Annotated in this window: 41 protein-coding genes and 1 pseudogene; 19 read left to right on the top strand and 23 right to left on the bottom strand. The window is 65.6% G+C overall.

Features of this window, described 5'->3' with window-relative positions; all coding sequences use genetic code 11:
* The 4 genes from ACTHNZ_RS05545 to ACTHNZ_RS05560 all read right to left on the bottom strand — a co-directional run.
* On the bottom strand, window positions 1-996 hold a 996-nt coding region (locus ACTHNZ_RS05545), incomplete at its 3' end, for an acetyl-CoA C-acyltransferase (protein WP_440541498.1).
* Window positions 989-1,750, bottom strand: a complete 762-nt coding sequence (gene can / locus ACTHNZ_RS05550; protein WP_440541499.1) for a carbonate dehydratase — start codon at window positions 1,748-1,750, stop codon at window positions 989-991. The genes can and ACTHNZ_RS05545, both read right to left, overlap by 8 nt.
* A 78-nt stretch (window positions 1,751-1,828) precedes the next feature.
* Window positions 1,829-3,679, bottom strand: coding sequence for a bifunctional isocitrate dehydrogenase kinase/phosphatase (aceK, locus tag ACTHNZ_RS05555; RefSeq protein WP_440541500.1), 1,851 nt, complete (start codon window positions 3,677-3,679; stop codon window positions 1,829-1,831).
* A complete protein-coding gene (locus ACTHNZ_RS05560) occupies window positions 3,676-4,152 on the bottom strand; it encodes a MerR family transcriptional regulator (RefSeq protein ID WP_440541501.1) in 477 nt (158 codons plus the stop codon). The genes aceK and ACTHNZ_RS05560 overlap by 4 nt, the downstream gene beginning before the upstream one ends.
* 103 nt (window positions 4,153-4,255) lie before the next feature.
* Between ACTHNZ_RS05560 and ACTHNZ_RS05565 the strand changes: the two genes are divergently transcribed.
* Window positions 4,256-5,332, top strand: coding sequence for an MBL fold metallo-hydrolase (locus ACTHNZ_RS05565; protein ID WP_440541502.1), 1,077 nt, complete (start codon window positions 4,256-4,258; stop codon window positions 5,330-5,332).
* A gap of 36 nt (window positions 5,333-5,368) precedes the next feature.
* Here the strand turns inward: ACTHNZ_RS05565 and ACTHNZ_RS05570 are convergent, their stop codons facing one another.
* The 9 genes from ACTHNZ_RS05570 to argS all read right to left on the bottom strand — a co-directional run bounded on the left by ACTHNZ_RS05570 (window position 5,369) and on the right by argS (window position 14,802).
* A complete protein-coding gene (locus ACTHNZ_RS05570; RefSeq protein ID WP_440541503.1) occupies window positions 5,369-6,646 on the bottom strand; it encodes an RNA polymerase sigma factor in 1,278 nt (425 codons plus the stop codon).
* Window positions 6,647-6,648: 2 nt separating this feature from the next.
* Entirely contained in the window at window positions 6,649-7,062 is a 414-nt protein-coding gene (locus ACTHNZ_RS05575) for a YciI family protein (RefSeq protein WP_440541504.1), read from the bottom strand.
* 113 nt (window positions 7,063-7,175) lie between these two features.
* The gene (locus tag ACTHNZ_RS05580; protein WP_440541505.1) at window positions 7,176-7,529 is read right to left on the bottom strand and encodes a YciI family protein; all 354 of its coding nucleotides are present in this window, start codon (window positions 7,527-7,529) and stop codon (window positions 7,176-7,178) included.
* A 119-nt stretch (window positions 7,530-7,648) separates the two neighbouring features.
* Window positions 7,649-8,491 (bottom strand): hypothetical protein, encoded by an 843-nt coding sequence (locus ACTHNZ_RS05585; protein WP_440541506.1) that lies wholly within the window; start codon window positions 8,489-8,491, stop codon window positions 7,649-7,651.
* 104 nt (window positions 8,492-8,595) lie between these two features.
* Entirely contained in the window at window positions 8,596-10,179 is a 1,584-nt protein-coding gene (locus ACTHNZ_RS05590) for an ABC transporter substrate-binding protein (protein WP_440541507.1), read from the bottom strand.
* 276 nt (window positions 10,180-10,455) lie between these two features.
* Window positions 10,456-11,226: an SDR family oxidoreductase gene (locus tag ACTHNZ_RS05595; protein WP_440541508.1), complete on the bottom strand. Its 771-nt coding sequence runs from the start codon at window positions 11,224-11,226 to the stop codon at window positions 10,456-10,458.
* A 42-nt stretch (window positions 11,227-11,268) separates the two neighbouring features.
* Entirely contained in the window at window positions 11,269-11,916 is a 648-nt protein-coding gene (locus tag ACTHNZ_RS05600; RefSeq protein ID WP_440541509.1) for a thiol:disulfide interchange protein DsbA/DsbL, read from the bottom strand.
* A 153-nt stretch (window positions 11,917-12,069) separates the two neighbouring features.
* The gene (locus tag ACTHNZ_RS05605; protein WP_440541510.1) at window positions 12,070-12,894 is read right to left on the bottom strand and encodes an SPOR domain-containing protein; all 825 of its coding nucleotides are present in this window, start codon (window positions 12,892-12,894) and stop codon (window positions 12,070-12,072) included.
* 132 nt (window positions 12,895-13,026) lie between these two features.
* The gene (gene argS / locus ACTHNZ_RS05610; RefSeq protein WP_440541511.1) at window positions 13,027-14,802 is read right to left on the bottom strand and encodes an arginine--tRNA ligase; all 1,776 of its coding nucleotides are present in this window, start codon (window positions 14,800-14,802) and stop codon (window positions 13,027-13,029) included.
* Window positions 14,803-15,077: 275 nt separating this feature from the next.
* Between argS and ACTHNZ_RS05615 the strand changes: the two genes are divergently transcribed.
* The gene (locus ACTHNZ_RS05615; protein ID WP_440541512.1) at window positions 15,078-15,404 is read left to right on the top strand and encodes a DUF1840 domain-containing protein; all 327 of its coding nucleotides are present in this window, start codon (window positions 15,078-15,080) and stop codon (window positions 15,402-15,404) included.
* Between the two features lie 149 nt (window positions 15,405-15,553).
* Here the strand turns inward: ACTHNZ_RS05615 and metH are convergent.
* From metH to ACTHNZ_RS05640, 5 genes and pseudogenes are all read right to left on the bottom strand, one after another.
* Window positions 15,554-18,277 (bottom strand): annotated as a pseudogene (gene metH, locus ACTHNZ_RS05620) (methionine synthase); the annotation flags it as partial.
* 50 nt (window positions 18,278-18,327) lie between these two features.
* Window positions 18,328-19,395 carry a homocysteine S-methyltransferase family protein gene (locus ACTHNZ_RS05625; RefSeq protein ID WP_440541513.1) on the bottom strand — a complete coding sequence of 356 codons (1,068 nt, stop codon included), beginning with the start codon at window positions 19,393-19,395 and terminating at the stop codon, window positions 18,328-18,330.
* Between the two features lie 187 nt (window positions 19,396-19,582).
* A complete protein-coding gene (locus tag ACTHNZ_RS05630) occupies window positions 19,583-19,840 on the bottom strand; it encodes a BTH_I0359 family protein (RefSeq protein WP_440541514.1) in 258 nt (85 codons plus the stop codon).
* 318 nt (window positions 19,841-20,158) lie between these two features.
* Complete coding sequence (locus ACTHNZ_RS05635; protein ID WP_440541515.1) at window positions 20,159-21,424, bottom strand: DUF3108 domain-containing protein; 1,266 nt, start codon at window positions 21,422-21,424, stop codon at window positions 20,159-20,161.
* 150 nt (window positions 21,425-21,574) lie between these two features.
* Window positions 21,575-22,450 carry an IclR family transcriptional regulator gene (locus tag ACTHNZ_RS05640; RefSeq protein ID WP_440541516.1) on the bottom strand — a complete coding sequence of 292 codons (876 nt, stop codon included), beginning with the start codon at window positions 22,448-22,450 and terminating at the stop codon, window positions 21,575-21,577.
* Between the two features lie 174 nt (window positions 22,451-22,624).
* Between ACTHNZ_RS05640 and ACTHNZ_RS05645 the strand changes: the two genes are divergently transcribed.
* The 6 genes from ACTHNZ_RS05645 to rfaE2 all read left to right on the top strand — a co-directional run bounded on the left by ACTHNZ_RS05645 (window position 22,625) and on the right by rfaE2 (window position 28,670).
* Entirely contained in the window at window positions 22,625-23,617 is a 993-nt protein-coding gene (locus ACTHNZ_RS05645) for a fumarylacetoacetate hydrolase family protein (protein WP_440541517.1), read from the top strand.
* Between the two features lie 116 nt (window positions 23,618-23,733).
* Window positions 23,734-24,582 (top strand): enoyl-CoA hydratase/isomerase family protein, encoded by an 849-nt coding sequence (locus ACTHNZ_RS05650; RefSeq protein WP_440541518.1) that lies wholly within the window; start codon window positions 23,734-23,736, stop codon window positions 24,580-24,582.
* 69 nt (window positions 24,583-24,651) lie between these two features.
* Window positions 24,652-25,461: a PhaM family polyhydroxyalkanoate granule multifunctional regulatory protein gene (locus ACTHNZ_RS05655; RefSeq protein ID WP_440541519.1), complete on the top strand. Its 810-nt coding sequence runs from the start codon at window positions 24,652-24,654 to the stop codon at window positions 25,459-25,461.
* 88 nt (window positions 25,462-25,549) lie between these two features.
* Complete coding sequence (locus ACTHNZ_RS05660) at window positions 25,550-26,770, top strand: patatin-like phospholipase family protein (RefSeq protein ID WP_440541535.1); 1,221 nt, start codon at window positions 25,550-25,552, stop codon at window positions 26,768-26,770.
* A gap of 411 nt (window positions 26,771-27,181) precedes the next feature.
* Window positions 27,182-28,045 (top strand): ferritin-like domain-containing protein, encoded by an 864-nt coding sequence (locus ACTHNZ_RS05665; protein WP_440541536.1) that lies wholly within the window; start codon window positions 27,182-27,184, stop codon window positions 28,043-28,045.
* 124 nt (window positions 28,046-28,169) lie between these two features.
* Complete coding sequence (gene rfaE2, locus ACTHNZ_RS05670; protein WP_440541520.1) at window positions 28,170-28,670, top strand: D-glycero-beta-D-manno-heptose 1-phosphate adenylyltransferase; 501 nt, start codon at window positions 28,170-28,172, stop codon at window positions 28,668-28,670.
* A 129-nt stretch (window positions 28,671-28,799) separates the two neighbouring features.
* Here rfaE2 and ACTHNZ_RS05675 read toward each other — a convergent pair whose 3' ends face one another.
* Genes ACTHNZ_RS05675 through ACTHNZ_RS05685 form a run of 3 tightly spaced genes read right to left on the bottom strand, consistent with a single transcriptional unit; the run spans window position 28,800 to window position 30,884 of the window.
* Window positions 28,800-29,039 (bottom strand): hypothetical protein, encoded by a 240-nt coding sequence (locus tag ACTHNZ_RS05675; RefSeq protein WP_440541521.1) that lies wholly within the window; start codon window positions 29,037-29,039, stop codon window positions 28,800-28,802.
* Between the two features lie 19 nt (window positions 29,040-29,058).
* Window positions 29,059-29,961, bottom strand: a complete 903-nt coding sequence (locus ACTHNZ_RS05680) for a type III pantothenate kinase (protein ID WP_440541522.1) — start codon at window positions 29,959-29,961, stop codon at window positions 29,059-29,061.
* Complete coding sequence (locus tag ACTHNZ_RS05685) at window positions 29,958-30,884, bottom strand: biotin--[acetyl-CoA-carboxylase] ligase (RefSeq protein ID WP_440541523.1); 927 nt, start codon at window positions 30,882-30,884, stop codon at window positions 29,958-29,960. The genes ACTHNZ_RS05680 and ACTHNZ_RS05685 overlap by 4 nt, the downstream gene beginning before the upstream one ends.
* A gap of 168 nt (window positions 30,885-31,052) precedes the next feature.
* Here ACTHNZ_RS05685 and ACTHNZ_RS05690 point away from each other — a divergent pair, with 168 nt between their 5' ends.
* The 8 genes from ACTHNZ_RS05690 (at window position 31,053) to ACTHNZ_RS05725 (ending at window position 38,112) form a co-directional block, all read left to right on the top strand.
* Window positions 31,053-32,186: an MlaE family ABC transporter permease gene (locus ACTHNZ_RS05690; protein WP_440541537.1), complete on the top strand. Its 1,134-nt coding sequence runs from the start codon at window positions 31,053-31,055 to the stop codon at window positions 32,184-32,186.
* A complete protein-coding gene (locus ACTHNZ_RS05695; RefSeq protein ID WP_440541524.1) occupies window positions 32,183-33,061 on the top strand; it encodes an ABC transporter ATP-binding protein in 879 nt (292 codons plus the stop codon). Before ACTHNZ_RS05690 ends, ACTHNZ_RS05695 begins: the two co-directional genes overlap by 4 nt.
* Window positions 33,062-33,154: 93 nt before the next feature.
* Complete coding sequence (locus ACTHNZ_RS05700) at window positions 33,155-34,126, top strand: MlaD family protein (protein ID WP_440541525.1); 972 nt, start codon at window positions 33,155-33,157, stop codon at window positions 34,124-34,126.
* A 101-nt stretch (window positions 34,127-34,227) separates the two neighbouring features.
* On the top strand, window positions 34,228-34,872 hold the full coding sequence (locus ACTHNZ_RS05705; RefSeq protein ID WP_440541538.1) for an ABC-type transport auxiliary lipoprotein family protein: 645 nt from the start codon (window positions 34,228-34,230) through the stop codon (window positions 34,870-34,872).
* Between the two features lie 286 nt (window positions 34,873-35,158).
* Window positions 35,159-35,500 (top strand): (2Fe-2S) ferredoxin domain-containing protein, encoded by a 342-nt coding sequence (locus tag ACTHNZ_RS05710; RefSeq protein WP_440541526.1) that lies wholly within the window; start codon window positions 35,159-35,161, stop codon window positions 35,498-35,500.
* A 28-nt stretch (window positions 35,501-35,528) separates the two neighbouring features.
* Window positions 35,529-36,158 carry an alpha/beta hydrolase gene (locus ACTHNZ_RS05715; protein ID WP_440541527.1) on the top strand — a complete coding sequence of 210 codons (630 nt, stop codon included), beginning with the start codon at window positions 35,529-35,531 and terminating at the stop codon, window positions 36,156-36,158.
* A gap of 428 nt (window positions 36,159-36,586) precedes the next feature.
* On the top strand, window positions 36,587-37,825 hold the full coding sequence (locus ACTHNZ_RS05720; RefSeq protein ID WP_440541528.1) for a D-alanyl-D-alanine carboxypeptidase family protein: 1,239 nt from the start codon (window positions 36,587-36,589) through the stop codon (window positions 37,823-37,825).
* A 17-nt stretch (window positions 37,826-37,842) separates the two neighbouring features.
* On the top strand, window positions 37,843-38,112 hold the full coding sequence (locus ACTHNZ_RS05725) for a DUF493 family protein (protein WP_440541529.1): 270 nt from the start codon (window positions 37,843-37,845) through the stop codon (window positions 38,110-38,112).
* On the opposite strand, the gene ACTHNZ_RS05730 is transcribed toward ACTHNZ_RS05725, so the two are convergent.
* Window positions 38,078-39,010, bottom strand: coding sequence for a transcriptional regulator GcvA (locus ACTHNZ_RS05730; protein WP_440541530.1), 933 nt, complete (start codon window positions 39,008-39,010; stop codon window positions 38,078-38,080). The genes ACTHNZ_RS05725 and ACTHNZ_RS05730 overlap by 35 nt on opposite strands.
* Before the next feature lie 112 nt (window positions 39,011-39,122).
* Between ACTHNZ_RS05730 and ACTHNZ_RS05735 the strand changes: the two genes are divergently transcribed.
* The 3 genes from ACTHNZ_RS05735 to lipA all read left to right on the top strand — a co-directional run bounded on the left by ACTHNZ_RS05735 (window position 39,123) and on the right by lipA (window position 41,336).
* Complete coding sequence (locus ACTHNZ_RS05735; RefSeq protein WP_440541531.1) at window positions 39,123-39,446, top strand: DUF2917 domain-containing protein; 324 nt, start codon at window positions 39,123-39,125, stop codon at window positions 39,444-39,446.
* A gap of 89 nt (window positions 39,447-39,535) precedes the next feature.
* Window positions 39,536-40,336, top strand: a complete 801-nt coding sequence (gene lipB / locus ACTHNZ_RS05740; RefSeq protein ID WP_440541532.1) for a lipoyl(octanoyl) transferase LipB — start codon at window positions 39,536-39,538, stop codon at window positions 40,334-40,336.
* On the top strand, window positions 40,329-41,336 hold the full coding sequence (lipA, locus tag ACTHNZ_RS05745) for a lipoyl synthase (RefSeq protein ID WP_440541533.1): 1,008 nt from the start codon (window positions 40,329-40,331) through the stop codon (window positions 41,334-41,336). The genes lipB and lipA overlap by 8 nt, the downstream gene beginning before the upstream one ends.
* Before the next feature lie 151 nt (window positions 41,337-41,487).
* On the opposite strand, the gene ACTHNZ_RS05750 is transcribed toward lipA, so the two are convergent.
* Window positions 41,488-41,948 (bottom strand): AAA family ATPase (locus ACTHNZ_RS05750; RefSeq protein WP_440541534.1); only part of this gene is annotated, 461 nt, incomplete at its 5' end.

The following is a 41,948-nucleotide window of genomic DNA, read 5'->3' on the forward strand; positions in this document are numbered from 1 at the left end:
CGTGACGACGGCGAACGCTTCGTTGATCTCGTAGAGATCGACGTCGTTCGCGCGCCACGCGTTCTTCTCGAGCAGCTTGCGGATCGCGCCGACGGGTGCCGTCGTGAACTTGGAGGGCTCCTGCGCGAACGTGGAATGGCCCGCGACGCGTGCGAGCGGCGTGAGCCCGAGCTTATCGGCCGTCGATGCATGCATCATGACGAGGGCCGCGGCGCCGTCGGAGATCGACGACGAGTTAGCGGCCGTGACGGTGCCCGTCTTGCTGAAGGCAGGCTTGAGCGTCGGAATCTTATCGACGTTGGCCTTGAACGGTTGCTCGTCGCGCAAGATCGTCACATCGTCGCCTTTGCGGCCCGCCACCTTCACGGGTGCGATTTCCCACGCGAACGAGCCGTCTTCGTTCGCGCGCTTGGCCCGCGCGAGCGATTCGATGGCGAATGCGTCTTGCGCCTCGCGCGTGAAGCCGTAGGCGCTCGCGCATTCCTCGGCGAACGTACCCATGAGGCGGCCTTTTTCGTAGGCATCCTCCAAGCCGTCGAGGAACATGTGATCCAGCACTTGCCCGTGTCCCATGCGCATGCCGCCGCGCGCCTTGGGCAAGAGGTACGGCGCGTTCGTCATGCTTTCCATGCCGCCCGCGATCATGACGTCGACCGAGCCGGCCGCGAGCATGTCGTGCGCGAACATCGCCGCGCGCATGCCGGAGCCGCACATCTTGTTGACGGTCGTGCAGCCCGTGGCGAGCGGCAGACCGGCGCCCAATGCGGCTTGACGCGCCGGCGCTTGGCCAAGGCCCGCCGGCAAGACGCAGCCCATCAGCACTTCCTCGACTTGGCTCGCCGCGAGGCCCGAGCGCTCGAGTGCGGCGGCGATGGCGCTCGCGCCGAGCTGCGGCGACGTGAGCGAAGCGAACTCGCCCTGAAAGGCCGCCATCGGCGTGCGGGCCGCCGAGACGATCACGATCGGGTCCTGCGTGTTGCGCGTTGCGTCAGTCATGCTTGATCTCCTTGATCACACCTTTGACCACCTGCTCGACGTTCGCGAGGGTCGCGGCGTCGGCGGCGACGACGTCGTTCTGCGCCGAGCCGGCCTGCTCGGCGGAGAGGGCGGCGACGCAGCGTTGATAGGTTCGCTCGAGCGCGTCGGCGCTCGAAATCGTCATGCCGAGATTGCGCACGCGCCCGTCGTGCACGCCGTAGGCGAGTGCATGCACGGTGAGCGGCTGGCTACGCGCCCATGCATCGTTCACGATCGTCGTGCGGCAAACGTTGACGACTTGCTCGATCGTATTGAGCTCGACGAGGCGCCGATGACGCGCCACCATCGGCCACTGCTCCAGCAGCGCGGCGTGCTTCGCACGCACGTCGTGGATGTGATGCAGCCAGTTGTCGGCCAGGCCGACGCGGCGGTCGTGCAGCGCGGCGCCGACGCCCGAGCAGCCGTAGTGGCCCACCACCATGATGTGCTTGACCTTGAGCAGATCGACGGCGAACTGGATGACCGAGAGGCAGTTCAGGTCCGAGTGGACGACGACGTTCGCGATGTTGCGATGGACGAACACTTCGCCCGGCGGCAGGCCGATGATCTGATTCGCGGGCACGCGCGAATCGGAGCATCCGATCCAGAGATATTCGGGGGCTTGCTGATCGGCCAGGCGCGCGAAGTACTGCGGATCCTCGGCGAGCTTGCGTTCGACCCACGCTTCGTTGTTGACGAACAGCTGCGCGAGCGGATGGTTTTGATCGTTCATAGTGTCGTCTGCGTCGTAGAGGTTGAGCCCTGACGGGCTATGAAGGAAAGGCGACCCTGTGCGCGGCGTTTGGCCTCGTCAGGCCGCGCGTGCTGCGCCCGCGCTACCGTCCTCGCGCGGTGCTGCGGCATCCGTCGCCGTATCGGCGGGGCGCGGCGCGGCAAACCGCGCAGGATAGCGGTTGCAAAAGCGCACGCTGGGGTCGTAGGGAAAGAAGTCGGGCAATTCGCCCTTGAGCAGCAGATCCTTGTGTTTTTGCCAGAGCTTGGGGTCGAAGAAATCGGCATGATGGCGCATGAAGTACTCGCGCACCGTGGGATCCCCGAGCAGGAACGTCGAATACGTTTCGGGAAAGATGTCGTTCGGCGCGACGCTGTACCACGGCTCGGCCGAAAGCTCGTCCTCCTCGGTCCGCGCTTGCGGGACGTGGCGCACGTTGCAGTCGGTCAGATACTCGATCTCGTCGTAGTCGTAGAAGACGACGCGGCCATGGCGCGTCACGCCGAAGTTCTTGTAGAGCATGTCGCCAGGGAAGATATTGGCCTGCATCAGTTCCTTGATTGCGTCGCCGTACTCCTTGATCGCGTGCTCGATGTCGGCTTCCGTGCCGTTTTGCAGGAACATGTTGAGCGGCACCATGCGGCGCTCGATATAGACGTGTTTGATCACGAGGCAGTCGCCCTCGTACTCGATCATCGAAGGCGCTTCCTTCTCGAGTTCGCGCACGAGCTGTTCGTCCAGGCGCGAGAGCGGCAAGGCCACGCTCGTGTACTCGAGCGTGTCGGCCATCCTCCCTAGGCGGTCGTGCCGCTTCACGAGCAGATACTTGTCTTGGATCTTCTGGCGCGTCGTATCCTTCGGCGGCGGGAATGCGTCCTTGATGACCTTGAACACGTAGGGGAACGACGGCAGCGTGAACACGACCATGACGAGTCCCTTGATGCCGGGCGCGACGATGAAGTGATCGCTCGAATGCGAAAGGTGCTTGAGCAGGTCGCGGTAGAAGTTGTTCTTGCCTTGCTTCTGCAGCCCGACCGACGTGTAGATTTCGGCCTTCGGCTTGCCCGGCATGACCGTGCCGAGGAAGTCGACGTAAGCCGAGGGCACGTCCATGTCGACGAGAAAATACGAGTGCGAAAAGCTGAAGATGATCAAGAGCTGTTCGCGCTTGAGCAGCACCGTATCGAGCGCGAGCAGGCCCGGCTTCACATGGCGGATCGGCACGGCGAACGGCACCATCGCTTCGCCGTTGATGATGCGGCCGATGATGTAGGCGGCTTTGTTGCGGAAAAACAGCGACGAAAGCACGTGCACCTGGAAGTTGAACGCTTCCGAAAATGCGCCGAAGGTCTCGTGGATCGTGTCGATGATGCAGACGACGTCGCGCGTCAGATCCTCGAACGGCCGCTCGATCTGAAAATTCGTGACGATGCGCTCGAGCGTGGCGGCCAGGCCGTCCTTGCCGGGATAGTAGGCGCGGTACGTCGGCTTCGCGGCGGGCTCCTCGTTTTCCAGGTACTCCGTCGAAATGACGGGCCGCACGAAGATGAAGTCGTTGTTGAAGTACGAGCGGTGCAGAATCTTGCAACAGACCGAGTTGAAGAACGTCTCGGCGCATTCGGGTTGCAGATGGCGCGTCAGCAGCCCGATGTAGTGCAGCTTGATCTGTTGCCACACTTCGTCGTCGATGTTCTCGGCGTCGTACTCGTCTTCGAGCAGCCGCACGCATTCGTCGACGCGATCGTCGTAGGACGCGATCCGGTCGCGCGCCAGTTTCTGCAGTGCGTGCCAATCGCCGGCCTCGAACAGCGTTTTCGCGAGCACGGCCGCGGCGCGGAAATTGCCGTAATGCCGATCGAAGCCCTCGAGCATCGTCTGCGCGACGTCGAAGCCGATCTGCGACGACAGCAGTTTGGGAAAGTGCTTCATGTCCGCTCGGGCTGAGATGGCGCGAAACGGTCGGCCGCTTCGGCCGCCCCGGCCGCGGCGGGCGACGCCCCATCGCGCTCGCAATCGATGCCGTTCTCGGCCAGCATCGCGCGGCATTGCGCTTCGTACTGCCCGAGATCTTCGAGCGTGGCCGTCAGATCCTCCAATTGGCGTTCGAGCACTTCGCGATGCTCGGCGATCGTCGCCAGGAACGCATGCAACTGCGGCACCGTATCGGTCGGCGATTCGTACAGATCGAGCAGATCGCGGATTTCGGACAGCGTGAAGCCGAGCCGTTTGCCTCGCAGCGTCAGCTTCAGGCGCGTGCGGTCGCGGTTCGAATAGACGCGCCGCAGGCCGCTCGAGCCTTCGCGGCGCGGCGCGAGCAGCCCCTGATCTTCATAGAAGCGGATGGCGCGTGGCGTAACGTCGAATTCGCGTGCGAGCTCGGTGATCGTGAAATGCTGGGTCATGGCGGACGCGCCGGGTTAGAATCGACGGACGTTTACGTTATCGTCAACTTCGACAAAGTGCAACTGGCGATGGGGCCGGTTGCGTTCGCTCAGGATTTAACCGATGAATGCGTTGGAACACCAACTCGACTATCCGTTCACCGAGACGTTGCCCGAGCCGGGGCGGCTGCACGAGGTGGCACCTGGAGTCCATTGGGTGCGCATGCCGTTGCCGTTCGCGCTCGATCACATCAACCTATGGCTGCTGCGTGACGAGATCGACGGCCGGGCGGGATGGACCGTCGTCGATTGCGGCATTGCCGACGAAACGATCCGATCCAACTGGGAGCACATTTTCGAGCACGAGCTCGGCGGTTTGCCCGTCTTGCGCACGATCGTCACGCATTGCCATCCCGATCACCTCGGGCTTGCCGATTGGATCTGCAAGGGCGGCGCGCGCGAGCGCTGGAACGTGCGGCTGTGGATCACGCTCGGCGAATACATGCTGGGACGCGTGATGGCAGCCGGCGACGAGTCGAACGCAGGGGGCGAAGGCGCGGCGCGCCACTTTGCGCGCCACGGCCTATCCGATCCCGATGCGCTCGAGAAATTGCGCAGCCGGCGCGGCTACTATTCGAAGCTCGTGCCGTCGATGCCGACGCAGTACCGGCGCATGCGGGAAGGCGATACCGTGAGCATCGGCGGGAACGCTTGGCGCGTCGTGACGGGTTATGGGCATTCGCCTGAGCATGCGGCGCTCTTTTGCGAGGCGACGGGCGTGCTCGTTTCGGGCGATATGGTCCTGCCGCGCATTTCGACGAACGTGTCCGTCTTCGACATCGAGCCCGAAGGCAATCCGCTGGCGCTGTACTTGGAATCGCTCGGCCGGTACGAACAGATGCCGGCCGATACGCTCGTTCTGCCGTCGCACGGCAAGCCGTTTCGCGGCCTGCATACGCGAATCGCACAACTGCGCGAGCACCACGAAGCGCGGCTTGCGGAAGTGCGGGAGGCGTGCGCGCAGCGTCCGATGAGCGCGGCCGACATCGTGCCGCTGATGTTCAAGCGCGCGCTCGACATCCATCAAATGACGTTTGCGATGGGCGAGGCGCTCGCTCACTTGAACCTGCTGTGGCTGGCAGGCGAGCTCGTGCGCCGAGAGGGCGACGATGGGGTTCTGCGCTTCGAACCCGCGAAGTAGGCGGCGACGAGCGGGCATCGTCGCCCGATGCCGGCGTCAGCCCATGCCGCGCATCGCGTCGGCGCGCAACAGCAGCAGTTCGCGCTCTCGAGCATTGTTCGTCATCGCGGCCGCGCGCTCGAATTCGGCGCGCGCTTCGTCGTTTCGCCCGAGCTTGGCCAGCAAGTCGCCGCGTACGCTCGGCAGCCAGTGATAGCGGGCCAACGCCGGATCGGCTGCCAGCGCTTCGACGATCGCAAAGCCGGCCTGCGGACCGTACGCCATACCCACCGCGACGGCCCGGTTCAGCTCGACGATAGGCGATGGATTCACCTGCGCGAGCGCATCGTAAAGCGCGACGATTCGAGCCCAGTCCGTGTCTTCGGCGCGATGCGCGCGTGCATGGCAAGCCGCGAGCGCCGCTTGCAGCGCATACGGGCCTAGCGCACCGCCCGAGGCTTCGGCGCGCGCGAGCGCCGCCAGCCCGCGCCGAATGAGCAGCGGGTCCCAGCGCGAGCGATCTTGATCGGCGAGCAGCACCGGCCGGCCGTTGGCATCGATGCGAGCATGTAGCCGCGATGCCTGCAGCTCCATCAGGGCGACGAGACCGTGGACTTCGGCGTCGTCCTGCACGAGCCCGGCGAGAATGCGGCCCAGGCGCAACGCTTCGTCGCACAGCGCCGGCCGGAACCAATCCTCTCCGGCCGTGGCCGCGTAGCCTTCGTTGAAAACGAGGTAGACGACCTCGAGCACCGATGCCATGCGCGCCGCACGGGCATCGGCGCGCGGCACCTCGAACGGCACGTGCGCCTCGCGCAGCGTCCGCTTTGCGCGCACGATGCGTTGCGCGATCGTCGCTTCGGGCACGAGGAACGCGCGCGCGATCTCCTGCGTCGAGAGGCCGCCCAAGAGCCGCAGCGTCAGCGCAACGCGCGCGTCCGTCGAGAGCACCGGATGACACGCCGTGAAAATGAGGCGCAGCAGATCGTCGCCGATGTCGTCGGCGCGGGCGGCGTCGATCGTATCGACGAAATCGGGCACGACGTGGGCTTCGAGCGCGTCGAGATCGCGTCCGATCGCTTCGTGCTTCTTGGCGTGCAGTGCGTCTTGCCGCAGCTTATCGAGCGCGCGATGCTTGACGGTGGCCATGAGCCAGGCCCCCGGATTGTCGGGGACCCCTTCGCGCGGCCAATGTTCGAGCGCGGCGACGAGCGCATCTTGCGCCAGTTCCTCGGCCACGCCGATGTCGCGCACGAACCGCGCGGCATGCGCGACGACGCGTGCCGCTTCGATGCGCCAGACTGCTTCGATTGCGCGATGCGTGGAATCGGCCATGTTCAGCGCCGGCCCGCTTCGAGTGCGCGAAACCGCTCGATATGCTCGCTCGGCGTGAAGTCCTCCAATTCGAACAGCGGTCTCACCTCGATTTCGCCGTCGGCGAACTCGCCGAACGGCGCGGGAAAGCGCCGTGCCCACTCGATGGCTTCCTCGCGCGAGCGCACCTGGATCAGCGTATAGCCGGCGATGAGCTCCTTCGTCTCGGCGAACGGCCCGTCGATGAGCGTGCGCTTGCCGCCCGAGTAGCGCACTCGCCAGCCCTCGGCACTCGGTTTCAGCCCGTTGGCATCGAGCAAGACGCCCGCTTTCGCCAATTCCTCGTGATAGGCCGTCATCGCGGCCACCAAGTCTTGCTCGGGCATCGTGCCCGACTCGCTTTGAGCGTTGGCTCGAACCAGGATCATGAAACGCATATTTTCGCTCCTCGAAAGTGACGGAGGCCGCTCATCGGGCTCCTGCAGTGACGACGAACGAAACGCGCCGCTTTCGACACCGGCGCCGCGCATCTTGGTGAAAACCCTCGGTGCTATTCGAAGCAGGGTGCCAAGCGCCTGACTTCGACCGTGCACCATTCGGCCGCCGGACACTCGGCCGCGATGGCGAGCGCGTCTTCCTCGCGATCGCAGTCGAGCAGATAGAAGCCGCCGACCATTTCCTTCGCTTCGGCGAAGGGGCCGTCGATGAACCGGCGCTCGCCGCCGCGTATTTCGACTCTCACGGCTTCGTCGGTCGAGGCGAGCGATTGCGCGGCGACGAGCAGACCGCGCGCTTTCAGATCCTCGCCGAAGCGCAGCATCGTGTCGTAGGCGGCACGGCCTTCGTCGGGCGTACGCTCGGCGCGCTGGCCGATCGGCTCGACGATCAACAGCAGGTAGGACATGTTCGACTCCTTGGGCAGGCGCGCCGGGGGCCGGCGCAGCGTTCTGCCGGAGAGCATAGAGCAGCCGCGCCTGCGTTGCCACCAGGCGAGCACGTCAAGAAGCGTTTAGCGGATCCGCCTTAGGGCGCAATCGCTCTGGCATCCGCTTGGCGCAGCGCCATGATGTTGGCCGTGAACGCATCGGCGATTTGCTGCGCGAGCGCGGCGATGGCGGCGTTGCGATCGGCGCGCTCGAACGAGAGCCTGGCCGGTACGACGTAGGGATGCCATTTGCCCGACTCGGCCGACGCCGCGGGCGGTGAGCCGATCACAGCGAACGGGGTATCGGCGCTGTGCTCGAGATCGGCCACGGTGACGGAGACGTCCGCGCCGACGACCTCGGCGGCGGGCTCGGCGCCGTCCGATACCGCTGCGCCGAAGCCCTCCTGCAGGTGGAAGACGCCGCCGATCAGCCAGCCCTGCACGGGCGGCGGCGCGCCCGGCGCGAGGTAGCGTGCCGCGAGACCGGCGTGATTGAGGCGCTGGACGACAGCTTGGGCCACGAGGCCCGCATCGTGGCCGGCGGCGTGCGCGTGCATCGCGGCGCGCAACCGATCGAGCAAGCCGGAAGGCGCGGCGCCGGCCGGCACGGCGATGAAATTCGCAACGTAGACGGCTTGCGGCACGGGCACTATCGGGGGGGGACCCGTGCGAACGGCCGCGACGGGCGGCGTGGGCAAGGTAGGCGTCTGCTCGGATGCGGAAGGCGTGACGGTCACCTGTGTGACCATCATCGGCGCGACCGTCAGCGAAGCGCCCGCAGCCGTCGGATCGGGCGGCGCATCGGCCGCCACCGGCGGGCCCGCAGCCGGATCGCCGGCCGTCGCATAGTCCGCCGCCGATGGCGCGGGTGGTTGGGCAAGGGCGGCGGCGGCCGCGGTGCAGATCATGAACGCCGCTATCGCGCGGCCGAGATTTCGCATGAGTGCTTCAATCGAATCTTCAACTCCGGGCGCCTAGCTTACGGCGCCCGGATGACACGCGTCAACGCAGCCGCCGCGCTTCGTATTCGCGTATTCGCGGGCAGTCATTTCACGAAGACGTCCGCAAAATGCTGCCGCCCGAATGCGCTGACCTTGTAGCCCGCGACCGATGCGCGCGTGATGGCGCTGGCCGTGGGGTAGCCGAGCGGAATCCACAGCGCTTCGTCATGCACGATCTTCTGCGCGGCCTCGTAGTCCTTCGTGCGTGCGGGCTGATCGGGCGTCGAGCGCGCGTCCGTGATCAGCTTGTCGAGCTTCGGATCGCAAAAGCGGGCGAAGTTGATCCCCGACTTGACACCGTTGCAGCTGAACAGCGGCGCGAAGTAGTTGTCGGGATCGCCGTTGTCGCCGGCCCATCCCATGAACAGCATGTCATGCTGGCCTTGCTTCGCTTCCTTGATGAGTTCGCCCCATTCGATGACCTTCACCTCGGCTTTCACGCCGATTTTCGCGAGGTCGGCTTGCAACAGCTCGGCGCCCGCTTTGGGTTTCGGATTGAGTACGCTTCCTTGCGGGCGCACCCAGATCGTCGTCGAAAAGCCGTTCGGATAGCCGGCGGCGGCGAGCAGCGCCTTGGCCTTGGCCGGATCGTAGGGATACGCGGAGATTTGCTTGTCGTAGCTCCAGGTGGAGGGCGGATAAGGGTTCACGGCCGGCGTGGCCGTATTGTCGAAGACGACCTTCAAGTAGTTGCTGCGATCGAATGCCATGTTGATCGCTTGCCGCACGCGTTCGTCGTCGAGCGGCTTGTGCTGCGTGTTGAGCGCGACGAATGCCGTCATGAACGCCGGCGTCTGCACGACGGCGAGCGACTTGTCGTCCTTGGCGGCAGCCACGTCTTCGGGCTTCGGCGACAGTGCGATCTGGCATTCGTCGGCCTTGACCTTTTGCATGCGCACGGACGGATCGGGCGTGATCGCATAAATGAGCCGCTCGGCCTTCGGCTTGGGCCCCCAGTACGTCGGGTTCGCGTCGTAGCGGATGACGGCGTCTTTCGTATAGCTCTTCAGCACGAACGGGCCGGTGCCGATCGGCTTGGCGTTCAGCTCGGTTTGCTTGCCAGCCTTCAGCAGTTGGTCGGCATACTCGGCAGAATAGATCGACGCGAAGCCCATCGTCAGCATCGCGACGAACGTCGAATTGGGTTCGTTCAGATCGAATTGAACGGTGTGGTCGTCGACTTTCTTGACGGCCTTCACGAGCTTGACGAGCCCCATCGACTGCGCGTGCGGGAAGCCGTTGGGGCCGGCAACCTTGTGCCACGGGTTCGCATCGTCGAGCATCCGGTCGAACGTGAAGACGACGTCGTCGGCGTTCAGGGTACGCGTCGGCTTGAAGTAGTCCGTGGTTTGGAAGGCCACGTTCGGGCGCAAATGGAACGTGTAGGTCAGGCCGTCGCTGCTCACGTCCCACTTCTCGGCGAGGGCGGGGACGACCTTCTTGGCCGCCTCGTCGTAATCGACGAGCGTGTTGAAGATGACGTCGGCCGATGCGTTCGTCGTCACGAGCGAGTTGAATTGAACGACGTCGAAGCCGTCGGGGCTGGCCTCGGTGCAAACGGTCAGCGGCTTGGCCAACGCCAGGGCGGGCAAGACGGCGAGCGCGGCGGCGAGCATTTTGACTTTCATGGATTCTCCTTGTCCGTTCAAGGCGACAGCGGCCGAATAGGGATGCAGCGGGAAGCAGCGGGATGCAGCGATGGATCGAGCCGATGAGCTTAGCCGAAGCGGGCGGCGCCGACAACGATAGGTCCCCGATATCGATATGTCGGGGTTTGGGCCCGAGGCGTCTGCCAGTACGGCGACGGGCCCGGCGGCTTCGGTCCGTCGCCTCGGATCCCGCGCGGTGGGGTTTTCAGCGGCACTCGGTGGCACTCGTCGGTACCGAGGCGGCGACCGCGCCGCCTACCCCACCGCCCGCGGCTTGCGCGGCGCATTTTCGAACAGCCGATCGTAGAGCCACCTCGGCAGGCACCCGAGCAGCGTCGCGACGATCCGCATCGGCCAAGGAAAAACGGCAAACCGCACCTTGCGCGCAATCGCCCCGGCCGCCTTCTCGGCGAACCGCTCGGCATCCATCAAGAATGGCATCGGATAGGGATTGTGGGCTGTCATCGGCGTTCGGATATAGCCCGGGGCGATCGTCACGACGGCGACGCCGAACGGCCGCATCTCGACGCGCAACGATTCCAGATAGGCGAGCGCCGCCGCCTTCGACGCGCTATAGGCCGCCGATCCGGGCAGCCCGCGCACGCCGGCCACGCTTGCAATGCCGACGAGCGTCCCGTGCCGAGCTTCTTCCATGCGCTTCGCAAATGGCTCGAACGTCGCGGCCATGCCGAAGTAGTTGACGTCCATCACTTCGCGAAACGTTGCGAGATCGCCGTGCCCCGTCGCCACGCCTTTGCTGATCCCCGCGTTGGCGATCACGACGTCGGGCACGCCATGCGCGCCGATGAACTGCGACGCTGCCTGCGCGATCGCTGCTTCATCGCGCACGTCGGCCGAGTAGATGGAGACGGAAACCTGCGGAAAGCGCCGAGCCAGTTCCGAGAGGGCATCTAGGCGGCGCGCCACGAGCCCGAGCGAGGCGCCTTGCCGTGCATAGTGCTCGGCAAGGGCAAGGCCGATTCCGCTCGAGGCGCCGGTGATGAAAACCTTCAACGGTGAGTCCATGCCGGCGCTTATGTTCTCGTACTGAACGGGTTATACCGTGCGTTACATCTTCTTCGCGCGTACCTGCGCGACGAGGTAGTCGAGCACTTGAATCGTGCCGGGCAAGCTGTCCGTCGTAGCCGGGCCCGTTTCATACTTGCCTTGAACGGCAAGGGTAGGCACGCCGTCGATCTTGTAGTCCTGGATCATCTGCTTGTCGCGGTTCAGGTCCGCCTGGGTCGAGAACGAGTTGTAGGCGGCCAGGAACTTCTTCGGATCGACGCCCTTCGTGGCAAGGAATTTAGCTTGATCTTCCGGCGTCAGCAGGTAGTTCTTGTTGACGTGGATTTCGTGGAAGACGTCCGGCGTCAACTGCTGCACGAGGCCGAGTGCCGAGAGTGCATGAAGGAGCTTCGAGTGCGGGATGAAATCGTCGCGAAAGGCAACGGGCACGCGCTTGAAGACGACGTCGGGCGGCAGCGCCTTCACCCATTTCTCGAGGTACGGATCGAACTCGTTGCAGTGCGGGCACCCGTACCACATGAATTCGATGACTTCGATCTTGCCGGCGGGGACGTCGACGGGTTGCGGCGCTTTCAGGACCGTGTAGTCCTTGCCGGCCACCGGAGCGGCCGGAGAAGCCTGCGCGACGCCCGTGCCGACGACGGCCAGGCTGACGGAGAACAGCAGCGTGCGGATCAGTTTTTTCATTGTTGGCTCGTTGATGCGATGAACGTGAGCGCCCATTGGATTGGGCGAAGCCGCGGCGCTTATGCGCATGCCACGCGGCTATCGATTGAGACTTGCGCCGCCCAGCATGGTTCTGCCGGGAGCGGCGCGTAGCCTGCCCGGCATTACGGTCTGTTACTGCTTGGTGAAGCGGATCACGGCGGTATCGATGCCGGCATCGGACAGGCGCTGGCGGGTCGCATTCATCTCGTCGAATTTCGAGAACGGACCGATGCGCACGCGGAAATACGTCACGCCGCCCGCATCGCGCTGCGACACCTTCGATTCGAACCCCTGGAACGCCAGCCGTGCGCGCTGCTGCTCCGCATCGGCCGCCGTCTTGTAGGCGCCCACTTGCAGGAAGTAGCCCGTATTGGCATCGTTCGCGCCGGCCGGGGCGCCATTGCTCGGACGCGCGGCCGGGTTCGCGTTGGGCGCGGCCTGGGACGGGGCACCGTTGGCCACTTGGGGCGGCTTCTTCTGCTGAGCTTGCGCGTTCGCTTGCGCCTGCGATTGCTGCTGCGCCGGAGCAGTGCCGGTCGCGCTCGATGCACCGGGGACCTCGACGATCTGCGGCTCTTCGAGCATGCCGGGCGCTTGGGCCGGCGCGGCGCTCGGCTGCCCCGACGATTGGCCCGGCGCCGTGTTCGGCGGCGGGGTCTGCTGGGCTTGCGGGACGGGCTGCCCCGGCGATTTGCCCTGCAGCGACCGGTTCGGATCGTATTGCTGTTGGATCGCACCCGTATCGGACGCACCCGACGGCGGCGCGACCTTGGCCACGAACGGCGTGGGCGCCCGCGTGATGTAAAGCGCCACGACGACCGCGATGGCGAGGCCGACGATCAAACCCAGCACGATGCCGAGGAACGTGCTGCCGGTTTGCTTCGACGCCCGAAAGGCTCGGCCCTTGGCGGGCTGTTTCGACGTGCTGCGTGGCGAAGTACGGCTCGGTTTTGCCATTATCTGAATCACCTGCGAAAGAAACCGTGAAGGCGGCGCCCGGCGCATGCTGAGCGAGTGCCGCACGAGGGCGGCCACCGATTATAGCGACGGCGCGCGGCGCCGCACGGCGAACGTGGGGGATCGTTACAGTTACATCTTCGCCGGAGACGAGACCCCGATCATCGCGAGGCCGTTGGCGAGCACTTGACGCGTGGCCGCCAGCAGGGCGATTCGCGCGTCGCGCTCCGATGGCGAGTCGACCAGCACGCGCTCGGCATTGTAGAACGAGTGAAACTCACCGGCGAGCTCGCGCAGATAGAACGCGATCGCGTGCGGTGCGAGCTCCTGTGCGGCATGCGTGAGCATGTCCGGATATTCGGCGAGCTTGTGCATCAGAGACATGGCGCGCACGCTCGTGAGCACCGAAACGTCCACCTGCGGCAGCGTCGCCTCGTCGCCGCCGAAGCGTGCTTTCCATTCGGTCAGGATCGAGCAGATCCGCGCATGCGCGTATTGGACGTAGTAGACGGGATTCTCGTCGTTTTGCTTCAGCGCGAGATCGACGTCGAACACGAATTCCGTATCGGCCTTGCGCGAGATGAGGAAGAACCGCACCGCATCGCGTCCGCGCGTGATCGTGGCCTCGTCGAGCAAGTCGGGCGCGGCCTCCTGCCCTGGCGCGGCGCCGCCCGACCATTCGATGAGGTCGCGCACGGTCACGTAGCTGCCCGCGCGCTTGGAGATCTTCACTTCCTGGCCGTCGCGCATGACCGTGACCATCTTGTGCAGCACGTAGTCGGGATAGCCCTTCGGGATGCCGACGCCGAGCGCCTGCAGGCCCGCGCGCACGCGCGCGATCGTGCCGTGATGGTCCGAGCCCTGGACGTTGATGACCTTCGCAAAGCCGCGTTCCCACTTCGTGACGTGATAGGCGACGTCGGGCACGAAATAGGTGTAGGTCCCATCCGACTTGCGCATGACGCGGTCTTTGTCGTCGCCGTATTCGGTCGTGCGCAGCCACAATGCGCCTTCTTGCTCGAACGTCTTGCCCGTGCCGATCAGCGCGTCGACCGTTTTGGCGACGCGCCCTTCCGTGTACAGCGACGATTCGAGGTAGTACTGGTCGAACTTCACGCCGAACGCTTGCAAGTCCATGTCTTGCTCGTGGCGCAGATAGGCCACGGCGAATTTGCGGATCGCATCGAGGTCGTCGATGTCGCCCGTGCCCTTGACGGGTTCGCCATCCTTGGCCACGACCGTCTCGCCGTTCATGTAGTCGCGTGCGATGTCGGCGATGTACTCGCCGTTGTAGGCCGCTTCGGGCCAGCCGGCGTCGCCGGGTTTGAGGCCCTTCGCGCGCGCTTGCGTCGAGACGGCCAGGTTGCTGATCTGAACGCCGGCGTCGTTGTAGTAGAACTCGCGGTGCACGGCATGGCCTTGGCTCGCGATGACGTTCGCCAGCGCATCGCCGAGCGCGGCTTGGCGGCCGTGGCCGAGGTGCAGCGGCCCCGTCGGGTTCGCGGAAACGAACTCGACGAGCACGCGCTTGCCGGCGCCGTGCGTCGAATGTCCGAAACCGGCGCCTTCGGCCATGACGGCGGCGACGACGGCCTGCTTGGCCTTCGCCGTCAGGCGCAGGTTGATGAAGCCGGGACCGGCGATCTCGGCTGCGTCGATCAAGTCTTTCGCTGCCGGCTGGGCGAGCAGCGCATCGACGATGCGTTGGGCCAGTTCGCGTGGGTTTTTCTGCAGCGGCTTGGCCAACTGCATGGCGACGTTGCAGGCGACGTCGCCATGCGCCGCGGCCTTCGGGCGTTCGAGCCCGATGGCGGGTAGGCCGGCGGCATCGCCGTTCGATTCGGCGACCACTTGCTTGACGCCGGCGGCGAGCAAGGCTTCGAGACTCTGTTTGTGTGCGGGCAGCATGCTGTTTCGGTACGGTCGGCTGTGGCAATCCGCTGGGCGGACGCGAGGGGTTGGCGCAATGGCGGGCGGGCGATGCCCGCCGCATTCGCGCTCGCATTGGCGGGCGCGCGCGTGTTTGTGTCTAGGCGGATTTTAGCAGGTGCTAATATGTCTTCATGAGGCGCCGGCGAGGTGGCGCGCGGCGTGCGGGGCTCGGCGCGGGCCGCGCAGGTTTCGGCAAGCGATGTCATCTCGCCGTCAGGTGTAGTAAACAAAACGAAGGAAATGGGTTCATCATGTTGATTACATTCAAATGTCGTGCGGCGCCAGACGTCGTCATGCTCGAAAATCTGGCGCAATACCTCGTCGGCATCGTCGGCAAGCACCTGGGTGCGCGCGGCGTGATCACTCGCGACGAACTGCCCCAGGCGATCTCGAAACTCGAGGCGGCGATCGTGACGGACAAGCGCGAGATTGCCGAGCACGAGGGACACTTCCACGAAGGCGAAGAGGGGCACGAGCCGCACGAGTTGCCGATCGGCCTCGCGCAGCGGGCGTATCCGTTCCTCGACATGCTGCGCGAAGCGCAGCGCGAAAACGCGGACGTCCTTTGGGGCGTGTGAACGGTGCGCTGACGCGCACGCAGCCGGCGGCACCGTAAGCGTTGCCGCTTTGATCAGAAAAAAGCCCGGTTCACGCGCAGTGGCGTGAACCGGGCTTTTGCATTGTGTCGCGTCCGTTGGCGGCGGGCGTTCGTCCGATGGGATGGGGCTCAGAGCAGCGGTGCCAGCGCACGCTCAGCATCGGACATCGCAATGGCGTTGCGCTTCGCGAAGTCTTCCACTTGATCGCGGCCGATCTTGCCGACCGAGAAGTAGCGGCTTTCCGGATGCGCGATGTAAAAGCCCGAGACGCTCGCCGCTGGCAGCATCGCAAGCGATTCGGTCACCGTCATTCCGACTTCGTCGGCCTTGAGCGCGGCGAACAGATCGCGCTTGACCAGATGGTCGGGGCAGGCCGGGTAGCCGGGGGCCGGACGGATGCCGGCATATTGCTCGGCGATCAGTGCGTCGTTGTCGAGCGTCTCGTCCTTCGCATAGCCCCAGAACTCGCGCCGCACGCGCGCGTGCATCGCTTCGGCGAACGCTTCGGCCAAGCGATCGGCGAGCGCCTTGAACATGATCGCGCTGTAATCGTCGAGATCGGCCAGGAATTGCTTTTCCTTCGCCTCGACGCCGAGCCCGGCCGTCACGGCGAACATGCCGATGTAATCGGCCACGCCAGAGTCCTTGGGCGCGATGAAGTCGGCGAGCGAGCGATTCGGCCGCATCACGCCGTCCACGACGGGACGCACGCTTTGCTGGCGCAGGTTGTGCCAAGTGAGCGCCACCTGCGTGCGCGAGTCGTCCGTGTAGATCTCGATGTCGTCGCCGCCGACCGTGTTCGCGGGCAGCAGCGCGATCACGCCGCTCGCCGTCAGCCAGCGGCCCGTGATCAGGCGCGCGAGCATCGATTTGGCGTCGGAGAACACGCGCCGCGCCGATTCGCCGACGATTTCGTCATTGAGAATAGCGGGATACGGACCGGCGAGGTCCCATGTTTGAAAGAGCGGCCCCCAGTCGATGTACTGGGCCAACTCGTTCAGATCATAGTTCCTGAACACGCGGCGGCCGATGAACGCGGGCTTCGCGGGCCGATAGGCGGCCCAATCGATCTTGGCTTTATTGGCGCGCGCCTCGCTCAGCGTCACCATCGGCTGCGCCTTCTTGTTCGCGTGCTGCTGGCGGATGCGGTCGTACTCGGACTTCAGGTCGTCTAGATACTTCGCCGCGCCTTCGTCGGAGAGCAAATTCGAGGCGACCGATACCGAGCGCGACGCGTCGGGCACATAAACGACGGGCCCTTCGTAGTGCGGTGCGATCTTGACGGCGGTATGCACGCGAGAAGTCGTCGCGCCGCCGATCAAGAGCGGAATCTTCTTGATGCGGAAGTATTCGTCGCGCTGCATTTCCGAGGCCACGTAGGCCATCTCCTCGAGGCTCGGCGTGATGAGCCCCGACAAGCCGACGATGTCCGCGCCTTCGACCTTCGCTTTGGCGAGGATCTCGTTGCACGGGACCATGACGCCCATGTTGACGACTTCGAAGTTGTTGCACTGGAGCACGACCGAGACGATGTTCTTGCCGATGTCGTGGACGTCGCCCTTCACGGTGGCGATGACGATCTTGCCCTTCGCGCGCACGTCGCCGCCTGCTTCTGCGAGCTTCTTCTTTTCCTCTTCGATGAACGGAATCAAATGCGCGACCGCTTGCTTCATCACGCGTGCCGATTTGACCACCTGCGGCAGGAACATCTTGCCCTGGCCGAACAAGTCGCCGACGATGTTCATGCCGTCCATCAGCGGCCCTTCGATCACGTTGATCGGCCGTCCGCCCGCCGCGTGAATCTTTTGGCGTGCTTCTTCCGTATCTTCGACGATGAAGTTCGTGATGCCGTGCACGAGCGCGTGGGCAAGCCGCGCCTCGACGCCTTGATTACGCCATTCGAGGTTCTCTTCCTTCTTGGCCGCACCCGTCTTGAACTTGTCGGCGATCTCGAGCAGGCGGTCGGTGCCATCGGCGCGACGGTTAAGGATCACGTCCTCCACGCGCTCGCGCAGCTCGGTGTCGAGGTCGGCGTAGACGCCGAGCTGGCCGGCATTGACGATGCCCATGTCCATCCCGGCTTGAATCGCGTGATAGAGGAACACCGTATGAATCGCTTCGCGCACCGGGTCGTTGCCGCGGAACGAGAACGAGACGTTCGACACGCCCCCGCTCACTTTTGCGTAGGGCAGGTTCTGCTTGATCCAGCGCGTGGCCTCGATGAAATCGACGGCGTAGTTGTTGTGCTCCTCGATGCCCGTCGCGATCGCGAAGATGTTCGGGTCGAAGATGATGTCTTCGGGCTCGAAGCCCACTTCGTCGACGAGGATGCGGTACGAACGCGCGCAGATCTGAGTCTTGCGCTCGAACGTATCGGCCTGGCCCGTTTCGTCGAACGCCATGACGACGGCCGCGGCGCCATAGCGGCGAATGAGCCGTGCATGATGGCGGAATGCGTCTTCGCCTTCCTTCAGCGAGATCGAGTTGACGATCGCCTTGCCCTGCACGCATTTGAGGCCGGCCTCGATCACCTCCCACTTCGACGAGTCGATCATGATCGGCACGCGGGCGATGTCGGGCTCCGACGCGATCAGATTCAGAAAGCGCACCATGGCCGCTTTCGAATCGAGCATCGCTTCGTCCATGTTGATGTCGATGATCTGCGCGCCGTTCTCGACTTGCTGGCGCGCAACGGCGAGCGCTTCGTCGAACTGGCCGTTCAGGATCATGCGCGCGAACGCCTTCGAGCCCGTGACGTTCGTGCGTTCGCCGACGTTGATGAAGAGCGCGCCAGCGGCGACGTTAAACGGCTCGAGGCCGGCAAGGCGCATCATGTGTTCGGTCATGGTTGTCGTCGATGGATGGCGTTAGCGCGGGACAAAGCTGCGGCGGTGCGCCTGCATCAAGCCGCGTCGCGATAGTTTGCCCACGCGCGCGGCTTCACGCCGCTCAGCGCTTTGGCGATTGCCGCAATGTGCTCCGGGGTCGTGCCGCAGCAGCCGCCCGCGAGATTCACGAGCCCCGCCTGCGCGAATTCCTTCAACTGCCGAGACGTGTCCTCAGGCATTTCGTCGAAGCCTGTGTCGCTCATGGGGTTCGGCAGGCCGGCGTTCGGGTAGCACGACACGTAGGTATCGCAAAGCTTGGCGAGCTCGGCGATGTACGGGCGCATCAACGCGGCGCCGAGCGCGCAATTCAGGCCGAACGTCAGCGGCTTCGCATGGCGCAGCGAATTCCAGAACGCTTCGACCGTCTGCCCCGAGAGGATACGGCCCGAGGCGTCGGTCACGGTGCCCGAAATCATGACGGGCAGCACTTCACCCGTGTGCTCGAACAGCTCGTCGAGCGCGAACAGGGCGGCCTTCGCGTTCAGCGTGTCGAAAATCGTCTCGACGAGGAACAGGTCCGCACCGCCGTCGAGCAGCGCTTGCGCCTGCTCGTAGTACGACGCGCGCAACTCGTCGAACGTCACGTTGCGCGCGCCGGGATCGTTCACGTCGGGCGAGATGCTCGCCGTTTTCGGCGTCGGCCCGATCGCGCCCGCGACGAAGCGCGGCTTGTCGGGCGTCGAATATTTGTCGCAGGCCGCGCGCGCGAGCTTGGCCGATTCGAGATTCATCTCGCGCACGATCGACTCCATCCCGTAGTCGGCCTGAGCCACCGTGGTGGCGCCGAACGTGTTCGTTTCGATGATGTCGGCGCCTGCGGCCAGATACTGCTCGTGAATCTCCCCGATGATTTGCGGCTGCGTAATCGAGAGCAACTCATTGTTGCCCTTCACGTCGCGTCCGAAATCCTTGAAGCGCTCGCCCCGATAGCGCGCTTCGTCGAGCTTGTAGCGCTGGATCATCGTGCCCATCGCACCGTCCAGGATCATGATGCGCGAGGCGAGCAGCGCGGGCAGCGCTGCGCCTCGCGTGTAATGCGTGCCGGTGGCGGGCGATGGGGCGGAAGCGGCGGGCGGATTCATGGCGAGCGGGCTCGGTGCGTAATCGGGGAAGCTCGTATTGTAGCGGCTGCCGCGCCCGCCTGCCGGAGCGGGCAGCCGCAGCTCGTATCGCAGCCGTATCACAGCCCGCCTGAGCAAAAGAAAACCCCATCCGGCACGCCGGACGGGGCTCGATGAAGATGCCGTGCCGCCTCGCGGCTTGGGTGCGTCAGTGAAGCACGACGGGCTGCGTCATGAGGCTGTCGAATTGGCCGAGAAATTCGTCGACTTCGTCGAGCGTGGGTTCTTCCTCGATCAGCTTGCGGACGTGTTCGCGGAACTGTGCCGCCATTGCGCCGTCGATGAAGATCTCGCGCTGCGTATTCTTGTCCACGATTTCGTAGCCGCCTGCGTTCATCGCCAGGTGGTCCACTTGCGGTGCGAACTCGACGACACAATAGTTAGGGCTGTTGTAGATCATTTGCATGGCGACACTCCTTATTCCGATTGGCTCCTGGCCGTTTTCCGCCCAGTACGTGGAGCGCGTTGCATGGAATTTCAAGGGGTGGGGCTTAAACGGCGCTTAAAACGGGTTGGAACATTGCTACTAAATGTTCGCGCGCCCGTTCGTCACGTATCTCAGCGCTTCGCCTTCGATATTCGCGCCGTCAACCTGCACCGATGTCCCTACGTGCACCTGTAAGTTAGACCCCAACCATGCAAAACGTTCGAGCGGCAAGGGAAAACATCGAGGATCGTCCGTGTGCCTCGATACACCTGATAACGGCACGCGCGGGCGGCTGATTTAGGGGTGCTCGCGCGCCGGCCCGTTCGCCGCCGCTCCTCGCTCGGCCTTCGGGGCATCGGACGAGTCATCCGGTGTCTTACCCGTCTCCGACGCATTTTCCGCGCCCGGTGCCGGAGCCCGGAGCGGTCCGCGCCACAACAGCTCGATTTGCGAGCCGTTCGGCTCGGTCTGTACGATCCGCGCGGGCAGCCAGCCGAGCGAGGGCGCCAGCCAGACGTCGATCCGACGCCGATCCCCTTCGTGCCGCGGCAATCTCATGAAGTGGCGCGCTTCGATATAGCCTTCGGGCGTCTGGATCGATTCGTCGCCGATCGTTTCGATCGGCCAAAGCTCGCCGCTATCGTTGTCGGCCACGTAAAACGCCCGGGTCACGCCGCTGCGGTAGGCTGCAGGATCGCCGCGCACGAGGCTTGCGAGTTGCATCACCATGCTGAAGCGATCTTGCGCGCCATCGGGCAGCGCAAGCGTCGTGCTCGTTCTCGAGAAGCCGATGCGCTTGGCCGCACGGTCGAACGTCGTAACGTCTTCGGGGCGGCGCCCACGCTTTTCGACGTAGCGCTCGGGGGCCAGGCCGAACGCGTCGATGCGGCCGTCGCTTTCGTAAGAGAACGTGCCCACGAACGGCAGGGGCACGGACACGACCATTTCGTATCCGTTGCCGTCGCTCGACCAGTGGATCGTCCCTGGCGCGTTTTCCACTCCGTTGTAAAACGTGTTGTAGTGCAGGTCGCCCGACGGGGGTACCGAGAAGCGAACGCCCGCTTGCGCGGTGCTCGCTTGTGCGGGCGCCGCGGCTGCGGAAGCGCCCGCCGCGCTCGAAGCCCGTTCGGCGGGTGTCGCCGCGTCGCCGGCTTCGCTTGCTGCTTCGGCGGCTTCGGCATTTTCGGCCTTGCCGGCCTTTTCCGCGGGATCGGAGGGGGCGTGCCTGGGCGTCAGCGCATGGAGGACCGGCACTTGCCCATCGGCGTGCCCAGTGGCTGCCGATCGAGCGGGCGCAGCAGGGCGGCGCGGCGCCGCGCGCGCCGTGTCCCGCGCGATAGGCTGCGGCGTCAGCAGCGCCACTTGCACGGGCGGCTCCACCTTCTCTTGCGCGAACATGTCGCGATGCCGCGCGAACCAAAGGACGCCCATGCCGTGCAATGCCATGGCGGCGGCCAGCGCCGCGCCCCAGCGCCACGCACGGCGGCGCGTCCCGCGGGCGGCGGGTCCGACATGGGGGGCGGCGGAACAGAGCGAGGACGACATGGCGGTGTGTTCGATCATCGGTCGAGCGATGACCTTTGAAGCGGTGAAACGACGGAACGTGGGCGCAAAGGCAAACGAAAAACACGGCCAAGCTTGCATGATGCCCGCAAACGGAGCGGCGCGCTGACGCAGGGCGAAACGCCTCGATCCGCCAATCGTTACAGCGGGTTACCGCGGCGTCCCGCTGAAGCCGAGCTCGTAGGAAAGCTTTTCCGCGCACGCTTTGAGCGCGACGGCGATTTCGCCATCCCAAGACAGATCGAATGCGCCTTCGTGTCCGAGCGCGATCAGTCCGAGCGCGAGATCACCCGAGGCATCGAATACCGGCATGCAAAAAGCGTGAATCGTCGGGAGCAGCATGCCCGCCACGCGCGCGGCGCCGTGCGCGCGCACCTCGCTCAGCACGCGTTCGAGCGCAGCTTCGCTGCGCGGCCCCGTCGCATGCGCGGAGCGCCGCGAATCGGTCAGTTCACGCTCGATCATCGCCTGAGTCTTGCCGCGCGGAAGGTAGGCGGCGAACAGCAACCCCGTGGCCGAGCCGAGCAACGGCATGACGTCGCCGAGCTTGAGCGACGCTTTCGCCGGGTGGCTCGACTCCGTCCAATGGACGACGGTCGGCCCGAGGTTACCCCAGACGGCGATGCCGACCGTCACGTCGAGCCGATCGCGCAGCTCGCCGAGCGCGAGCCGAGCGAGCTTGACGCCGTCCACGCGCGCGAGCCGCGCGAGCCCCATCTGCAGCGCGAAGCCGCCGAGCTCGTAACGGCCCGAGACCGGGTCCTGCGCCACGAGGCCCAGGCGCAGGAAGCTCACGAGGTAACGATGCGCCTTCGCGGGGCTCATCTGCGCGCGCTTGGCGAGATCGCGCAACATCATCGCGCGCGGTTCGCTCGTCAGCACCTCGAGCAGGCGAAAGCCGACTTCGATCGACTGAATCCCCAAGCGCACCTTCTCCTCGCCGTCGGCGGCTTCGTCGAGCGCGTCGGCCGATTCGGCGAGCGCGGGATCGAGCGTGTCGGGGGAGGGGGCGTGATTGGCGGACATGGGCGAGCAGTGCAGTGAATGACAACGGCCGAAGGCGGCGTGAACGAGGGGGGCGGTGCAGGCCCTATCGACGGCGTGCGAGGGGCAACGCGCAAGGGCGAACCGCGCCGCGTGTTCACCATCGTAAAATAGATTCCTTTCATCGTCATCCCACTACGGCTTCGATCCTCGCCAATGAAACTTGCCACGCTCAAAGACGGTTCACGCGACGGTCAGCTGATCGTCGTCTCGCGCGATCTGCGCACGGCCGCCATCGCCGACGGGATTGCGCCGACGCTGCAGCGCGCGCTCGACGACTGGCCGTTTTACGCACCGCAGCTAGCGGATGTCTACGATGCGCTCAACCAAGGCCGCGCTCGCCATGCTTTCGCGTTCGAGGCGAAGGACTGCATGGCGCCGCTGCCGCGCGCGTTCCAATGGGCGGACGGCTCCGCCTACGTCAATCACGTCGAGCTCGTTCGCCGCGCGCGCGGTGCCGAGATGCCGCCCGAGTTCTGGACCGATCCGCTGATGTACCAAGGCGGCAGCGACGACTTTCTCGGGGCGCACGACGACATCGTCTGCGCCTCGGAGGCGTTCGGCATCGACTTCGAGGCAGAGCTTGCCGTCGTCACGTCCGACGTGCCGATGGCCACGACGCCCGAGGCGGCGCTCAAGGCCGTGCGCTTGCTGATGCTCGTCAACGACGTTTCGCTGCGCAACCTGATTCCGGCCGAGCTCGCGAAAGGCTTCGGCTTTTTTCAGAGCAAGCCCGCCACGGCGTTCTCGCCCGTTGCCGTGACGCCCGACGAGCTCGGCGAGCATTGGCGCGGGGGCCGCGTCGAGCGGCCGATGATCGTTCATTGGAACGGCAAGAAGGTGGGGCAGCCCGATGCCGGTGTCGACATGGTGTTCCACTTCGGCCAGCTCATCGCGCACGCCGCGAAAACGCGCAACCTGCGCGCCGGCTCGATCGTCGGCTCGGGCACCGTCTCGAACAAGGACGAAAAACGCGGCTACTGCTGCATTGCCGAAAAGCGCTGTCTGGAGACGATCGCGCACGGCGCGCCGCAAACGGAGTTCATGAAGTTCGGCGATACGGTCAAGATCGAAATGTTCGACGAGTCCGGCAAGTCGATCTTCGGGGCGATCGAGCAGTCGATCGCCCCGCTGGAGCACACGCGGTGACGCACGGCGGCGCGCCGGGTTTGGCCTGATGCCGGGTCGCTTCGGCGGGCCTACACTGACGATGGGCGGCGCCGCGGCGCGCCGTCGACTACCCCTTGGTGCAGGAGCCGACCCGGATGACCGACACGACCCCTCTCGACGACTTGGCTCTCTACGCGCATTACCGCTCGCTGCGTTTGCGGCGCCACCCGCATGGCGTGCTCGAAGTCGTCATGAGCGGGGAGGGGATGAACAAGAGCGCGCTGGCGGCGGCCGACGAGCGCATGCATGGCGAGCTGGCCGAGATTTGGCGTGACGTCGATCGCGACCCGGCCACACGCGTCGCGGTGATTCGCGGCGAGGGCAAGGGCTTTTCGGCGGGCGGCGACTTGGGCCTCGTCGAGCAAATGGCCGATCGCTTCGACGTGCGCTCGCGCGTGTGGCGCGAGGCGCGCGATCTCGTGTACAACGTCATCAACTGCAGCAAGCCGATCGTGTCGGCGATGCATGGCCCGGCCGTCGGCGCGGGGCTCGTGGCCGGCTTGCTGGCCGACGTCTCGATCGCGGCGAACGACGCGCGGATCATCGACGGGCACACGCGCTTGGGCGTCGCGGCCGGCGATCATGCGGCCATCGTTTGGCCGCTGCTGTGCGGCATGGCAAAGGCTAAGTACCACCTGCTGCTGTGCGAGCCCGTGAGCGGAGCCGAAGCCGAGCGGATCGGGCTCGTCTCGCTGGCCGTCGACGCGGCCGACCTCGTGCCGAAGGCATTCGAGGTGGCGACGCGGCTTGCTCAAGGCTCGCAAAGCGCGATCCGCTGGACGAAATACGCGCTCAACAATTGGCTGCGCATGGCGGGGCCCACGTTCGATACGTCGCTTGCGCTCGAATTCATGGGCTTCTCGGGGCCGGACGTGCGCGAAGGCATTCGTTCGCTGCGCGAACGGCGTGCGCCCGATTTCCCCGGCGGCGATGGATTTTCCTGACCGAGCACGACTCGGAGCATCTTCCCGGATTCTCGTCTTCCTCGCTTTACTCTATCGAAGGAGCACTCGATGACCGATACCTCCGGCGGCAAACCGCCATTCCCGGGCTTTCCTGGTTTTCCGCCCGCCGAGATGCTCGACAACATGTGGGACATGATGCGTCTCACGCCGTTCGGCGCGGCGTTCCCGGGCATGCAGCCGGGTAGCGCGCAGGGCTTCGGCGCGCCGCTGGCCGCGATGTCGGACATGATGTCGCCGCTCATGAACGTCGAAGAGCTCGATAAGCGCATCACCGATCTGCGCGCCGTCGAGCAATGGCTCAAGCTCAATTTGAACATGCTGCAGTCGGCTATCCAGGCGCTCGAAGTCCAGCGCGCGACACTCTCGACGCTGCGTGCGTTCGGCGCGTTCGCGCAGGCCTCGATGACGCAGAGCGCGCAAGACACCGGGGCGGCGAGCACGCAAGCATCGTCGCCGTGGGGCACTTGGGCGAGCTCTTCGCCGGCGGAGCGCAATGATGCGGGCACCGGCGAGAGCGGCAGCGGCAACGCCGGCGTGGCCGACGACGCGCCAGGCAGCGCCGCGCCGTCCGATGCGCAAGAGGGCGCGCCCGGCGGCGCCGCATTCGATCCGTCGGGCTGGTGGAATCTGCTGCAGTCGCAATTCAATCAGCTCGCCGCGTTTGCGATGACGCAGCCCGGCGCATCCGATACGTCGAATGCATCGGATGCATCCGGCGGCGATGCCGATGCCAAGCCTGCGTCGCCGAAGAAGGCGGGCACCGCCGGCTCGCCGAACACCAAGGCCGCGGCCAAGCGCCCGCCGGCTCGCAAGAGCGCGTCGGGATCGGCCGCAGGCGCCACGCGCGGGGAAAAATGACGTCCCGCGATCGGTGTTTGGGGCGTCGCGCGTTGCGGTTGGCGAACGCGCGGCGCGCTTGCTCAACTCTCATTCTTGGTTGCTCGCCGTGCGGCTTGCGTTGGTCTTGATGGGGGGCGGCGCGCGCGCCGCATACCAGGTGGGAGCGCTCAAGGCGCTCGGGCAAATTGCGCAAGAGGCGGCACCGCTCGCGCGCGTGTCGCCGTTCACGATCGTCTGCGGGACCTCGGCCGGCGCGATCAATGCAGCGTCGATCGCGAGCCATGCCGACGATTTCGCGCTCGGCGTGAGCCGGCTCATCGACTTTTGGTCGCATATCCGCGCACAGCAGGTCTATCGCACGGACTGGCGCGGCGTGGCGGCGGCCGGCGCGCGCTGGCTCGCGACGATGAGCTTCGGCTGGGCGGTGCGGCGCTCGCCGCGCGCACTGTTCGACAACAGCCCGCTTGCCGCGCTGTTGCACGGCGCGCTCGACTTCGCGCGCATTGCCGACATGCTCGATGCGCATGCGCTGCACGCGCTGTCGATCACGGCGCTCAGTTATTCGAGCGGCCGGCATTTGACGTTCTACCAAGCGGAGGAGCCGATCCAGTCGTGGCGGCGTGCACAGCGCGGCGCACGGATGGTGTCGCTCACGCCCGCGCATCTGCTCGCTTCGGCCGCGATTCCTTTTCTCTTTCCGGCGGTGCCGCTCGAGCTCGACGGCTGCACCGAATACTTCGGCGACGGCTCGATTCGGCAAATCGCGCCGCTGAGCCCCGCCATCCATTTCGGCGCGCAGCGCATCGTCGTGCTCGGCGCGGCGACGCCGCGGCCCGAGGTGCCGGCCGCGGCCGGCCTCGAAAGCGGCTATCCCTCGCTGGCCCAGATCGGGCAGCAAGTGATGGCCAGCGTTTTTCTCGACTCGATCGGTGCCGACATCGAGCGCATCGAGCACATCAACCGCATGATTCGCCACTTGCCGCAGCAGGTGGAGCCCGAGAGCGGCTGGCGTCACGTCGACGTGCTTCCGATCGCGCCGAGCGAGCGCATCGAGCTCATCGCCGTGCGGCACCTCAAGCGCTTGCCGTTGACGGTGCGGGGGCTGCTCGGCGCCGTCGGCGGCAATCGAGCCGCGGGCGCGTCGTTCGCGAGCTACCTGCTGTTCGAGGCCGAATTCGCGAACGAGTTGATCGAACTCGGCTTTCGAGACACGCTGGCGCAGCGGGAGCGCCTGGCCGAATGGATCCGTACGGCGCTGACCGACGATAAAGCGGTGGGCGCCGGGAGCGCTTCGGTCGGCGTAGAGGCGCCGCGCGCCGGCCGCTGAGCGTGGGCTGCGGCACTATCCGCGCACCGTTGCGGCAACGCGTCGCGCTTTTCCCGAGGCGGCTGTTGCGCGGGCGGCGCATGCTATCATTTCAAAGATTACGCTCCGTGGGCGAACAGTGAATAATCATGATTGCGGCACGCCTGCCGCCGTCCGCCGGAGTCGATAAGGGGCTCGGCGCGATGCGCGGCGCCGCGTTCGATCATCGTCCGGGGGCGCTTCGCGCCGGCCGATGCCTCCACGCGCGGACGTTCCGCCGCCTCGCCGGCCTTGAGTTGGGTCAATGAACGGGCGTAATCGCAGCGTAAAATTGTGTGCTTTTCGCCTCGCCGGCGCGATCTGCGATCGCCCCTGAAGGCAATCGTCATACCAGTTGGAATGGGCAGACCTGGGGTGGGACCTATGAACACCATGCTTTATCCGGAACTTTACAAATCGCTCGAATCGGTCCGATGGGACATGGAGAAGGACATTCCCTGGGACAAGTTCGACGCCTCGCTGCTGACTGACGAGCAAGCGACGACGATCAAGATGAACGCGATCACGGAGTGGTCGGCGCTGCCGGCGACGGAGATGTTCCTGCGCGACAACCATCACGACAGTGACTTCTCGGCGTTCATGAGCGTTTGGTTCTTCGAGGAACAAAAGCATTCGCTCGTTCTAATGGAGTATCTGCGCCGCTTCAAGCCCGAGATGGTGCCGACGGAAGCGGAGCTGCACGCGGTGCGCTTCGAATTCGATCCGGCGCCGCCGCTGGAGACGCTGATGCTGCATTTCTGCGGCGAGATTCGTCTGAACCACTGGTATCGCCGTGCCGCCGAATGGCACACGGAGCCCGTGATCAAGCACATCTATGAAACGATTTCGCGCGATGAGGCGCGCCATGGCGGCGCCTATCTGCGCTACATGAAGAAGGCGCTGAACAATTGCGGCGACGTCGCGCGCGCGGCGTTCTCGAAAATCGGCGTCCTGATGGCATCGGCGCGCCGCACGGAAAAGCCGCTGCACCCCACGAACCTGCACGTCAATCGCGATTTGTTCCCGCGCGACACGATCCAATCGCGGCTGCCCGATCCCGAATGGCTCGAGCGCTGGCTCGACGAGCAGATTCGCTTCGACGACGGGTGGGAGAAGAAGGTCGTCGAGCGGATCTTGCACAACTTGTCGCTGCTGTTCGAGCGCACGTTCACGACGGCGCAGGAACTGAACCGCTACCGCAAGGAAGTCTCGGCGCGCGTGCAAGGCCCGGGTTCGGCCGAGCATCAGGCGGCCTGACGCAGCCGATCGCATCGGCAGGCCCGTCGGGGCGAGAGGCGCCGCTTCTCGAGCCGGCGGGCTTTTTCCATTCAAGACACCCTCATGGCGCGGCACGGTTCGCGCCGATCGGATGGCGCTCTCCATGTCCCCTTCCCCTGTTCCGTTCGAACGTAAGATCGTCACGCGCGAGGCGCTGGCGGCGCGGCGCGAGACGCTTGCCGCTCCCGTCGTGTTCACGAACGGCGTGTTCGACATCCTGCATCGAGGTCATGTCACCTACCTCGCTCGGGCGAAGGCGCTCGGGGCGAGCCTCATCGTCGGCGTCAACAGCGACGCGTCCGTGCGCACGCTCGGCAAAGGCGACGACCGGCCGATCAATTGCCAGGACGACCGGATGGCGCTGCTGGCTTCGCTCGAATGTGTCGACTGGGTCGTCGGATTCGACGAGCAAACGCCCGTCGAGCTGATTCGCGCGTTGCGCCCCGACGTGCTCGTCAAGGGTGGCGACTACGATATGGATGCGCTGCCCGAATCGGCGCTCGTCCGTGGCTGGGGCGGGCACGCGATCGCAATCGCGTTCGAGCACGAGCGCTCGACGACTGCGCTGCTGAAGAAGGTGCGCTCGCAAGCGGGCAGCGCGTAGGCGGGCCCGGCATGGCGGGGCGGCCTCGGAGAATGGGCGAGGCTCGGACGACTCACGAAGCAATCTAACCGAGCCCGTATCGTTTCTTCAACGCCGGCTGCAGGCTGACAGCCGATCCCGAGCGGCCCGCTATCCGCCGAGCGGAGCGGTGTGGATGGACGGCATGGGGTCCGGCAGGCCGACGACGGCTTGCTCGGCGGCCTGCGCCTCCGAAATGGGCCGAGCGTTCAGCCACTCGGGATGGACTTGCCGCTCGAGATGATGCGGTTCCCGGTCGCCCGCGGCCGGCAGCGGCCCGAGCATGCCGCTCGCAAGGCCGAATGCGATCAGATTGGCGAGAAACAAAATAGCGATCAGCCAACGCAACATCGTCACGTCTCCTTATCGTTCACAGTCTCGATCGAACTCTAGCAACGGTTTCATCCTCGGCCGCGATCAGCGCGAGCCCCGATAGCACGAGGGTATCGTGGCGCGTGTAAGGCACGTCGAGCGCGCCGGCCACGTCATCGGCCGCGCCGCCGCCGACGACGAGACGCACCGGCGCCCCCCAAGCGCGGCCGAGCTCTCGCCACGCCCGTTCGATGAGCCCCGCCTGCGCGAGCAGCGAGCCCGCGGTGATCGCATGGCGCGTATCGGCCGCGAACCAATGCCGCGCGAGCGCATCGCCGACCAGCGTGCGGACCGAATCGACGGCCAGAATCGGCAACTGCGCCGTATGCTCGCCGAGCGAGCGCATCATCAGCGACCATCCCGGCGAGATCATGCCGCCGACGAAGTGGCCGTCGGCGGTCAGCGCTTCGAGCGTCGTCGCGGTGCCGAGCGTCGCGATCAAGAGCGGCTCGCCCGGAAACGCCGCGCGCGCGCCGATGAGGCCAGCCCAGCGGTCGCTGCCGAGCCGCTCGGGCGCGCCATAGCCGTTGACGACGCCGCACTGCCGCTCGCGTGCGCGCACGACCGTGCGCGGCAACCCCGGCCAATGCGTTTCCAGCGACGCGGCGAGCCGCTCGCCGACGGCTTCCCCCGCGACGTTCGAAATCCAGGCTCCGACCGGTGCCGGAAGCTCCGCCCACGCGGTATGCGCGTCCGCGTCCGCCTCGGGAGGCGCCACCGCGTGTGCCGAACCTGCCGAACTTGTGGAGCGTGGCGAATGCGCCGAATCGTCGATGGGCTCGGCACCCGGCCCATGCGCGAAGGCGCCGCTGCGCAGCAAAGCACCTTGTCGATCGGCGAGCGCCCATTTCACGCGGCTGTTGCCGGCGTCGATCAGCAGGAACGGCGCACGCCCGCTCATGGCGCGTTGTCGCCGGCGAGCCGCAGCGAGACGTCGCCTGTCGCGATCGCCTGCATGCCGCGGCCGGTCGAGAGCAGCAATTGCCCCAAGCCGTCCACGCCCGTCGCGACGCCGCGCGCGATCTCCTCGCCTTTCTCGATCAGCACGACCTCCCTGTCCGCGTAGGCGTGATATGTGTTCCAGCGCTCGGCGAACGGCGCGAACCCGTACGAGCCGAAGCGCTCGATCATTTCCGTCAGCGCTTTGACGGTCACCGCCAGTGTGTCGGTCAGATTCGCGTTCGGCAGCGCCTGCGAGAGGGCGGCCGGCGGCGTCGCACGCGCCTGCGCGGGCACCGTTGCCGCGGCGGCTGCGAGCTCCGCTTCGAGCGCTTCGTCGTGGCGCACGTTGATGCCCACGCCGATGACGACGGCGCTGGCGTGCGCCGTGCTCCAGGCCGTCTCGATCAGGATGCCGACGAGCTTGCGTCCGTCGAGCAGCACGTCGTTCGGCCATTTGAGCGCGAATCGGGCCGCTTCCGCCGGGGCGAGGCACGCAAGTGCGTCGGCGACTGCGACCCCGGTGGCGAGACTGAGCCCGGCGAGCCCCGCGAGCGGACGCGGCAGCACGCAGGCGAGCGAGAACATCAGTGCGTGGCCCGGCGTGGCATGCCAGCTGCGGCCTTGCCGCCCACGCCCCGCTGTTTGCCGGTAGGCCGCGCGCACGGCATGCACGCCAAGCGCGGCGCGCTCGCGCGGCAGCGCCTTCATGCGAGCCATGAGGTCGGTGTTGGTCGAAGCCGTCTCGTCGACGATTTCGAGCGCCTCGGACGGAACCGCACCGGCGCCGCCCGCGCGTGCCCGTTCGCGATCGATGCGCCAGTCGTCCCCGCGGCCGTTCGGCGCCGCGGCGGAGTCCGGAGGAGGAAAAAGGGTATCGGTCATGGCCGTATTGTAGTGGCGCCGGCGCAAGGCGGCGCGGCAAACGTACGCGGCGATCGCGAGTGACCCCGTTCGCGGCAAGCGCGGGCGCCGTGGCCGCGATCAGGCCGGGATCGGGCCTACCCCGCTACAATGGCCGCAGTTCAGTTCATCGCGTGGGGCTTGCCTTCCTTGGACTTCGACACTCCGCCGCTCTTGCGCATCGAGACGAGCAGCCAGGGCTCGCTCGTCAGGCTGTCCGGGCAGTGGACGGCGCTGGCGCTGGCGCTCGCGCGCGATCGCGCCCGCACCGGTGCCCGCTCGCGCTTGGCCGCGCTCGCTCGCTCGGCTCCCGCGCAGTGGGACTTGTCGGCCGTCGAACGGATGGACCACGTCGGCGGGCAAGCGCTATGGCGCGTCTGGGGGCGCAAGTTGCCGGAGCGAATCGCGCTGACGGATACCCAGCGCGACATCTTCGCGCGCATCGCCTTGCTCGAAACGCAGCGGGAGAACCCCGAGCCCGTCGAACGGGTGGGATTCGTCACCGCGCTGGGCGGCTCGGTCTTGGGCTTTGCCGATCACGCATACGGCGGCTTGGCGATGTTCGGCCGCTTCGCGCTCGATGCGCTGGCCGTCGTGCGTCGTCCCGCGCGGGCGCCGTGGCTCGAGATCTCCGCGAACATCTACGGCGCGGGCGCGAAAGCGCTGCCGATCACGGCGCTCGTGGCGTTTCTGATCGGCGTCGTGCTCAGCTACTTGTCGGCGCAGCAACTGCAGCTGTTCGGCGCGAATCAATTCATCGTCAACATCCTCGGGCTCGCCGTGATTCGCGAGCTGGGTCCGGTGCTCGCGGCGATTCTCGTCGCGGGCCGGTCGGGATCGGCCATTACGGCGCAAATCGGCGTGATGCGCGTGACGGAAGAGCTCGATGCGATGCTCGTCATGGGCATCCCTCATGGTTTGCGCATCGTGCTGCCGCGCGTCGTTGCGCTGTCCGTGGCGATGCCGCTGCTCGTCATCTGGACGAACATCGTCGCATTGATCGGCGGCGCGCTTTCGGCGCAACTCGTGCTCGGCATCGACATCCTGTACTTCGTCCGAGCGTTGCCGAGCGTCGTGCCGATCGCCAACCTATGGATCGGGCTCGGCAAGGGCGTCGTATTCGGCATGCTGATCGCGCTGACGGCTTGTCACTTCGGCTTCAGGATCAAGCCGAACTCGCAGAGCCTCGGGACCGGCACCACGGCATCGGTCGTTTCTTCGATCACCATCGTCATCTTGGCGGACGCGGTGTTCGCCGTCATCTTTCAAAACGTCGGCCTATGAGCACGCCCCTCAAAGCAGCCGTGCGCAACTGCCCGCCGCCCACGATCGCCGAGCGCGTGATCGAGGTGCGCGATTTGACCAAGCGTTACGGCACCGTGCTCGTGCACGAGCATCTGGACTTCGACGTGCGGCGCGGCGAGATCGTCTCGATCGTCGGCGGCTCCGGTTCGGGCAAAACGACGCTGATCCGCCAGATTCTCGGTCTCGAGGCGCCGACGGCCGGCACCATCGAAGTGTTCGGGCGCGACACGGCGACGATCGACGAACATACGGCGCGCGTGATGCGCAGTCGCATGGGCATGCTGTTCCAGCAGGGGGCGTTGTTCTCCTCGATGTCGGTCTTCGACAACATCGCGCAGCCGATCCGCGAGCTCGGCCGCGTGCCGCCGCCGCTTTTGCACGATATCGTCATGCTCAAGCTCGAGATGGTCGGGCTGCCTTGCAAGCATGCGTCGAAGATGCCCGCGGCGCTCTCGGGCGGCATGATCAAGCGCGTCGGCATCGCGCGGGCGCTCGCGCTCGAGCCGGAGCTCCTGTTTCTCGACGAGCCGACGGCCGGCCTCGACCCCGAGGCATCGGAGGATTTCGTGGAATTGATCGCCACGCTGCACCGCGCACTCGGCTTGACCGTCGTCATGGTGACGCACGACCTCGACACGATGGCGTCGCTCTCGACGCGTGTGGCCGTCATCGCGGACCGGCGCGTGCTCGTCGCCGCGCCGATCGAGGAGGCGGCCGCCGTGGACCATCCGTTCATTCGCGAATTCTTCCTCGGCCGTCGCGGCCGGCGCGCGCTGCAGGCGCTGCCGCCCGAGCGCCGAGCCAAGCTGCCGCCGGCTGCGCTCGAGCCGGCGTCGGTCGAGGTGCCGCTGTGAGACGGCGGCGCACCGCCGCGCTTGTGCACGTTCGCAAGCGTGAAATCAGCGTGAGGGGGCCATGACCCGCACGCAACGACGGGACGAGGGCCAATGGAAAACAAATCGCATGCATTCTGGGCGGGACTCTTCACGATCGGGCTTGGGCTCGCGATTGCGCTCGCCGTGTTCTGGTTCAATCGCGATCGCAGCGTGCGGATACCGTACGATCTGATTTCGCACACGAACGTGACGGGGCTGTCCACGGACGCCGACGTCCGCTATCGTGGGCTCGAAGTCGGGAAAGTGCAGTCGATCCGCTTCGATCGGGCGCATCCGGGGACGATCGTCATTCGCATCCTCGTCGACAAGAACGCGCCGATCACGCGCTCGACGTTCGGCAGCCTCGGGCTGCAAGGCGTTACCGGCATAGCCTTCGTGCAGCTCGACGACACGGGCGCCGATCCGGCCCCCGTGGCGACCTCGGCGAAACACGTCGCTCAGTTGCCGATGCGTCCGGGCTTGCTCGATCAATTGCAACAGCGCGGGGATGCGCTGCTGCACGAGATGCAGAGCGTGGCCGGGCATGCCGACGCGATGCTGTCGGACCAAACGAGAGCGCAGTTGACGGCCACCGCCGTGAGCCTGCAGCGCGCGGCCGACGCGGTCACGCAGCTCGCGCAGGCCGTGCAGCCCGCGGCGACGCAGCTGCCGGCCGCGATGACCGAGCTTGCGCGCACGCTCGCTTCGACGAACGCGCTCGCGGCTCAGCTGTCTGCATCGAACGGGCCGCTCGTGTCGAACTTGAACAAGGTGGGTTCTGCCGCCGATCGTGCGGGCGGGGCGCTCGTGACGATGAATGCATCGCTCTCGGAGATGTCCGCGCGGCTCGGCTATGAGACGCTGCCGCGCGTGAATGCGCTCGCGACCGACATGAGCGGCGCCGCGCGGGCGTTCGATCGCGCCGCGAACGCGTTCAGCACGAGTCCGCGCAGCGTGTTGTTCGGGGTGGGTCGGGCGCAGCCCGGCCCGGGCGAGCCCGGCTTCGCGTGGCCCGAGCCCGCGGCCGCCGGCGCGCAGCATTGAATCAAGACGATGATGAAAAGGAAGCTTCGAGCATGACACGTTCATCCGATCCGGTCGCGCCCATGGCGGGGCGCGCGCGGCCTACAGGTGCGATGCCGAACATGCGGGTACCGCGCTCGCTCGCTCGCTTTTTGACGGTGACGGCCCGTGCGTGCGTAGCCGCCGGCTTGCTCGGCGCAATCGGCGCACTCAGCGGCTGCGCGTTCGGCACGCCGGCCGCGATCTCCAACATCCGCTACGACTTCGGCCCGCGGAAGACATCGGCCTACTCGGGCCCGTTGCCGGTGCTGCGGGTGTTCGACGTGCGGGCACCGGCCTCGCTCGACACGGACGACATCCTGTACCGCATGCGCTATGCGGACCCGCGCCGCACGGCGGCTTACGCGAACAGCCACTGGACGATGCGGCCGGCCCAGCTGCTGACCGAGCGCGTGCGCGGGGCGCTGGCAGCGCATGGAGCCGTGCTCGGCGGCGGCCAGGCCATGAGCGCGCCGCTGCTCACGATCGATCTCGAGCAGTTCGAGCAGGTGTTCGACAGCGAAAGCCAGAGCCAGGGCGTGTTGACGGCGCGCGCGACGCTGACGCGCGACGGCGCGCTGATCGCCCAGCAGACGTTCGTGGCCCGCGCCCCGGCGAGCATGCCGAACGCCGCGGGCGGCGTGCAAGCGCTGGCGGCTGCGAGCGACGAATTCGTGGCGCAACTCGTGGCATGGCTCGGCATGCAGACGGGTGCCGTCGTGCAATGAAGGGCGAGAGGCTCGGCGATGGTCGTCGGCAGCTGCGTCGACCGTTTCGGTATTCCCCTTTCGATATCCCCGTACCTGCCGGGCTTCGAGATCGCGGCGTTTATGCTTCCGATGCCGCCAGCGGTCGCCAGCGGCCGCGCGCGACGCTCGCTATAATCGGCCGATTTCCGTCATCCCACTCACCTCGGGTGCCGGCGCCCGTTCCCGCGTAATGCGCTTTCGTACCCATGCGCGATCGCGCGCGGCACGGTGCGGCGGCCCGGCTCACGATCCGAACGGCAAGACCATGGACTCCTTCTACAAGTACCACGTCTTTTTCTGCTTGAACCAGCGCGATCCGGGCGCCGAGCGGCCGAGTTGCGCGTTGCGATGCGACGCACAGAAGATGCTCGACCACACGAAGAAACGCGTGAAGAAGCTCGGCCTCGCGGGGCCGGGCAACGTGCGCATCAACAAGGCCGGCTGTCTCGACCGCTGCGAGCAGGGACCCGCGATCGTCGTCTATCCGGAAGGCACGTGGTACACCTATTTCGATGAAGCGGACCTCGACGAGATCGTCGATTCCCACTTGAAGGACGGCAAGATCGTCGAGCGTTTGCTGATCGACCAACCCGACCGGCCCGTCTGATGCGCCGAGTCTTTGCGCAGCGTCATCCATGAACGTTCACACGAAGAAGTTTCTGATCGACGGACCCGTCGGCAAGATCGAAGTCGCGCTCGATACGCCCGACGGCACACCGCGCGGCGTGGCGCTCGTCGCGCACCCGCATCCGCTGTTCGGCGGATCGATGGACAACAAGGTCGCGCAAACGCTCGCACGCACGCTCGTGCAATTGGGCTATGTGACGTATCGCTCGAATTTTCGCGGTGTGGGGCAGACCGAAGGCAAGTACGACGAGGGCGTGGGCGAGCGCGAGGATTTGCTCGCGCTGCTCACGCATATGCGCGAGCAGCCGGGGCAGGAATCCTTGCCGCTCGTGCTGGCCGGTTTTTCGTTCGGCACGGCCGTGATCTCGCATGTGGCACGCACGCTCGCCGAGCGCGGCGGCGAGAGCGTGGAGCGGATGGTGTTCGTCGGCACGGCCGCGAGCCGCTTCGACGTGGCGACGGTGCCCGAGAACACGCTCGTGATCCACGGCGAACAGGACGAGACGGTGCCGATCGGGTCGGTGTACGACTGGGCGCGGCCGCAAGAGTTGCCTGTCGTCGTCATCCCCGGTGCCGAGCATTTCCTGCATCGCAAGCTCCACATACTGAAACGCATCATCGTCGATGCCTGGCGCTGAACTCGCATTCGCCTGACACCAAGCTGACGAATCGGCTGACGAATCGCGTGAGCAGCGCGGCTGGCGCGCTGCGCCAGCCCGGTGCCGGCCTGCGTTGCCGTGCGCTTTAGGGAGGCCGGAGCGCATCGGCGCGAATCGAGAAAAAGCGCTTTTTCCTAGCGTTTCAGACGAGACGTGCCGCGTATAATGGGCGCAATTTTTTTCGCACCGCCCGTCAACGTCGCTCCGCCTGATTTCGGGCGGAACGCATGACGGCACGCCCGAGTGAATCGAGCGAACCGAATCGCGCGCCGCTGGTCGAACGGGCGCCGCGTTTGCGCGTCGCCCGTTCATCGTGCGCCGTGACGGGCGGCGAGAACCGCCGATCGGCGGCCCGCACTTCCCGATCGCGCGCCTGGCGCGCGGCGCTTTTCTGCACGAATCGATCTATGCGTTCTTCCTTGTTCTGCCTCCCGTCGTCCGTTTCGTCTTTCGCTCCTTCGTCCCTCGCTCGCTCCGCGCCAGTATGCGCATTGGCTGCCGCTGCGCTCATCGCCGGTGCGGCCTATGTGCCTGCCGCGCAAGCGCAGGTGCCGCCGCCGGCCGTGACCGCCAAGTCGTGGGTGCTCGTCGATGCCACGAGCAATCAAGTCCTCGCCTCGGGCAATGCCGACGAGCGCGTGGAACCCGCCTCGCTGACGAAGCTGATGACGGCCTATCTCGTCTTCGAAGCGCTGCAGACGAAGAAGATTTCGATGGACCAGGTCGTGACCCCGAGCGACGCCGTGCGCCGCGTGAAAAACGACGAGTCGCGCATGTTCATCGAGGCCGAGAAGCCCGTTACCGTGCACGATCTCGTCTACGGCATGATCATCCAGTCGGGCAACGACGCCGCGATCGCCCTGGCCGAGCTCGTCGGCGGCAGTGAAGCGCATTTCGTCGAGATGATGAACGCCGAAGCCCAGCGGCTCGGCATGAAGGGCACGCACTATGCCGACGTGAACGGCATGCCGTCCCCGGGGCACTACACGACCGCCGCCGATCTGGCGATTTTGTCGGCGCACCTCATTCGTGACTTCCCCGAGTACTACAACATCTTCTCGATCAAGGAATTCACGTACAACAAGATCAAGCAGCCGAATCGCAATCGCCTGCTCTGGATCGACCCGACCGTCGACGGCTTGAAGACGGGGCACACCCAAGCGGCCGGCTACTGCCTGATCGCCTCGGCGAAGCGTCCGTTGCCGGGCGTGCCCGATGCGTCGCGCCGTCTCGTCAGCGTGGTGATGGGCGAGGACAAAGAGCACGAGCGCGTGCAAGACAGCATGAAGATGCTGAACTACGGCTACTCGGCTTACGACACCGTGCGCTTGTTCCGGGCGAATCAGGCCGTGCAGACGCCGCGCGTCTACAAGGGGGCGTCCAATACCGTGCAGGTGGGCGTGAAGAGCGATCAGTACATCACCGTGCCGCGCGGCATGGGCGACAAGATCAAGCCGCAATTCGCGCTGAACGAGCCGCTCGTCGCGCCGCTCGCGAACGGCCAGCCGGTAGGAACGGTGCAAATCGTCGCCGACGGCAAGACGCTCACGCAGTTCCCCGTGGTTGCGCTGCAGGCCGTGCCGCAGGCCGGCATCGGTGGCCGCATTTGGGATTCGCTCTTGCTCATGTTCGGCAAGAAGAAGTGATGGAGGGAGGTGCGATCATGAGCCCGGTGAACGAGTCCTTATTCGAGTTTCCTTGCGACTTTCCGATCAAAGTCATGGGCAAGGCGCACCCCGATTTCACCGAGACGGTCGTGACCGTCGTGCGGCAGTTCGATCCCGGTTTCGACGTCTCCCGCGTGGAAACGCGGCCGTCGAGCGGCGGCAACTACACGGGGTTGACCGTGACGGTGCGCGCGCAAAGCCGCGAGCACCTCGACGACATCTATCGGGCGCTCACGGGGCACCCCATGGTGAAAGTCGTGCTGTGAACTGCGTGCGAAAGCGCTCGATCTCCTCGAGCAGCCACGTGCGAAAGGCCTGAACGCGGGCGCTCGCCAAGAGCGGCGGCGGGCAGACGAACCAATAGGACGACGTGCTTTTCGCGTCGATCTCGAACAAGCGCACGAGCCGCCCGGTGGCGATCTCGTGCGTCGCGATCGAGCGGCGCACGAGTGCGATGCCCTGCCCGTCGACGGCCGCTTGCAGCAGATTCGACGAATCCTGATAGAGCACGCCGCGGCGCGGCTCGGCCACGTTGCTCACGCCGGCCGCCTCGAACCATACCCGCCACATTTGATCATCCGAGCGCAGCAGCCTTGGCGATGCGGCCAACGCTGCCGGCGTCGCCGGCAACGCGCCGCCGTTGAACGTCGGGGCGCAGACGGGGAAAGCGACTTCGTCGAGCAGGGGCTCGACGTGCAGGTCCGGATAGGGGCCGGGACCGAAACGGATACCGATATCCACGTCTTCGCGCGCAAAATCGGTCAACGCGTTCGTCGACAACAGCTCCAAATCGAACTCCGGATGGCGCTCGATGAAGCCGCCGATGCGCGGTGTGATCCAGCGCGCGGAGAAAGAGGAGGCCGACGACACGACGAGCCGCCGCGCGCGTTGGCCCTCGCGCACCTCGCGCGTAGCGTCCGCGAGCGCGATCAGCGCGGCGCGCACGTCCTTCGCATAGCGGCATCCGACATCGGTGAGGCGGACGCGCTTGCCTTCGCGCGCGAACAGCGGGCTACCGAGTTCCTCCTCGAGCGCCCGGATCTGATGGCTGACGGCGCCGTGCGTGACGAACAGTTCGTCCGCCGCACGGGAAAAGCTTTCGTGGCGGGCGGCAGCCTCGAATGTCTTGAGGGCGTTCAGCGCTGGCAGTTGTCGTAGATTCACGGATGCACCATCTGTTAATTTTTCTCACAAGAGCGTGAGAATTGATCGTTTTGCGCAATGCCTTGTGACACATACGATTCTAGCCATGAAGCATTCTTTGGGTGGAACGATCATGAGACAAATTTCCTCAAGTATCACGTTCGAAGTCGCGCCGGGCGAAACGCTGCCGATGATGGTGGCCAAGAGCACGCGCCTGTCCGTGCATGGCGCGCCGGTGTGGGTCACGCGCAGCAACGACGTCGAAGACTACTGGCTCGAGCCCGGCCATTCGTTGCGCCTGCGCCAGGGGGAACGGCTGTGGCTCAGTACCGAAGGGCCGAGCACGGCGTGTGTCGCGTTCGTGGCGCCGCTCGCCCGCGCGGCCGTATTGACCGATCTTTCGCGGTCTTTGTCGGACTGGTGGGCTGCGCGCTGGGGCGGCTGGCGCACCGTCTGAGAGCAGCGGCATGCGCTGCCGGCCGCGCATGAGGCAGCGCGGCCCCGCTTGGGCGGGCCGGTCCCGATTCCGGTAAACTGGCGGCCATCATGTGTGCCGCATCGTCTGCATCGTCTCTTTCACCCGCGCCTGCGTCGCCGTCTTCCTCGGACGCGGCGGCGCCGGATGCCATCTTGAGCGGCGCGGTCGCGTTCGACGAGGCGCCGATCGATCTGGCGCCGATTGTCCGCTGGCGAGGCCTCGTGCCCTACGAAGTCAGCTTCGACGCGATGCGGGCCTTCACTGAAGCCCGCACCGGCGAAACCCCCGATGAAATCTGGCTCGTCGAGCACCCGCCCGTCTTCACGCTCGGGCAGGCCGGTAATCCGGCGCATTTGCTGGCGGCCGATCCGGCGATTCCCCTCGTCAAAGTCGATCGGGGCGGGCAAATCACGTATCACGGGCCCGGGCAGGTCGTCGCCTACCTGCTGCTCGATTTGCGCCGGCGCAAGCTGATGGTGCGTGAAATGGTCACGCTGATCGAGCAAGCCGTGATCGATACCCTCGCGGCGTATAATCTCGTCGGCGAGCGGCGGCCCGGTGCGCCCGGCATCTATGTGGCGCCGGGGGGGCTAGCGCTTGGGCACGAAGGCGCGAAAATCGCGGCCCTGGGCCTGAAGATCCGCAACGGATGCAGCTATCACGGCGTGAGCCTGAACGTGAGGATGGACTTGCGGCCGTTTCTCGCAATCAACCCTTGCGGCTACGCGGGGTTGGAAACGGTCGACATGGCGACGCTCGGCGTCGCCGCCGGCTGGAACGAAGTAGCCGAAACACTGGCGGCCCGGCTCGCCGCGAACCTCGGCGGCGCGCTGCGCGCACGCTCATCGACTGGATCACCGAATGACTGACGTTACCGCATCCCCGAGCGGCGCTTCCGACGCGCCGCAGTCCGCGACGCCTTACGATGCCACCGCCAAGCAAAAGGCGCAGGCGAAGACGGCGCGCATCCCGATCAAGATCGTGCCGATCGAAAAGCTGAAGAAGCCTGATTGGATCAGGGTGCGGGCGGCGACGGGCAATTCGCGGTTTTCCGAAATCAAGCAGATCCTGCGCGAGCACAATCTGCATACGGTATGCGAAGAGGCGAGTTGCCCGAACATCGGCGAATGTTTCGGCAAGGGCACGGCCACGTTCATGATCATGGGCGACAAATGCACGCGCCGCTGCCCGTTCTGCGACGTCGGCCACGGCCGTCCCGACCCGCTCGATACCGACGAGCCGTTGAACCTGGCGCGCACGATCGCGGCGCTCAAGCTCAAGTACGTGGTGATCACGAGCGTCGACCGCGACGATCTGCGCGATGGCGGCGCGGGGCATTTCGTCGAATGCATCCGGCAGGTGCGCGAGCATTCGCCGGCCACGCGCATCGAGATTCTGACGCCCGATTTCCGGGGCCGCCTCGATCGTGCGCTCGAGATTCTGAACGCGGCGCCGCCCGACGTCATGAACCACAACCTCGAGACGGTGCCGCGGCTATATAAAGAAGCGCGCCCCGGTTCCGACTACGCGCATTCGTTGAAACTGCTCAAGGATTTCAAGGCGCTGCATCCGGATGTCGCGACGAAGTCGGGCCTGATGGTGGGCTTGGGCGAGACGGAAGAAGAGATTTTGCAGGTGATGCGCGATCTGCGCGCGCACGACGTCGACATGCTGACGATCGGCCAATATCTGCAGCCTTCCGAGCACCACTTGCCCGTGCGGGCTTACGTGCATCCCGATACGTTCAAGATGTACGAGGAAGAGGCCTATAAGATGGGCTTCACGCATGCGGCCGTGGGCGCGATGGTGCGCTCGAGCTATCACGCCGACGTGCAGGCGCACGAGGCGGGGCTCGCTGTCGATCTTTAATTGCTGCCCGGCGGCGGCTAGCAGATATTGAGGCGGAAGGCAGGTGCGACGGCGTGCGGGCGTTGAGATGTGTGTTACTGAATCTGCTTGAACATCTCTTCGCCGTTGCCCTCTCTGTTCCAATGGTTGCCATCTAGATCAATCATACTTGTTACGGTTGCTCTAGGATGGAGCCGATGAACCGCTCGTGATCGTTAATTAATCGTCGGTATATAGCTACTTGGGGTAGCGAGTTGTACTCGGTCGCGCATAGCCCCGCCTCGCCTATTTCGTAGATGGTCGCACCGGGAATCGCCATTAGAATCGGTGAGTGCGTTGCGATCACGAATTGTGCACCCGCAGCCGTGAGATTTCTCACGTGGCTGATAACCTCCAGTTGCCTAGCAGGAGACAATGCTGCTTCTGGTTCGTCCATGATGTACAAGCCGTAAGACCTGAAGCGGTGCCTGAAGAGTTGGATGACCGACTGCCCGTGCGACAATTGGTGAAGTTCTCGACCGCCATATGCATGCCGAATCTCTGGATCGAAGCTCGGCTCCACATCGAGCTTCTTCATTTCCGTGGCAAAGTTGTAATAAGTCTCCGCACGGTAAAAGAAAATATCCCGGATTG

The organism is Trinickia sp. (assembly GCF_051953955.1).
Lineage (GTDB): Bacteria > Pseudomonadota > Gammaproteobacteria > Burkholderiales > Burkholderiaceae > Trinickia.

Coding starts and splice junctions, on each gene's coding strand:
- can (WP_440541499.1), bottom strand. CDS start 1,750: ATGAACGATCAAAACCATCCGCTCGCGCAGCTGTTCGTCAACAACGAA.
- aceK (WP_440541500.1), bottom strand. CDS start 3,679: ATGAAGCACTTTCCCAAACTGCTGTCGTCGCAGATCGGCTTCGACGTC.
- ACTHNZ_RS05560 (WP_440541501.1), bottom strand. CDS start 4,152: ATGACCCAGCATTTCACGATCACCGAGCTCGCACGCGAATTCGACGTT.
- ACTHNZ_RS05565 (WP_440541502.1), top strand. CDS start 4,256: ATGAATGCGTTGGAACACCAACTCGACTATCCGTTCACCGAGACGTTG.
- ACTHNZ_RS05570 (WP_440541503.1), bottom strand. CDS start 6,646: ATGGCCGATTCCACGCATCGCGCAATCGAAGCAGTCTGGCGCATCGAA.
- ACTHNZ_RS05575 (WP_440541504.1), bottom strand. CDS start 7,062: ATGCGTTTCATGATCCTGGTTCGAGCCAACGCTCAAAGCGAGTCGGGC.
- ACTHNZ_RS05580 (WP_440541505.1), bottom strand. CDS start 7,529: ATGTCCTACCTGCTGTTGATCGTCGAGCCGATCGGCCAGCGCGCCGAG.
- ACTHNZ_RS05585 (WP_440541506.1), bottom strand. CDS start 8,491: ATGCGAAATCTCGGCCGCGCGATAGCGGCGTTCATGATCTGCACCGCG.
- ACTHNZ_RS05590 (WP_440541507.1), bottom strand. CDS start 10,179: ATGAAAGTCAAAATGCTCGCCGCCGCGCTCGCCGTCTTGCCCGCCCTG.
- ACTHNZ_RS05595 (WP_440541508.1), bottom strand. CDS start 11,226: ATGGACTCACCGTTGAAGGTTTTCATCACCGGCGCCTCGAGCGGAATC.
- ACTHNZ_RS05600 (WP_440541509.1), bottom strand. CDS start 11,916: ATGAAAAAACTGATCCGCACGCTGCTGTTCTCCGTCAGCCTGGCCGTC.
- ACTHNZ_RS05605 (WP_440541510.1), bottom strand. CDS start 12,894: ATGGCAAAACCGAGCCGTACTTCGCCACGCAGCACGTCGAAACAGCCC.
- argS (WP_440541511.1), bottom strand. CDS start 14,802: ATGCTGCCCGCACACAAACAGAGTCTCGAAGCCTTGCTCGCCGCCGGC.
- ACTHNZ_RS05615 (WP_440541512.1), top strand. CDS start 15,078: ATGTTGATTACATTCAAATGTCGTGCGGCGCCAGACGTCGTCATGCTC.
- ACTHNZ_RS05625 (WP_440541513.1), bottom strand. CDS start 19,395: ATGAATCCGCCCGCCGCTTCCGCCCCATCGCCCGCCACCGGCACGCAT.
- ACTHNZ_RS05630 (WP_440541514.1), bottom strand. CDS start 19,840: ATGCAAATGATCTACAACAGCCCTAACTATTGTGTCGTCGAGTTCGCA.
- ACTHNZ_RS05635 (WP_440541515.1), bottom strand. CDS start 21,424: ATGATCGAACACACCGCCATGTCGTCCTCGCTCTGTTCCGCCGCCCCC.
- ACTHNZ_RS05640 (WP_440541516.1), bottom strand. CDS start 22,450: ATGTCCGCCAATCACGCCCCCTCCCCCGACACGCTCGATCCCGCGCTC.
- ACTHNZ_RS05645 (WP_440541517.1), top strand. CDS start 22,625: ATGAAACTTGCCACGCTCAAAGACGGTTCACGCGACGGTCAGCTGATC.
- ACTHNZ_RS05650 (WP_440541518.1), top strand. CDS start 23,734: ATGACCGACACGACCCCTCTCGACGACTTGGCTCTCTACGCGCATTAC.
- ACTHNZ_RS05655 (WP_440541519.1), top strand. CDS start 24,652: ATGACCGATACCTCCGGCGGCAAACCGCCATTCCCGGGCTTTCCTGGT.
- ACTHNZ_RS05665 (WP_440541536.1), top strand. CDS start 27,182: ATGCTTTATCCGGAACTTTACAAATCGCTCGAATCGGTCCGATGGGAC.
- rfaE2 (WP_440541520.1), top strand. CDS start 28,170: ATGTCCCCTTCCCCTGTTCCGTTCGAACGTAAGATCGTCACGCGCGAG.
- ACTHNZ_RS05675 (WP_440541521.1), bottom strand. CDS start 29,039: ATGTTGCGTTGGCTGATCGCTATTTTGTTTCTCGCCAATCTGATCGCA.
- ACTHNZ_RS05680 (WP_440541522.1), bottom strand. CDS start 29,961: ATGAGCGGGCGTGCGCCGTTCCTGCTGATCGACGCCGGCAACAGCCGC.
- ACTHNZ_RS05685 (WP_440541523.1), bottom strand. CDS start 30,884: ATGACCGATACCCTTTTTCCTCCTCCGGACTCCGCCGCGGCGCCGAAC.
- ACTHNZ_RS05695 (WP_440541524.1), top strand. CDS start 32,183: ATGAGCACGCCCCTCAAAGCAGCCGTGCGCAACTGCCCGCCGCCCACG.
- ACTHNZ_RS05700 (WP_440541525.1), top strand. CDS start 33,155: ATGGAAAACAAATCGCATGCATTCTGGGCGGGACTCTTCACGATCGGG.
- ACTHNZ_RS05705 (WP_440541538.1), top strand. CDS start 34,228: ATGCGGGTACCGCGCTCGCTCGCTCGCTTTTTGACGGTGACGGCCCGT.
- ACTHNZ_RS05710 (WP_440541526.1), top strand. CDS start 35,159: ATGGACTCCTTCTACAAGTACCACGTCTTTTTCTGCTTGAACCAGCGC.
- ACTHNZ_RS05715 (WP_440541527.1), top strand. CDS start 35,529: ATGAACGTTCACACGAAGAAGTTTCTGATCGACGGACCCGTCGGCAAG.
- ACTHNZ_RS05720 (WP_440541528.1), top strand. CDS start 36,587: ATGCGTTCTTCCTTGTTCTGCCTCCCGTCGTCCGTTTCGTCTTTCGCT.
- ACTHNZ_RS05725 (WP_440541529.1), top strand. CDS start 37,843: ATGAGCCCGGTGAACGAGTCCTTATTCGAGTTTCCTTGCGACTTTCCG.
- ACTHNZ_RS05735 (WP_440541531.1), top strand. CDS start 39,123: ATGAGACAAATTTCCTCAAGTATCACGTTCGAAGTCGCGCCGGGCGAA.
- lipB (WP_440541532.1), top strand. CDS start 39,536: ATGTGTGCCGCATCGTCTGCATCGTCTCTTTCACCCGCGCCTGCGTCG.
- lipA (WP_440541533.1), top strand. CDS start 40,329: ATGACTGACGTTACCGCATCCCCGAGCGGCGCTTCCGACGCGCCGCAG.